Below are 55,329 nucleotides of genomic sequence, written 5' to 3' on the forward strand. Positions count from 1 at the left end.
GCGCACTTTGCGGCATAGTGATCCCCCATAGTACAAGGAGCAACCCATGATCTTGCTGACCCTGGGGGTACTGCTGTTTACCCTTATCCACCTCTACCCCTGCTTCGCCGCTGCCCACAGGGAGCGCCTGCGCGACCGGCTGGGGGAGAATCGTTACAAGGGGCTCTTCTCGCTGCTGGTATTTGTCGCCATCGGCTTCATTCTTGCCGGCTGGCGCAGTGCCAGCCCCATGCCGCTCTACTTGCTGCCCGCCTGGGGGCCGACCCTGATGATGGCCGCCATGCCGATCGCGCTGATCCTGTTTTTCTCCGGCCAGGGGCCCAATCACCTGCGGCGCTGGCTGGTGCATCCCCAGCTGCTCGGCACCCTGATCTGGGCCGGTGCCCATCTGGCGGTCAACAGCGAGGCCCGCTCCCTGGTGCTATTCGGTGGCATAGGTCTGTGGGCGCTGATCAGCATCATCTGGATTTCGGTGCGTGACTGGCAGCGTCATTCCCGTCCTGCGGCGAACTGGGTTGGCACCGGGATAAGCGTGGGGGCCGGGCTCGCGGTCACGGCGCTGCTGATCTTCTGGGGCCATGGCTGGCTGACCGGCATTCCGCTGCGCTGAGGCAGGGTTGAACCGGCTGCGCCGCCTGTGCGTATGACGCTCATCTGTTCAAAAGGAGTTGCCCGATGAAATGGTTCACTTTGTTATTGCTGCTCGGTGCGGGAGCCGTGTCTGCCGCCTGTCCCGACTACTTCAATGTGGAGATGCGAGAGCTCAACAACACCCAGCGCCACAACCTCTGCCAGCTGACCGAGGGCAAGGTCGTATTGGTGGTCAATACCGCCTCCTACTGCGGCTATCGCGGCCAGTTTCGGGATCTGGAGCAGCTCTATCAGACCTACAAGGAGAAGGGATTGATAGTGCTGGGCTTTCCGTCCAACGACTTCTGGCAGGAGGCGGGGGATGAGGGCAAGACAGCCGCCGTCTGTCGCCGTGACTACGGGGTGACCTTCCCCATGTTCAACCGGCTGGCGGTGCGTGGTGACGATGCCAGCCCGCTCTACAAGGGGCTGGCGGCTGCGGCGGGCGAGGCGCCGGGCTGGAACTTTCACAAGTACCTGATCGGGCGCGACGGCAAGCTGGTCGCGAGTTATGGGGCGAACCAGAATCCGGCCGACGATCCTCTGCAAAAAGAGGTCAAACGGGCGCTCGGTCTTTAGGCCTACCCCGCTGCGGGCGGCTCTGGAATAATGGAGGCCCGCTTTCCTATCTGGTAATCCCGTGCTGCAACGTCTGCCCCAAATGGTGATCTTCGATGCCCTGGTCCGTGAACAGGGCATCTCGGCGGCCGCGCGACGGCTCGGCGTCTCCAAGTCCCACATCAGCAAGCAGCTGGCCCAGCTTGAGACCGAACTCGGTGCCCAGCTGGTGCAGCGCACCACTCGCCGCTTCTCCCTGACCGAACTCGGCCAGGAGTATGCCCGTCACTGCCGCGCCCTGGTGGCGGTGGCGCTGGAGGCGGACTCCATGGTCGCGGAGCGCCGTGGCAAGGTAAGCGGCATCCTGCATCTCGGGGTCGGTCAGTCATTTGGCCGGCTGCACGTGATCCCGCGCCTCAAGGCGTTTCAGGATCGCTACCCCGAGCTGGAGCTGGAAGTCTCGCTGTTCGATCACAGAACCAATCTGGTGGATGAGGGGCTGGATCTCTGGATCACCACCTATGAAGACAAGCCCGAGGCGCTGGTGGGGCAGCGGCTGGCGGATATTCACTTCGTGCTGGTGGCCTCGCCGGACTATCTGCTGAGCCACGGCACCCCGCTGCACCCCAGGGATCTGGCCCAGCACAACTGCATCACCTACCAGAGCAGGGAGCGGCGCTACCACGAGTGGTCGTTTCGCCAGGGCAAGGAGCGTCAGACGGTGCAGGTGGCCGGCAACTACCGGGTGGATCTGGCGGAGGCGGTACGCGATGCCGCCCTGGCCGGGCTCGGTATCGCCTATGTCGCCAATTACTTGCTGGACAAGGAGTTGCAGTCCGGTCAGTTGATCCCCCTGCTGCCCCAGTGGCGGCCGAACCAGAAGATGGCGGTGCACGCCGTCTACGCCCGGCGCGAACATCTGGATCCCAAGATCCGGCTGTTCATCGATTTCCTCAAGGAGAGCTTCGGTCCCAATCCCTATTGGGAGCAGCGACTCGCCCCTTGGCTCGGCGGCAAATTGTCCGGCACAGAGGAATAATCGTTTCCATATACGAACACTAGCTTTCGCGTGATACCAAAATTGAACCAAATCAGCGGGTTGGCGCAACCGGTATCGTGCAAACGTTTTTGCTAACAGGACTGTAACCAAGTGGGCTTGCAGTGGCGGAGCATGGAGCGCAGAATCCGCGCCCATCTTTTGCCCTCTTGATGGAATCCCTATGATAGCCCTGCTCGGCATACTGAGTATCCTGGCCCTGGCCGTGCTCTGCTCTGATAATCGTCGTCGTATCCCGTTGCGAACAGTGGGTCTCGCCCTCTGCCTGCAAGTCCTCTTCGCCGGCCTGGTGCTCTGGCTGCCTGCCGGTCAGCACGTGCTGAACGGGGTCAGCGAGAGTGTCAGCAGCGTGATCGGTTACGGTCAGGAGGGGATCGCCTTCCTGTTCGGCGATCTGGCCAAGTTCAAGCTGGGCTTCATCTTTGCGTTCAACGTGCTGCCGGTCATCATCTTCTTCTCTGCGGTGATCGCCATCCTCTACCACATAGGCCTGATGCCGAAAGTGATCGCCCTGCTCGGCGGTGGCCTGCAGAAGCTGCTGGGTACCGGCCGTGCCGAGAGCCTCTCCGCCACCGCCAACATCTTCGTCGGCATGGTGGAGGCGCCGCTGGTGGTCAAACCCTATCTATCCAAGATGTCCGACTCCCAGTTCTTCGCCGTGATGAGCTGCGGTCTCGCCTCCGTGGCCGGCGGCACCCTGGTGGGCTACGCCAGTATCGGGGTCGAGCTGAAATACCTGATAGCTGCCGCCTTCATGTCGGCCCCGGCCGGTCTGGCGATGGCCAAGATCCTGGTTCCGCCCGGAATCGGCGAGGTGGATCACCATCAGGACGTGGAGATCCCCCGTGCGACCAATGTCATCGAAGCTGCGGCCGACGGTGCCATGGCTGGCCTCAACATAGCGGTCGCGGTCGGTGCGACTCTGCTGGCCTTCGTCGGGGTGATCGCCATGCTCAACGGCCTGCTGGGCTGGGCCGGCGATCTGGTGGGGCTGGAGCTGAGCTTCCAGATCATCCTGGGCTGGCTGTTCGCCCCCGTCTCCTGGCTGATCGGCGTGCCCTGGGATCAGGCCCAGGCGGCCGGCGCCCTGATCGGGACCAAGATAGTCATCAACGAATTCGTCGCCTTCATCGCCCTGGTGCAGGATCAGACCCTGAACGAATCGAGCAAGGCCATAGTCACCTTCGCCCTGTGCGGTTTTGCCAACATCTCCTCCATGGCGATCCTCATCGGTGGTCTGGGTGCCATGGTGCCGGAGCGCAAGTCCTTCATCGCCCGTTACGGTATGCGCGCCATACTGGCGGGTGTGCTGGCGAACCTGATGAGTGCCTCGCTGGCAGGCTTGTTCCTCGCACTCTGATTGACCCTGAAGTTAGCACCTTCCGGTCAGAGCCCGCTTCGGCGGGCTTTTTTGTGGCCGCGTTCGGGCAAAAAAAAAAGCGCCTCAGAGGAGGCGCGGGGAAAAAAGACAGATTGGAAGCGTCACATGGGTGCCACTTGAATGAGGGATGAGCCATGCCATCCAAGTGTGAAGCCATGATGCCTGACCCTGTCTGAAGCCCTTCTGAGGCGATTCTTCATACTGTGTTCATTTTGCTAAACGCAAAACGGGGCCAAACCAGCGGCTGAAGCCAGAGTTTTACAGGGATGCCGCTGCTGTCAGGGAGTCAATTCCAATGAACCGGCGGTCTGCTGCTCCAGCGCCGGCAGCCAGTGTTTTACAGGGATGCCGCTGTTGTCAGGGTGTCAATTCAAATGAACCAGCGGTCTGTTGTTCCAGTGCCAGCAACCAGCGTTTGATGGGTATGCCGCCGGCATAACCGGTCAGCTCGCCACTGCGCCCTATCACCCTGTGGCAGGGTACTATGATGCTGAGGGGGTTGCGGCCATTGGCGGCGCCCACCGCCCGCACCGCCTTGTGGTTGCCGATGGACTGGGCTATTTCGAGATAGCTGACGGTCTCGCCGTAGGGAATGTCGCACAGGGCGCGCCATACCGATTGCTGGAACGGGGTGCCTTTGGCGGCGAGCGGCAGCTCGAAGCGCTGCAGCCGGCCGGCGAAATAGGCGGCGAACTGCTCGACATAGGGCGCCAGCGCCAGATCATCCTGACGCCACTGCTGGGTTGGCATTATGGGACGCTCACCCTGCATGAACTCCACGTGGCGCAGGCCATCTTTATCGATGGCGATGAGCAGGGGGCCGTGGGCGCTGTCGCAAAAACTGTATCTCATCTTCTCTCATCCTTGGCGTGGGCAAGTCGTAAGGCTGGCGGTATTACTCCAGCACGGGTTTGCCGCGGGCCGACTTGATGTCGCCCTTGCGCTTCTTGGCGTCGACCCGCTTGCGCTGGGAGCTGCGGGTCGGCTTGGTGGCATGACGGGCCTTGGGGCGCCAGGCGGCCTTCTTCAGCAGCTCCACCAGGCGGCTCATGGCCTCCTTGCGGTTCATGTCCTGGCTGCGATGGGTCTCGACGCGGATCTGGATAAAGCCATCGTGTACCCGGCTGTCGCTCAGCTTGTCGAGTCCCTCCTTGTAGAGATCCGGCAGGCTGGGGGAGCTGCGGTAATCGAAGCGCAACCAGACGGCGGAGTCGGTCTTGTTGACGTGCTGGCCGCCGGCACCCTGAGCCCGCATGGCTTGAAACTGCAGCTCATGCCAGGGCAGGGTCACGCTGTTGGAGATGACTAACATACTGCTGTGCTCTTGTTTGGTGCATCGGGAGAGGCTGGTTCAGCTTGGTGCCTCATTATGGGGCGAGATGCGCTCCCTTGGTGATGTTGGGGGGTATCTATCCCGGACACAAACACTATCCTTTTGAAATTAAACAATAAAAAGACTTGGCACAAGAATTGATTCCCAATTCATGACATACCATGGATTGGGAGCAACCAGATGAAGCTGATTACTGCGATTATCAAACCCTTCAAGTTGGACGATGTGCGCGAAGCCGTCGCCAACCTGGGGGTCGAGGGTCTGACTGTGTCCGAGGTCAAAGGGTTTGGCCGCCAGAAGGGGCACACCGAATTATACCGGGGAGCCGAGTACCAGGTCGACTTCTTACCCAAGGTGAAGCTGGAAATAGCGACGGCCGATGACAACGTCGAAGGTGTGATAGAGGCGATCTGCAAGGCGGCCTACACCGGCAAGATCGGTGACGGCAAGATCTTCGTCTACGACCTGCTGCAGGCGGTGCGCATTCGCACCGGCGAGAGCGACGACGAGGCGCTCTGATCCCTCGCGCCTGATGCCGGTTCGAGCAAGGGCACTCTGTTGCGGCTTGGCCGGACCGGGCAGAGTGCCGATGTGAAGTCGCGGATGGACTCCATGGTGGGGCTGGATAGGATTCTATCCGGCCCTTTTGTTTGTACGGCGTTTAAATATGTGATCCCGCACTCGATGTTTTCTTGATCCCGCTGTCGCGGCCAATGCAAAATACAAACAGCAATGGTTATCACTCGATATAGCAACTCAAGGAATGGATGATGAAAATGAAGATGCTGGCTCTGGTTTTCTCGACTCTGGCTGCTCAGGGAGCGTTGGCGGCAGGGGAGGTGAACGTCTACTCCAACCGGCAGGATGAGCTGATCAAGCCCATCATCCAGCAGTTCGAGAAGGAATCGGGTATCAAGGTCAACGTGGTGTTCGCCAAAGAGGGGCTGAACGAGCGTCTGGAGCGGGAAGGCAAGCTCTCCCCGGCCGATCTTATGCTGACCGTCGACATCAGCCGGCTGACCGATCTGGTGGACAAGGATCGGGTGCAGCCGGTGGACAGCAAGATACTGCAGGAGAATATCCCCGCCATCTATCGCGATCCGGACAACAAGTGGTTTGCCCTGACCACCCGGGTGCGCGCCATCTATTCCAGCAAGGATCGCCTCGGCAAGCTCGACACCATCAGCTATGAAGATCTGGTGAAGCCTGAATTCAAAGGGAAAATTTGTACCCGCAGCGGCAAGCACGAGTACAATGTGGCGCTGGTTTCCTCCATGATCGCCCATCACGGCATGGCGGATGCCAAGACCTGGCTGGAAGGGGTCAAGGCCAACCTGGCGCGCAAACCGCAGGGCAACGACCGGGATCAGGTCAAGGCGATCAAGGATGGCATCTGTGACCTGTCGCTCGGCAACAGCTACTATCTGGGCGCCATGCTGAAAGATCCGGCGCAGAAGTCCTGGGCCGATGCGGTCTACATCAACTTCCCGAACCAGGCCGACCGCGGTGCCCACGTCAACGTGAGCGGCGTGGCCATGACCAGGTACGCCAAGAACAAGGATGAAGCCCGCAAGCTGATGGAGTTTCTGGCTGGCGACACGGCCCAGCACATGTATGCGGACGTGAATGCCGAGTATCCGGTCAAGGCCGGGGTGGAGCCGTCCGCCATGGTCAAGTCCTGGGGCAGTTTCAAGTCTGACCCCATGCCGGTCAGCGATTATGCCAAGCACCGCAAGGATGCCTTGCAGCTGCTGGATGAAGTGAAATTCGACTTGTAATCAGATGGGGCCAAGGGCCCCATCAACTTCTGTGGTCTCATGAAAAATTGTGGATGGATTGCCGGCAGCTGGGCCACCGCCCTGCTGCTGGGTTTGCCGGTGCTCGCCCTGATCTTCTCCGCCTTCTCGGCAGAGGAGGACCTGTTTCGCCACCTCGCAGATACTGTGCTGCTCGACTACCTCGGCAATACACTGGGGCTGGTGGTGGGTGTGGTGCTGCTCAGCCTGCTGTTCGGGGTGCCCACCGCCTGGCTGGTCGCCATGTGCCAGGTGCCGGGGCGCCGCGCCCTGCAGTGGGCGCTGATGCTGCCCATGGCCATGCCCTCCTATATCGTTGCCTACGTCTATACCGACCTGCTCGACTACTCGGGTCCGCTGCAGGCGGGATTGCGAACCCTGTTTGAGTGGAGCAGACCGACGGATTACTGGTTCCCGGCCATTCGATCCCTCGGCGGCGCCGCCTGGGTGCTGGCGCTGGTGCTCTTCCCCTACGTCTATCTGCTGGCCCGAGCCTCGTTTCTGGAGCAGTCGGTCAGCCTGATCCACTCCAGCCGCTTGCTCGGCTGTACCCCCTGGCAGAGTTTTCGTCGTCTCAGCCTGCCGCTGGCGCGACCGGCCATCATGGTGGCCATCTCCCTGGTGGCGATGGAGACCCTGGCCGACTTCGCCACAGTCCACTTCTTTGCCATCAACACCCTGACCACGGCGGTCTACGACACCTGGCTCGGCTACGGCAGCCTGGCCACCGCCGCCAAGCTTTCTTGCCTGATGCTGCTGGCTGTGGTGCTGCTGATCGCCGTCGAGCGTCGCTCCCGTCGCCGTCAGCAGGTGTTCCAGAAATCCATGGGTCATGAGCCGCCGCTGCGCTACCCGCTCAAGGGGATGAGTCGTTGGCTGGCCGGGCTCTGGTGCTGGGGGCTGGTACTGGCCGGTTTCGGCCTGCCGTTCGTCATCCTGCTGGATTACGGGGTGCGCTATTTCGAACTCTCCTGGACGCCGGAGTTTGTCCGCTTCGCCGGTAACAGTCTGCTCATCTCGACGCTGACCGCCCTGCTCGCCATGGGCATAGCCCTGCTGCTCGGCTTCTTCCGCCGCCTCGATGGCGGAGTCAGGAGCCTGCTGCCCCTGCGCATCTCTGCCATGGGGTACGCCATGCCGGGCACTGTGCTGGCCATCGGCGTGCTGGTGCCGCTGACGGCCCTCGATTTTGCCATCAACGATCTGGCCGAGTGGCTCGGCCGCCAGGGCCCCGGCCTGCTGCTGACCGGCACCATCACAGCCATCGTATTCGGCTACCTGGTGCGCTTCGTGGCCATCGCCATCGGCTCGGTGGAGAGCAGCATGGGCAAGATCTCCCCCAGCCTCGACATGGCGGCCCGCTCCCTGGGACAGGGGGATGGCGGCATGCTGCGGCGGGTTCATCTGCCGCTGGTGCGGCGCGGCCTGTTTGCCGGCGCCATGCTGGTGTTCATCGAATCCATGAAGGAGCTGCCCGCCGCCCTGCTGCTGCGACCCTTCAACTTCGATACTCTGGCGACCCACGTCTATCAATTCGTCTCGGACGAGATGCTGGAGCGGGGGGCGCTCGGCGCCATCGTCATAGTGCTGGTGGGCTTGCTGCCGCTGATCTGGGTCAACCGCAGCCTAGATAGTCCGGGCCACTGAACGGGCAGATGAATCTCTGCAATCTTGTCCGGCCGCAGGTCGGTTCGAACCAAAAGAATATGAGGAAGTCAGCCGTGTCTTGCTTGCAGGTTGAAAATGTCAGTTGCCGTTACAACGGCCGCAATGTGCTGGAGCAGCTCTCCCTGATGGTGGCCGACAACGAGATCGTCTGCTTGTTTGAGGGTAGCGAGTGGCTGCGTCGAATTTAAAACATAAGGGGAAGCCAGCCGTGTCTTGCTTGCAGGTTGAAAATGTCAGTTGCCGTTACAACGGCCGCAATGTGCTGGAGCAGCTCTCCCTGACGGTGGCTGACAACGAGATCGTCTGTCTGCTGGGTGCGAGCGGTTGCGGCAAGACCACGCTGCTCAAGGCCATCGCCGGTCTGCTGCCGCTGGCCGGGGGCGCTATTCGCCTTGGTGATACCCTGCTGGATGGGCCCGGGGGCTGCGTGCCCCCCGAGGCGCGCAACATCGGCATGATCTTTCAGGATTACGCCCTCTTTCCGCACCTGACGGTGGCCGACAACGTCGGCTTCGGCCTGACCCGGCTCGATCGCCGCACTCGCCAGCAGCAGGTGGATGAGGCGCTGACGCTGGTCAATCTGCAGGGGCTGGGGGCGCGCTATCCGCATGAGCTCTCCGGCGGCCAGCAGCAGAGGGTCGCCATCGCCCGCGCCTTGGTGTGCAAGCCCAGGCTGATGCTGCTGGACGAGCCTTTCTCCAACATAGATACCCAGGTGCGGATGAAGCTTATTCTCGAGATCCGCGCCCTGCTCAAGCAGCAGGGGATAGGCGCCATCTTCGTCAGCCACAGCAAGGAGGAGGCGTTTGCCTTCGCCGACCGGCTGGCGTTGTTTCGGGCGGGTCACATCGAGCAGGTGGGCCAGCCGGAGCAGCTCTATCGTCGCCCGCAGAACCGCTTCGTGGCGGAGTTTCTCGGCGGGGTCAACTACCTGGCGGCCGAGGTGGTGGACAGCCACTGTGTGCAGACATCGCTGGGGGTGGTGTGCGGCACCGAGCCTCACGGCCGTGCCGTGGGCGAGCTGCTGCAATTGATGCTCAGACCCCAGCAGCTGTTGCTGGAGGCCGTCGACGGCGGTGAGCTGGCGGTGCTGGAGCAGCAGTTCCTCGGCCATCACTGCCGGGTGTTGTTCGAGTGTGGCGGCCAGCGGCTCGAGGCCAGCATTGGCGAGCCGCTTGGCGGGATGCGGGCCAGGGTCAACCTTGCCCCGCATGCGCTGGTGCTGTTTGATCCATTGCCGTGACAGACCTGATATCGTTGTGAAATCAAGGAACTGGATTCACTCTGGTTTATAATCGCGCAACGCAACGCCAACATAGCCAATGCCTGTTCAGGGGAGAGATATATGAAAGCCCAAGCCGGGATCTGTGCAGAGCCGAATCTGCACGCCCTCTATCTGATGTTCAATCGCACCGGTGACGGAGCCGAACTGGTGGCCCGTCTGGCCAGCTTGCCTGCCCTGTGGGAAGCCGTTGCCGCCGATTTCCCCGATGCCGGTTTCAGCGGTCTGGTCGCCGTCGGTGCCGATGCCTGGGATGGTCTCTACCCTGCCGCCCGTCCGCCCCAGTTCCGTGGTTTTATGGCTCAGGAAGCCAATGGTCATAAGGCGCCGAATACCCCGTTTGATCTCTTCGTGCAACTGCGCGCCGATCGGGTCGATGTGCTGCACCATGCCGGTCAGCGCGTGATGGCCCTGCTGGCGGGGCTGGCGGCGCTGGCCGAAGAGGTGCGCGGTTTCCGCAATCTGGATTGCCGGGATCTGACCGGCTTCGTCGACGGCACCGAAAACCCGCAGGATGAGCACAGGGCCGAAGTGGCGCTGCTCGAGGGCGGCGAATTTGCCGGTGGCTCCTATATCCACGTCCAGCGCTGGGTGCACGCCATGAGCGACTGGGAGAGGCTGGCCCTGAAGGAGCAGGAAGACATCATAGGTCGCACCAAGGCCGACAACATAGAGTATGAGTCGGCCGACAAGCCGCTGACCGCCCACATCAAGCGGGTCAACCTCAAGACCCCGAAGGGCGAGTCCATGGAGATACTGCGCCAGAGCATGCCCTGGGGCACAATGACAGAGCAGGGGCTCTACTTTATCTCCTGCTGCCGCACGCCGCAGCACTTCAACGCCATGCTGGCCAGCATGTACAAGGGGGAGGGCAGTCACTTCGACCACCTGCTGTGCTTCACCAGCGCCGTGACCGGGGCCGCCTTCTTTGCGCCGTCCGAGGATTATCTGGTGTCGCAGGGTAAATAAGCGCGGTTGAGATAACCAACAAAAATCCCGGCTAAGGCCGGGATTTTTCGTTCAGGGGGCGTCACCAGAGCGGGACGGCCAAACCTGATTAAGGGGTCTGTTCGAACAGCTCGAGGGCGGAGAGGTAGAGCTCTTCGATGTCGGTGTCGCTGGTCGGGGTGATGAAGATGGTGTCATCACCGGCTATGGTGCCGAGGATCCCTTCGGCCTTGCCGAGGGAGTCGAGCAGGCGGGCGATGAGCTGGGCCGCACCCGGGCTGGTGTGGATCACCACCAGGGCGCCGTTGTGGTCGACGTCCAGTACCAGGTTCTTGAGCGGGCTGGAGGTGGTGGGCACGCCCAGTTCCACCGGCAGGCAGTAGACCATCTCCATCTTGGCATTGCGGGTGCGAACGGCGCCGAAGCGGCTCAGCATGCGCGATACCTTGGACTGGTTGATGTTTTCGAAGCCCATCTCTTGCAGGGCAGTCACTATCTCTGCCTGGGAGCCAAATCGTTCTTCTTTCAGCAAGGCTTTAAAGGCCTTGGCCAGTTTTTCTTGCTTGTCGTTATGCTTCATCTTGGACTCACGAATGAGGAGGTGTGGCTGCCTGTCACGCTCAGGCGGCAGATATGAACAGCGTGCCCATTTTGCATTCATGTGCCTATTTTTGCAAGGAAGCGGCGCTTGTTCTGCATATTGATTCAAAATTAGCTTGCATCCACCCATGTTGGGGCTAAAATCGGGACGAAATTTTGAAAACTTATTCAATTGGGCTGTATGGGTATTGAATTAATCGGTATCGAAAAATCCTGGCACAAGGTGCCGGTACTGCAAGATGTCAGCTTTCGGACTGCACCCGGTGAGACCTTGGTGCTGCTGGGCCCGAGCGGTGCCGGCAAGAGTTCGCTGCTGCGCATGATGAACCTGCTGGACACCCCGGATGCCGGTGTATTGCGCATAGGTGAAAGTGAATTTTCTTTCCCGTCCAGCCTCTCTGCCGCCGAATTCAACCGTCAGGCACAGGCGCTGCGCCGCAAGGTGGGCATGGTGTTTCAGCAGTACAATCTGTGGCCACATCTGACCGTGATGGAGAACCTGATCGAGGCCCCCGTCAAGCTGCTCGGCATGAGCAAGGCGGCGGCCACCGAGAAGGGCGCCTACCTGCTGACCCAGTTGCAACTGGCCGACAAGCGCGATGCCTGGCCTGCCCGGCTCTCCGGCGGCCAGCAGCAGCGGGTGGCCATCGCCCGTACTCTGATGATGGATCCCCAGGTGCTGCTGTTTGACGAGCCGACGGCGGCCCTCGATCCCGAGATCACCAAAGAGGTGGCGGAGATCATCCGCAATCTGGGCCAGACCGGCATCACCCAGGTGGTGGTGACCCACGAGGTGGAGTTCGCCCGCAAGGTGGCCAGTCAGGTGATCTATCTGGAGAAGGGACGGATCATCGAATCCGGCTCCGCCGCCATTTTCACATCCCCGCAAACCAGCCGGTTTGCCGAGTTCTTGATGCATTGATATTCAAATCGATAAGGAAGCTGTCATGAAAAAGAGTCTGTTGCTGGTTGCTGCCATGGGCCTGTTGAGCACCTCGGTGCTGGCCAAGGAGATCAAGTTCGCCACCGAGGCCACTTATGCTCCGTTCGAATACCTGGATGACAAGAACGAGTTCCAGGGCTTCGACATCGATCTGGCCCGTGCCATCTGCACCCAGGCCAAGCTGGAGTGCAGCTTCCACAACCAGGCCTTCGACAGCCTGATCCCCAGCCTCAAGTTCCGTCGCTATGACGCCGCCATCGCCGCCATGGACGTGACCCCGGAGCGGGCCGCCCAGGTCGACTTCTCCGACATCTATTACGAGAACTCCGCCGTGTTCGTGGCCAAGAAGGGCGCCTTCAAGGGGCCGGAAGAGCTGGTGGACAAGACGGTCGGCGTGCAGAACGGCACCTCCCACCAGTCCTATCTGGTGGACAACTGGATCAGCAAGGGCCTGCTGACCGTGCCCTACGCCAGCTACCAGAGCGCCTTCCTCGACATGATGAACGGCCGTACCGACGGCGTGTTTGCCGATACCGCAGTCGCCGCCGACTGGCTCAAGCAGCACAAGGAATATGCCGTGATCGGCACCCCCGTGACCGACGCCAAGTATTTCGGTACCGGCTTTGGCATCGCGGTCGCCAAGGGCAATCAGGAGCTGCTGACTCAGCTGAACAAGGGGCTGGCCGAGATCAAGGCCAACGGCACCTATCAGAAAATCTTCGACAAATACTTCGCGCAGCCATAAACCATGTTGAGCCTGTTGTTGGATGCAGCCTGGATGACCCTGGGGCTGGCCTTGGCATCACTGGTCGGGGGCATGGTGCTGGCGTTGGCGTTCAGCGCCGCCGAACTGAGCAAGCAGCGCGCGCTGGTGTGGCCGGTGGCCACACTCACCACGCTCATTCGTGGCCTGCCCGAGTTGCTGGTGGTGCTGTTCATCTACTTCGGCTCGACCCAGGTGCTGTTCCTCATCACCGGCGAGTATGTGGAGTTCAGCCCGTTCGCCTGCGGCGTGCTGGCGCTCTCCCTGCTGTTTGCCAGCTATGCCACCCAGACCCTGCGGGCCGCGCTCAATGCGGTGCCCGCCGGGCAGCGGCTGGCGGCGCTGGCGCTCGGCCTTGGCAAGGGGCACATCTTCTTTCGCATCGTGCTGCCCCAGGCCTGGCGTCATGCCCTGCCGGGGCTCGGCAACCAGTGGCTGGTGCTGCTCAAGGACACGGCGCTGGTCTCCCTCATAGGGGTGAACGAGATGATGCGTCAGGCCCAGATGGCCTCGGCCAGCACCTATGAACCCTTTACCTGGTATGCCGCCGCAGCCCTCATCTATCTGGCCATCAGTCTGGTGAGTGAGTTCGGCCTCAAGCAGGCAGCCCGCTATACCCGCCGCTACGGAGGTTGACCATGCAGGACTATCTCATGACGCTGCTGGGGGGATTGGTGATCACCCTGCAATCGACCGTCTTCAGTCAGTTGAGTGAATTCGGGTTTAAGCAGACAGCCCGCTATACCCGTCGCTACGGAGGTTGACCATGCAGGACTATCTCATGACGCTGCTGGGTGGTCTGGCGATCACCCTTCAACTGACGGCACTGAGCTTGCTGCTCGGCGTGCTGCTGGCCGCCGCCATGACCTGGGTGCTGGAACGACGGATTCCGGTGGCGACCCAGCTGGTACAGCTGTGGGTGCTGATCTTCACCGGCACGCCGCTGCTCATCCAGATCTTCCTCATCTACTACGGGCCGGGCCAGTTCGAGTGGCTCAAGTCCGGGCCGCTCTGGCCGCTGCTCAAGCAGCCCTGGTTCTGCGCCGTGCTGGCCCTTGGCTTCAACACGGCGGCTTACTCCACCCGGTTGTTCAAGGGGGCGCTGGATGCCATCCCTTCCGGCGAGGTGGAGGCGTGTCGCGCACTCGGCTTCTCGGCCGGGCAGACCCTGTGGATGAAGGTGCGCCACGCCGCACGGCGGCTGGTACCCGCCTATTCCAACGAGGTGATCCTGGTACTCAAGGGGAGTTCGCTCGCCAGCACCATTACCATCATGGATGTGATGGGTCTGGCCCAGCGCCTCAACGCCCAGACGTATGACACTCTGGCGGTGTTCACCGTGGCCGGTGGCCTCTATCTGACCATGAACGGATTGTTAACAATTGGGTTTCGCTGGTGTGAACGACGAGCCCTGGCATTCCAGGCCTGAGTTCGGTAGATCTACCTATTTATGGTAGGGGGAAGTGCAGGAAATCTGTGCTTCCCCTCTGATTTTCTGCATTTCCCCCCGTTTTTATTCGCCGCCTGTTTCTTGGCTCACAGAACCCGTGATTGCAACTGTTATCAGATTGTTTTTTAGGGGGGGATCCATTAAGGTTGGGCCCACAACAAGAAACAACCTTAAACCTACGCTTAAACATGGAGTTGATCATGAAAGTTGCCGTTCTGGGTGCCGCCGGTGGCATAGGCCAAGCCCTCGCTCTGCTGTTGAAAAATCGCCTTCCTGCTGGTTCCGAACTGAGCCTGTATGACATAGCCCCGGTCACTCCGGGTGTGGCGGTCGATCTGAGCCATATCCCGACTGACGTGAAAGTAAAAGGTTTCTGCGGTGAAGATCCGAGCCCGGCTCTGGTCGGCGCCGATGTGGTGCTGATCTCCGCCGGTGTGGCGCGCAAGCCCGGCATGGATCGTTCCGATCTGTTCAATATCAACGCCGGTATCGTCAAGAATCTGGTGGAAAAATGTGCCGCTACCTGCCCGAAAGCGCTGATCGGCATCATCACCAACCCGGTCAACACCACGGTCGCCATCGCCGCCGAAGTGTTGAAGAAAGCTGGTGTCTATGACAAGCGCCGCCTGTTCGGTGTCACCACCCTGGACGTGATCCGTGCCGAGACCTTCGTGGCCGAGGCCAAGGGCCTGAACGTCGACAAGGTGCGTGTCAACGTGATCGGTGGCCACAGTGGCGTGACCATTTTGCCGCTGCTGTCCCAGATCGAAGGCGCCTCCTTCACTGCTGAAGAAGTGGCTGCCATGACCAAGCGTATCCAGAACGCCGGTACCGAAGTGGTGGAAGCCAAGGCCGGTGGCGGATCTGCCACCCTCTCCATGGGCCAGGCGGCCTGCCGTTTCGGTCTGTCGCTGATCAAGGGTCTGCAAGGCGAAGCCAACGTCATCGAGTGCGCCTATGTGGAAGGCGACGGCAAACACGCCACCTTCTTCGCGCAACCCATACTGCTGGGCAAGAACGGCGTCGAAACCGTACTGGACTACGGCAAGCTGAGTGCCTTCGAGCAAGCGGCTATGGATGGCATGCTGGCCACCCTGAAAGCCGATATCCAGCTGGGTGTCGACTTCGTCAAGTAAGCTGTATGGCTGACAAACAAGGGGAGCTTCGGCTCCCCTTTGTCATGGGTGACAGATGCAGATGGCGACGGGCTAAGGGGATGGGGCCGGCTGCCGATAACAGAGAGCAGCAGGAGAACCTTATGATGAAACCATTTACCCTTGTCGGCCTTGTCTGTTTGCTGACCACCCAGGTACAGGGCGCTGAGCCTCAGGCATCCGCCGCCACCCCCACAGCGAGCAGCGCGTTTTCCGCTGCCGAGCAGGCGATGGCATCCCAGAGCGAAGTGTCTGCCGCCGAGTCGCCAGCGGTTGCAGTCCAGAGCGCTGTGTCTGCTGCCGCCCCCCAGCCTGCCGGATCCGGCGCCGTTCCCGCTGCCGCGCCCTTGCCTGTGGCGTCCGAGTCGACACCCGCAGCTGAGCCCGCACCCGTAGCAACGGGATCTGCGCCCGCGACCCCATCCCCCGCCGCCACAACGGAGAGCGGACTCTCTCCGACCAGCCGGCCCATGACCAGCACGCCATCGGGTGGCGGCGGTCTGGGCATCGACAGCAGCAATTTGCAGGCGGTCCCCCTCTATCGCCAAGACGAGCTGCTCAACTGGATTGAACAGGGTCGTCACTTGCAGCAGGTGAAGCAGGACAGGTGCCAGCTTACCCAGGATATAGAGGTGCGGGCCGAGGTGATGAAGGTGCCGGCCTATCAGTTCCTGTGGGGCGACATGCTGGCCTGGGGGGTCTGCATCAAGCCCGATGCCGAGCTCGGGGTCAAATTCATGTGGGAGGCGGCCAATCAAGGGCTGGCGCCGGCGCTGGAACAGCTGGGCCGCTACTACTGGAAGGGCACTCTGGTGCAGAAGGATCTGGTCAAGGCCGAGACCCTGATGCGTGAAGCCGCCAGTCTGGGGTTTCAACGGGCACAGGTCGAGTGGGTCGAGATGCTGCTGCAGGGGATGGGCAGCCCGCTGGATTATGAAGAGGCCTACCACTGGCTGCACAGCACTGTGATCGGTGACAATGCGCTGCACCAGAAGGCGACCAGCCTGCTGAGCCGTCTGGCCAACCGCATGCCGGCCAATGCCATCGCCCGTGCCAAGGCGATGCACTGAATAAAAAAATGACCCACAGATCTGCATCTGTGGGTCCGGATCCGGCCGCCGTGCCATGACAGGCTGGATCCTCCTTGCTTTATAGGGGGCAGCCCCGTTTAAAGATCCTGATGGGGACCAAAAACTTCGTAGTGCAGCTGATCGGCCGGTATGCCCGCCGCGCTCAACTGCGCCTTGATCGCCTGCATGAAGCCAAGCGGACCGCAGAAGTAGTAGTGGGCCTGCGGCGCCAGCAACTCGGCTACCTGGCTCAAGTCCATGGTGCCGTGGAAGTCGTAGTCCTTCCCTTGCTCATCCTGAGCCTCCGGCTCCCGATACCAGACCCGGCTCTGCAGCTGGTCATGCTGCTCATGCTTGCGCTGGATATCCTCCTTGAAGGCGTGCAATGAACCCTGTTCACAGGCATGCAGCCAGCAGATGTCGGCTGCATGGCCCTTGGCCAGCAGCTGGTTGAGCATGCTCAGCATGGGGGTGAGGCCTACGCCAGCGGAGAGCAACACCACGGGCGTACTGGCATCGGCCTGCAGGAAGAAGTCGCCGGTCGGCGGCATCAACTCCACCTGATCGCCAGCATGCAGATGGTCGTGCAGCAGGTTGGAGACCTGGCCCTGGGGCTCGCGCTTGACGCTGATGCGGTAATCGCGACCGTTCGGCGCATCGGAGAGGGAGTATTGGCGGATCTCCTGATACTCCAGCTCGGGGTGGGCCAGCTTGATGCTGAGGTACTGACCCGGTTTGAAGTGCAGTACCGGTTTGCCATCGAGCGGTGCCAGTACGAAGGAGGTGATGAGCTCGCTCTCGACCCGTTTCTCCTTGATGATGAAGGGGCGGGGACCCAGCCAGCCACCGGTCTGACTCGCCTTCTCCTGATAGATCTCGCTCTCCCGGCTGATGAAGATGCTGGCCAGCACACCGTAGGCCTTGCCCCAGGCATCCAGCACCTCTTCGGTGACCGCACTTCCACCCAATTCTTTGAGCGTGGCCAAGAGATGACTACCTACAATGTGATATTGTTCCGGCTGGATCATGAAACCCGTGTGCTTGTGGGCAATGCGTTCCACCGCGCCGGCCAGGGCTCCCAGGTTGTCGATATTCCTGGCGTAAGCCGCCACCGCGTTGAACAGCGCCAGCGGTTGACCGCCACTGCGCTGGTGCGCCAGGTTGAAAATATCCTTCAGTTCCGGGTTGTGACTGAACATGCGCTGGTAGAAATGCTGGGTGAGGGCAGGCCCCGCCGATTCGAGCAAAGGGATGGTGCTTTTGATGACGGCGATGGTGGCTTGGTCTAACATAGGAGGTCCTTGCTAATTGAACATCTAAAATGTCACTTAATAAGCTGCATCCTAGATGTTTATTTGATCTGAATCAATAATCAATTTTCCGCATTATGCGACACAGGCACTATGAGACTAACTAGCTATACCGATTTTGGATTGAGAGCCCTGCTCTATCTGGCGACCCTGCCACAGGGCGAACTGTCGAGCGTGGCCAAGGTCTCCGCCTTGTATGGCGTCTCCCGCAACCACATGGTCAAGGTGGTGAATCAACTGGTGAAGCTGGGCTATCTGCAATCCCAGCGTGGCAAGAATGGCGGGATCCGCATGGCCTGCGCGCCGGAGACAGTCAACATCGGCCAGGTGATCCGGGCGCTGGAGGGCAATCTGGACGGCATCGACTGCAACTCGCCCGCCTGCCACATAGTCTCTGTCTGCTTGTTGAAGAATGCCCTGAAGGAGGCGATGAACGCCTTTTTGGCAGTGATGGACAGCTATACCCTGCAAGACCTGCTGGCCAATCGCGAGGAGCTGCAGAAGGTGTTCGGCGACTTGATCCCGACCCTGGTGCTGGAGCCGGACGAGGAGAGCGAGTGAGATAAAAAAGGCTGCCATCGGCAGCCTTTTTTCAATCTTCGAATCCCGACTCGTTGCGGTATAAATCCGGCATGATCCGCGCCATCTTCACCATGTTGTTCTCCACTTCCAGAATCTCGATGGGATAGCCGGCGAGCCGCAGGCTGATGTTGGGCTGGGGGATCTCCTCCAGGTATTCCAGGATGACACCGTTCAGGGTTCTGGGCCCGTCGATGGGCAACCGCCAGCTCATCTCCTTGTTCAGCTCGCGAATGCTGGCCGAGCCCTCCACCAGAAACGAGCCATCCGGCTGGGGGTGGATCTCGTCGCTGGGCGCCGGTGTCATGGAGGTAGTGAAGTCGCCCACTATCTCTTCCAGTATGTCATCCAGGGTGATCAACCCCTGAATATCCCCGTACTCATCCACTATGAGGCCGATCCGCTCCTTGTTGCGCTGGAATTTGGCCAGTTGCACGTTGAGCGGCGTGCCTTCCGGGATGAAGTAGATCTCGTCCACTTCCCGCAGCAGGCTCGACTTGTTGAACTGATCCCTGGCCATCAGCCGCAGCGCATCGCGGGCGTGCAGGAAGCCCACCACATCGTCGATGTTGTCGCGGTAGAGCAGGATCTTGGTGTGGGCACAGTGGGCCAGCTGACGCAGTATGGTCTTCCAGTCATCGTTGATGTCGATGGCGTAGATATCGCTGCGCGGCACCATGATGTGTTCCACCGTCATCTTGTCCAGATCCAGAATGCTGAGCAGCATCTCCTGATGACGCTGGGGGATCAGGCTGCCCGCCTCGTTGACTATGGTGCGCAGCTCCTCGGTGTTGAGGGAGTCATCCTTGTTGGGATGGAGCCTGAGCAGCTTGAGCAGACCGCTGGTGATGCCGTTGATCAGCCAGACAAAGGGGTAGAGCGGCACCATCAGCCCCTTGAGGATCCAGGAGGCGGGATAGGCGATCTTCTCCGGGTACATGGCCGCCAGGGTCTTGGGGGTCACCTCGCCAAACACCAGTACTATCAGGGTCAGGCCGAAGGTGGCGATGGCCACCCCAAAGGCGCCAAACAGCCTGATGCAGACTATGGTGGCGATGGCCGAGGCGAGGATGTTGACCAGGTTGTTGCCGATCAGGATCAGGCCCAGCAGACGATCCGGGCGGGACAGCAGCTTTTCTACCCGACGGGCAGCCTTGTGCTTGGTTTGAGCCAGATGCCGCAGCTTGTAGCGGTTGAGCGACATCATGCCGGTTTCAGAACTTGAGAAAAAAGCAGACAAGAGGATCAAAATAACGAGAACAATCAATAATGTGCTCGTTGATATGCTGTCCAAGAAGGGCTCCTGTGGGGGCTGGGTGAGTAAAGGGGGGTGAGTATCAGCTCAGCAGGACTTCTTTGACGAAGCGGCTGCCAAAGTAGGCCAGGGTCAGGATGAAGCTGCCGATCAGGCTCAGGGTGATGACCTTGCGACCGCGCCAGCCACGGGTGTGATGACCCCACAGCAGCAGCACGTAGACGCACCAGGCCAGGATCGAGAGGATCGCCTTGTGGGATTTGCCCTGGGCGAACATGTCTTCCAGAAAGAAGAGGCCGGAGGCGATGGAGAGGGTCAGCAGAAACAGGCCCGCCGAGATGAGCTGGAACAGCCGTTTCTCCACCGTCATCAAGGGCGGCATGGCAGGCAACTGACTGATCTTGCGGGACTTCAGCTGCCTGTCTAGACAGGCGAGCTGCAGCGCGAACAGGCAGGCGATCATCAGCACCGAATAGGCCATCAGCGCGAGCCCTATGTGCAGCAGCAGCTGGGGATGGGCCTCCAGATGGGTGATATAGCGACCCGGGATCAGGGCGCTGGCGGCCAGCAGCAGGGCGGAGAAGCTGTAGACCACGGGCAGCAGGATCCAGCCGTTGAAGCGGCGGGTGACGCAGGTCATGAAGCAGCTGATGATGAGGCTGACCAGGGACGCGACGTTGAGCATGCTCAGGTTCTGGCCTGAATGGGTCACCAGCACTTCGCCGGCCACGGCGGTGCCGTGCCCGATCAGGGCCAGTCCGATACAGGCAAACAGGGGAGCTTGCCCCACAGGTTTGGCACTGAGCAGCAGGTGCAGCGAGGCGATGATGGCCAGCAGATAGAAGGCCAGGGCCAGAACAGAGATCACGATCATAACCAGGTCGTTGTTGAACAGGCAGTTGGGAATAGGAGAGGCAGTATACCTTGCACAAGATGTGCTCGCCAGTTGTGCTACCGCCGATCTGCCCATATATAGGGAGCAGGTCCCCATTGCTACCGTGCGGTGAATAATCGTCCTCGCGTCCGCTCTGGGTTATAATGCCCCCAATTTATTACGCCAAGAACCGGAATCCGTCATGTTTGAGAATTTGACTGAACGACTCTCGCGCACCTTGCGCAATGTCAGTGGGCGCGGTCGCCTGACCGAAGAGAACATCAAGGATACCTTGCGCGAAGTGCGCATGGCGCTGCTCGAGGCGGACGTCGCCCTGCCGGTGGTGCGTGACTTCGTCGCTCGCGTCAAGGAGCGGGCGGTCGGCCAGGAAGTGGCCAAGTCTCTGAGTCCGGGCCAGGCCTTCATCAAGATAGTGCACGGTGAACTGGTCTCGGTGATGGGCGAGGCCAACGAGCAGCTCAACCTGGCCGCCCAGCCGCCGGCCATCATACTGATGGCGGGTCTGCAGGGGGCCGGTAAGACCACCACGGTCGGCAAACTGGCCAAGCTGCTCAAAGAGCGCAGCAAGAAGAAGGTGCTGGTCGTCAGTGCCGACGTCTATCGCCCCGCGGCGATCAAGCAGCTGGAGACGCTGGCGAGTGACATAGGCGTCGATTTCTTCCCGAGCGATGCCAGCCAGAAACCGGTCGACATCGCCACCGCCGCCATCGATCAGGCGCGCAAGAAGTTCTATGACGTTGTGATAGTGGATACCGCCGGTCGTCTGCACGTCGACAGCGACATGATGGACGAGATCATCCATCTCCACGCCACCATCAAGCCGATCGAGACCCTGTTCGTGGTGGACGCAATGACGGGTCAGGATGCCGCCAACACCGCCAAGGCGTTCAACGAGGCGCTGCCGCTCACCGGCGTGATCCTCACCAAGGCGGACGGCGACGCTCGCGGTGGTGCCGCGCTTTCCGTGCGCCACATCACCGGCAAGCCGGTCAAGTTCATCGGTATGGGCGAGAAGACAGATGCGCTGGAGCCGTTCCATCCGGATCGTCTCGCCTCCCGCATCCTCGGCATGGGCGACGTGCTGTCGCTTATCGAGGAAGTGGAGCGCAATGTCGACAAGGAAAAAGCCGCCAAGCTGGCCAACAAGGTCAAGAGTGGCAAGGGCTTCGATCTGGAAGACTTCCGCGAACAGCTGGCCCAGATGCGCAACATGGGCGGCATGATGGGCATGCTCGACAAGCTGCCGGGCATGTCCGGTCTGCCGGACAACGTCAAGGATCAGATGGATGACAAGCTGACCGTGCGGATGGAGGCCATCATCAGCTCCATGACGCCCAGGGAGCGTGCCCATCCCGACCTCATCAAGGGCTCCCGCAAGCGCCGTATCGCCGCAGGGTCCGGCATGCAGGTGCAGGACGTGAACAAGCTGCTCAAGCAGTTCACCGAGATGCAGCGCATGATGAAGAAGATGTCCGGCAAGGGCGGCATGCGCAAGATGATGGGGCAGATGAAGAACATGTTGCCGCCAGGATTCGGTGGCGGTCGCGGTCCCTTCTGATCCTGACCGTTTCAGCCAGGCCAGGGGCTCACCAGAGGTGGGCCCTTTTCATTGTGAGCCTTGTGCAAAAAATGGCTGGCTTGGTTGCAATTATTACGAATCCAAGTAAAATTACGCGGCTTATTTTAAGCTAGGGTCCGCGTGTTTGCGGGCCTTGTTCATTAGATGTTAATGAGGACGATATGGTAACCATTCGTTTACAACGTGGTGGCGCGAAAAAGCGTCCGTTTTACCAGGTAGTAGTTTCTGACAGCCGTTGCGCCCGTGACGGTCGCTTCATCGAGCGCGTTGGTTTCTTCAACCCGGTTGCTTCTGGTTCTGCCGAAAAGCTGAACCTGGACCTGGCTCGTATCGAGCATTGGGTTGCTACTGGTGCCGCTGTTTCTGACCGCGTTGCCAAGCTGATCAAAGACGCTGCCAAAGCTGCTTAATCAGCCCAACGGTAAGGAGTTAAGGTGGAAAAACCTATAGTTCTGGGCACCCTGGGTACCGTTTATGGCATCAAGGGCTGGCTTAAAGTGAACTCCTTCACCGATGTTGCCGAAGCGATTTTCGATTACAACCCCTGGCTGATCAATCAGAACGGGGCGTGGCGTGAACTCAAGGTTTCGGCCTGGAAGCGTCACAACAAGGGTCTGATTTGCAAGATCGATGGTATCGATCTGCGTGAAGATGCCCTGGTATTGACCAATGTCGAGATTGGCGTTCCCGCCGATCTGTTGCCTGCGTTGCCTGAAGGTGAGTTCTACTGGCGTGACCTGATTGGTTGCTCGGTATCGACCACCAAGGGATACGACCTGGGCAAGGTGACCGAATTGATGGAAACCGGCTCCAACGATGTGTTGGTGGTTGAGGCCAATGTAAAAGATGCCTTTGGTGCAAAGGAGCGGTTGATTCCGTTCCTGGAAGAGCAGGTGATCAAGCATATTGATCTGACTGCTCGAACAATCGAAGTTGATTGGGATCCTGGTTTCTAGTTTCCCGCGGTAACACGAGTGCCGGAGGTTTCTTATGTGGATTGGGGTGATTAGCCTCTTCCCGGAAATGTTCCGAGCCATTACCGAGCACGGGGTAACGGGTCGGGCCGTCAAGAGTGGCCTGCTGCAGATTGAGTGCTGGAACCCCCGGGACTTTACCCACGACAAACACCGTACGGTCGACGATCGTCCTTATGGTGGTGGGCCCGGCATGTTGATGATGGTTCAGCCGCTGCGTGACGCGATTCATGCAGCCAAGCAAGCGGCGGGAGACGGGGCGAAAGTCATCTATCTCTCTCCTCAGGGACGCAAGCTGACTCAAGCTGGCGTAACCGAGTTGGCGACGAGTCAGAAACTGATTCTGGTAGCCGGTCGATACGAAGGTATCGATGAACGCGTGATACAAACCGAAGTCGACGAAGAGTGGTCTATCGGTGATTACGTGTTAAGTGGTGGCGAGTTGCCTGCCATGACCCTGATCGATGCGGTTTCGCGTCTGGTCCCCGGGGTTTTGGGCGATCAGGCCAGTGCCGAGCAGGACTCCTTCACGGATGGCTTGCTGGATCATCCCCACTACACTCGGCCGGAGTTGTTGGATGGATTGGCGGTGCCAGAGGCGCTGACAAGCGGCAATCACGAAGTGATTCGACGCTGGCGTCTCAAACAGTCGCTCGGACGAACCTGGCAAAGAAGGCCGGAACTTATTAACAACCTAGCTCTGACTGACGAGCAAGAATCACTTCTTGCCGAGTATGTCCGCGAAGTGCGTGACAGCGTTAAGTAGAGTTTTCAGTTTATCCTAGGTAAGGAAAGACAATGAGCAAGATTATTCAGCAGCTTGAACAAGAGCAACTGCGTACCGACATCCCGGCATTTGCCCAGGGCGACACCGTACGTGTTCAAGTTCGTGTTAAAGAAGGTGGCAAAGAGCGTCTGCAGGCTTTCGAAGGCATCGTTATTGCCAAGCGTAACCGCGGTCTGCACTCTGCTTTCACCGTTCGCAAGATCTCCAACGGCGAAGGTGTTGAGCGTGTATTCCAGACTCACTCTCCGCTGATCCACAGTGTAGAACTGAAGCGTCGTGGTGATGTTCGCCGCGCCAAACTGTACTACCTGCGCAACCTGTCCGGCAAAGCTGCTCGTATCAAAGAGAAGCTCAACTAATTCGATTCGAATTGGTGTCGGTATGTCGGCGAAAAGCTCGACAGGTAGTGAAAAGGCTCGCCAATGGCGAGCCTTTTTTGTGTCTGCAATTCGGGTGCCGGCCAGACGTGTCAGTGTTCTGGTCGCCTACTGACTGACCCGCACCACTGAGTTGTCACGTCCGAAGGGGCCGGGCACATAGTCGTCCGCTTCCCAGTCGTTATCGTAGTGAGTCTCCCCGTTCGGTTGCACCAGCTGGTAGCAGTATTCGAAATGGCTGGGGCCATCGGTGGGCAGGTTGAGGGTGGTTCTGAACTCCCCGCTCTTCATCCGTTTGAGCTCTATGGGTTGCCACTGGCTGAATTCCCCCAGCAGCAGTACCTGTTCAGCCTCACCTGCGGCCACTTTTTCCACTGCGAAGGTCACCTTGACCTCGGGACGGGACTTGAGGAATTGCTTGTTGATCGGCATGACGCCTCCTTGTCATTGATTGCGAAGAAATAGCTTCTGGCTATTTTTATATCACTTTATGACAAGGATGTTTATAACGGAGATCAAAGGGGCAGGGCAAAGTGGCGTTGCAGCAGGTCGTGGGTGAAGCCTGTCTTGAGGTAAAAGCCCCGTGGCAGGGTCAGGATCGGCTGGCCATTGCGACCGATGGCACGGGTCAGCGCCTTGTTGTTGGCGGCCTTGGGGCGCAGTTGCATCACCTGGCCGTGGCGAGCACTGATCTGCTCCACCTCGCCCAGCACTATCATGTCCATCAGCTCCTCCCAGTCCTGACGCAGCAGCCGATCCTCCTCCTCATTCGGGCTCCACATCAGCGGCATGCCGATCCGGCGCTCGCCTATCGGGATGTCGCGGCTGCCCTCCACCGGGATCCAGAGCACCCGCGAGAGCTTGTTGCGCACATTCGACTGCTCCCAGCGCTGGCCGCTGACGCCGATCAGCGGCGCCACGCAGACGAAGGTGGTCTCCAGCGGTTTGCCATGAGGATCTATGGGGATCGTCTTGAGCTCTATGCCAAGTTCGGGGAAGTCCTGCTCCGGCTTGCTGCCGGCGCTGGCGCCCAGTTGCCATTCGATCAGCTGACCGACCCAGCCCTTGTCCCGCCTCAGATCCCGCGGGACGGCGAGGCCGGCATCGGCAGCCAGCTGTGCCAGCGTGAAGCCCGCCATGGCATGGGCTCGGCTCAATAACTCCTGCTCGGACTGGGGCTGGGTGGGCATGAATGACTCCTACAAAGGGGGATTATTCTAGCAAGTCTGATCCCTGGTGAGGATCGCTGTTTTTATAACCGATCCTGCCGAGGGGTTGCACGGGGTGGGCGTTTTTGTGTGTAAGCACTTATCATAATGATTTTTAACGGATTTGTCTTTGTTGTACCGATCATTCCCACGCAGGATCCCGACTTGAAATAGTTGTCCAAGGGTTTGCTCATGCTGTTGCACACAGTTATCCACAGAAATCTTGGATAACTGGCTCAAAGTGGTGATAGTCGGGGTGTTGTTACAAAAAAATGTGAAACTACACCGATTTTTACTGTGATGACAGGGCAGATAGTGTGCCACTCCTGTGGATAAATTAGTCGTGGTGGATCTTTGAGCAGCCGAACTTGTTCACAATCGGGATCCCGGATCTCCGGCCGGGAAAGACATGGATCTTGATCCAGCACTCTGCATTTAACATCATGTATTTAAATACATATTTAGTTTTTATCACCATGCTGTATGCTGATGTCCTGAGTAGAGAAGATAAACAAAACTACTGTATATACCCGCTTGCTCACAGGCTTATGCACAGTCTGGGTGGGCAACTTGCGAGGCTTGATCCTCGGGTTTGTTTATAAGTCGGCTTGAAATTGAAAGTTATTCATGAGTGAGGGATTGCAGTCCTTGTTTGCTGCCACGGGGTGAATGTGGAACAATCTCCTTATAGATTCAGCCTTTATAAGGTGATCACGTGATAGATGGCGACGGGTTTCGTCCCAATGTCGGAATCGTGATCTGTAACCGTGACGGGCAAGTATTGTGGGCTAAGCGCTATGGGCAGCACTCCTGGCAGTTTCCGCAGGGGGGGGTTGATGACGGTGAGACGCCTGAGCAGGCCATGTATCGTGAGCTGTATGAGGAGATAGGCCTCAAGCCCGAGGATGTGACCATCATGGCCACCAGTCGCAACTGGCTGAAGTACCGCTTGCCAAAACGTCTTGTTCGTTGGGACAGTTCACCGGTCTGTATTGGCCAAAAACAAAAATGGTTCTTGCTACAGCTGGATCCGGGCAGGGAGTCCAGGATCCAGTTCGGCTGTCATGGCCACCCCGAGTTTGATGATTGGCGTTGGGTCAGCTTCTGGTATCCGGTACGCCAGGTTGTCTCCTTCAAACGAGAAGTCTATCGACGGGTGATGAAGGAGTTTGCTCCGCTGGCGATGCCAGTGCCTGTGGTGCAAGTTAATCGGAAAGATGGGCGGCGCAACCGCTCTCGCTAAGGAGCACACCTAGTTGCTGACGGAACTCAGACGCATCGTCGAAAGCATGGCCGAAGCCAACACCCTGGAGCTGGCCTTGCAGGCATTGGTCAGCCAGACCCGGCTGGCCATGATGGTGGACTGCTGTTCCGTTTATGTCTCTGAACCGGACATGCGCCGCTACCGGCTTGCCGCGACCGATGGTCTGGCCGAGTCGGCGGTGGGCAAGGCGACCCTGCCATTCGAGCAGGGCATAGTCGGTCTGGTGGGTCAGCGCGAAGAGCTGATCAACCTGGCCGATGCCCCCTCCCATCCCAGTTTCAAATTCCTGCCCGATGTTGCCGAAGAGGCATTTCGCTCCTTCCTTGGCGCCCCCATCATGCATCAGCGCCAGGTGGTGGGCATTCTGGTGGTGCAGCAGAAGGAAAGTCGCCTCTTCGATGAGGGGGAGGAGTCCTTCATGGTCACGCTGGCGGCCCAGCTGGCGGCCCGCATCGCCCAGGCGCAGGCCAAGGGGTGGTTGCAGAAGACCGACTGGAGCAAGCCGCTGCGCGGTATCGCCGGAGCCAGCGGCATTGCCATGGCCAAGGCCTGGGTGTGGCGGCCCCGCAAGGAGCTCAGCTCTATCACTCCGCGCAAGGACGAGGAGCACGCCAAGCAGCTGGAGCGACTGAATGTGGCGGTGGAAGAGGTTCGCCACGATCTGGAGAGTCTGGCGCTGCGGTTTCGCGAGAGCTACAGCCAGGATTCTGTCGCCATCTTCGACATCTATCTGCATCTGCTCAACGATCCCGGTTACATCAAGCCCATTCGCAACAAGGTGAGCAAGGAGCACTGGACGGCCGTGTCGGCGGTCAAGCTCATCAGCGACCGGCTGATCGATCAGTTCAAGGGGATGAAGGATCCCTACCTGCAGGAGCGCTCCACCGATGTGAAGGACATAGCCCAGCGGCTCATCAGCCGGCTGGTGCAGAATGAACCGGAACACATCACGGTCGGCGAGCCCGTGGTGCTGGTCGCCGACGAGGTGACGGCCACCATACTCGCCGAGGTGCCGCGGGAATTCCTGACCGGGGTGGTCTCCCTCAAGGGGGGCACCAACTCCCACGCCGCCATTTTGGCCCGTGCCATGGGGGTGGCGGCCATCATGGGGGTGGATCTGCCGCTCGGCGACATAGGCGGTCGCATGCTGGTCGTCGACGGCTACAGCGGCGATCTCTTCATCGAGCCCAATCAGGTGATCCTGACCGAGTATCGGCAACTGCTCAACGAGGAGCGGGCGCTCGATACCCTGGTGCGCAGCGTCGACAACCAGCCATCGGAAACCGCCGACGGCACTCCTGTCTCCTTGCTGCTCAACGCGGGTCTGAGCGCCGACACCGAGATCTCCCTCAATCATCTGGCGGACGGGGTCGGACTCTATCGCACCGAGATCCCCTTCATGCTGCAGGACAGCTTCCCCTCCGAGTGGGAGCAGACGGCGCGCTATCGCGGCATCCTGGAAACCTATCGCAATCGTCCTGTCTGCATGCGCACGCTGGACGTGGGGGGCGACAAGCAGCTGCCCTATTTCCCCATCGTCGAGGAAAATCCCTTCCTTGGCTGGCGGGGGATCCGGCTCACCCTGGATCACCCCGAACTGTTCCTGGTCCAGCTCAAGGCCATGCTGCGGGCCAGTGAGGGGCTGGACAACCTGGCCATCATGCTGCCGATGATCAGCAGCGTCAGCGAAATCAGGGCCTCCCGTCGGCTGCTGGATCAGGCCTGGCGAGAGGTGTCGGAAGAGGCGGCCAGCCGCGATGCGGTGATCCGCTACCCCAGCCTGGGGGTGATGATAGAGGTGCCGTCCGCTCTCTATATACTGCCCGAGATGGCGCCGCTCATCGACTTCTGGTCGGTGGGCAGCAATGACCTGACGCAATACCTGCTGGCGGTGGATCGCAACAATGCCCGCGTCGCCAACATCTACGATGCCTTCCATCCCGCGGTGATCCGCGCCCTGCAACTGCTGGTCGATGCCTCCCATCGCTACCAGAAACCTGTCTCCGTGTGCGGCGAGCTGGCCGGCGATCCGGTCGGTGTGCTCTTGCTGCTGGCCATGGGCTATCGGCGCTTCAGCATGAACACCCACAACATTGCCCGCATCAAGTACGTGCTGCGTCAATCCACCCTGAGCGAGCTGACCGCGCTGATGGCCGACGGCCTCAAGCACGACAATCCTCACGTGCTGCGCGGCCTGTTCGCCCGTTACCTGGAAGAGCACGGTCTGGGCGGCTTGCTGCGGGCCGGTCACAAAACGAAACAGACTGATTGATAATCATGCCTTGTCCCTGCTGACGAATGATCGGAAAATGCGGCTTTTCTTATGACTGGGGCCGCATATGCAGCACGATGGATATTGGGTTTTCTCGCAGGTTGATCCTGTAGCATTCAGTTTGGGGCCACTATCGGTACGCTGGTACGGTCTCATGTATCTGTTTGGTTTCGCCTTCGCCATGTGGTTGGCGGGGCGTCGCGCCGATACACCGAACAGCGGCTGGACCCGCAACGAGGTCTCCGATCTGCTGTTTTACGGCTTCCTCGGGGTGATCCTGGGTGGCCGGGTCGGTTACGTGCTGTTCTACAACTTCGACATGTTCCTGGCCGATCCCCTCTACCTGTTCAAGATCTGGACCGGCGGCATGTCGTTCCACGGTGGCCTGATCGGGGTCATCACCGCCATGATCTGGTTCGCTCACAAGACCAAGCGCCACTTCTTCACCGTGGCCGACTTCGTGGCACCGCTGATCCCGTTTGGCCTCGGCGTGGGTCGCATCGGCAACTTCCTGAACGGCGAGCTGTGGGGCCGGGTCACCGATGTGCCTTGGGCCATCATATTCCCTGAGGCTGGCCCGGAGCCGCGCCATCCCTCCCAGCTCTACCAGTTCGCATTGGAAGGTGTGGTGTTGTTTATCATCCTCAACCTGTTCTGGCGCAAGAACCCGCCCCGTGGCGCCATCTCAGGCCTGTTCCTGTTCTGCTACGGCCTGTTCCGCTTCCTGGTGGAGTTTGTGCGCCAGCCGGACAGCCAGCTGGGTCTCTACTTCCAGGAGATCAGCATGGGCCAGATCCTCTCCATGCCGATGATCATCGTCGGTGCCATCATGATTTGGGTCGCCTACAAGCGTCCTCAGCTGTTCGGCAACGCCGCGAAGGAGGCCAAGCAATGAGGGCTTATCTCGACCTGATGCAGAAGATCCTGGATGAGGGCACGGTCAAGTCCGACCGCACCGGCACCGGTACCGTCTCCCTGTTCGGTCATCAGATGCGCTTCAACCTGGCGGATGGCTTTCCGCTGGTCACCACCAAGAAGTGCCACCTGCGCTCCATCATTCATGAGCTGCTCTGGTTCCTCAACGGCGACACCAACACAGCCTATCTGAAAGAACACGGCGTCAGCATCTGGGATGAGTGGGCCGACGAGAATGGCGATCTGGGGCCTGTCTATGGCTCCCAGTGGCGCTCCTGGCCGGCGGCCGATGGCACCGTCATCGATCAGATCCAGCGGGCTGTGGATGACATCAAGCACAACCCGGATTCGCGCCGCATCATAGTCTCCGCCTGGAACGTGGGCGAGCTGGACAAGATGGCGCTGGCTCCCTGCCACGCCTTCTTCCAGTTCTATGTGGCGGACGGCAAACTCTCCTGCCAGCTCTACCAGCGCAGCTGTGATGTGTTCCTCGGCCTGCCGTTCAACATCGCCAGCTATGCCCTGCTGACCCACATGATGGCCCAGCAGTGCGATCTGGAAGTGGGCGATTTCGTCTGGACCGGTGGTGATGTGCACCTCTACTCCAATCACATGGAGCAGACCGCGCTGCAGCTCTCCCGCGAGCCACGGCCCTTGCCGCAGCTGGCGATCAAGCGCAAGCCGGATTCCCTCTTCGACTACAGGTTCGAGGATTTCGAGATCCTGGGGTACGACCCCCATCCCGGCATCAAGGCGCCCGTCGCCATCTAATGTCAAAGGCGCCTTGAGGCGCCTTTTTTATGCATAAAAATAACTGAAAATTCATTTTATTGATTGCATCATCAAGGGGGCCTGAGGGCAGTAAAACCTGCTTATAGCAGGCACCTTCTGTTTTGCCTTCGGTTTTCTCGTTGTATTCAGCAGTAAGAAACGATTTTCCATTAATTGTTATGGGATATAGACTCAAATCAAAGTAATACTGTGGATAATTTAACCATGAGCAACGTAATAAAGAAGTTTCTGCAGCTGGAGGCCGCCTCCGGAATAATTCTGATCATGGCAGCCATACTGGCGATGGTATTGGCCAACACGGGTCTGGCCGGTGGCTATCAGGCATTCCTCGATACGCCGGTGCAGGTGCGCATCGCCGCGCTCGACATCAACAAGCCGCTGCTGCTCTGGATCAACGACGGTTTCATGGCGATCTTCTTCCTGCTGGTCGGGCTTGAGGTCAAGCGCGAGATGCTGGAAGGGGCCCTCTCTTCCCGGGTGCAGGCGACCTTCCCGGCCATAGCCGCGGTCGGCGGCATGCTGGCCCCCGCGCTCATCTACGCCTTCTTCAACTACTCGGATGAAGTGGCGCGCGCCGGCTGGGCTATCCCCGCCGCGACCGACATCGCCTTTGCCCTCGGGGTGATGGCGCTGCTGGGCAAGCGGGTGCCGGTCAGCCTCAAGGTGTTCCTGCTGGCGCTGGCCATCATGGACGACCTGGGTGTCATCATCATCATAGCGCTCTTCTATACCCAGCAGCTGTCGCTGACGGCGCTGGCGGTCGGCATACTGGCGACCCTCACCCTGCTGTGGATGAATCGCCGTGGGGAGGACAGGATCGGCCTTTACATGCTGGTGGGGCTGGTGCTCTGGGTGGCTGTGCTCAAGTCCGGCGTCCATGCGACCCTGGCTGGCGTCATAGTGGGCTTCATGATACCGCTCAACGGCAAGCGTTATGCCTCGCCGCTCAAGCATCTGGAGCACTCGCTGCACCCCTGGAGCGCCTACCTGATACTGCCGCTATTCGCCTTTGCCAATGCGGGGGTCTCGCTGGACGGGATAGGCCTGTCGTCCCTGCTGAGCCCTGTCCCTCTTGGCATCATGCTGGGGTTGTTCGTGGGCAAGCCGCTCGGGGTGTTCACCATCAGCTGGCTGGCGGTCAAGCTGGGCATCGCCCAGTTGCCGGGCGGGGTCAACTTCAAGCAGATTTTTGCGGTCAGCATACTGTGTGGCATCGGCTTTACCATGTCGATGTTCATCGCATCGCTGGCGTTCGAGCACGGCGGATTGGATTACGGCAGCTATTCGCGCCTCGGGATCCTGGTGGGATCCACCCTGGCGGCAGTGGTCGGTTATCTCGCCCTGCGGATGTCGCTCCCCAACCGGGAGGCGGATCAAAGCACGGAGGGGTTATGAGAAGAGTGATAGGCTTGGTCATGCTGGCGAGCCCGGGGCTCTGGGCGGCCAGTCTGGAAGATTGTCAGCAGGATGCGGCATCAAGCAGCTGCTCCGCCTATCTCAACGGGGTGGTCGACAGCGCCGTTATGCTGGGGGACAAGCAGGCCAAGGCCCAATTCGGTGAGACCTTCGCCGAGCGGGCCCTGAGCAGCCGGGCCGGTGAGCGGGTCAAGCAGTCCAACAAGCGCTACTGCGGCGAGCGGATGCCTGACAAGGTGAGCCTCAAGGCCAACTTGCAGGCGCAGTTCACCGCAAACAAGGTTGACTCGATCAGCGACATGTATGACATTCTGGCGGCTGAACTCAGCTGCTACCGGAGTCCGCGTACCGCGGGAACCCCATCGGATGTCACACCTTAATTACAATCACCTCTACTATTTTTGGATGACTCAGAAGAAGGGCTCCGTCACCCAGGCGGCGGAAGCCCTCTTCTTGACCCCGCAGACAGTCACCGGCCAGATCAAGCTGCTGGAGCAGCGCCTGGGCGGCAAGCTGCTGATGCGCAAGGGGCGCTCCCTCGAGGCCACCGAGCTGGGCCAGTTGGTATTCCGTTATGCCGACAAGATGTTCAGCCTCTCCTACGAGATGCTGGATATCGTCAACTACCGCAAGGAGAGCCAGATACTGTTCGACGTCGGCATCGCCGATGCACTCTCCAAACGCCTCGCCAGCCGGGTACTGCTCTCGGTCATTCCCAACGATGGCTCCATCCACCTGCGCTGCTTCGAATCGACCCACGAGCTGCTGCTGGAACAGCTGAGCGAGCACAAGCTCGACATGATCCTCTCCGACTGCCCGGTGGACTCCAGCCAGCATGCGGGCCTGCTCTCCAAGCGGCTCGGCGGTTGTGGCGTCAGCTTCTTCTGCAAGGCGCCGCTGCCCGAGAAGCCCTTTCCCGCCTGTCTGGAGGAGCGCAAGCTGCTGATCCCGGGACGTCGTACCGCCATGGGCCGCCAGCTGACCCAGTGGTTCGAGCAGCAGGGCATCTCCCCCAGCATCCTCGGCGAGTTCGACGATGCGGCCCTGATGAAGGCCTTCGGTTTCTTCAATCAGGGCATCTTCATGGCCCCCACCATCTACCGGGAGGAGATCCTGGAAGGGGAGGAGGTGATGCTGATCGGGGAGACCCAGGATCTGATGGAGGAGTATTACGTCATCTTCGCCGAGCGGATGATCCAGCATCCGGCGGTAAAACGGGTATGCGAGAGTGATTTCTCCTTCCTGTTCGCCGGGCGGGAGGACTTCACCATGATTCAACCGGCAACCCTGGCATTTTAAATCAGCGGGTCACAGAGTATGATTCTTGCCTCGGACGAGAGGGGATGAGATGCAACTGGAAGAGATGGAGGCGAATGCGAGCCGGGCTGTGGCGCTGCTCAAGGCTCTGGCCAATGAACGACGACTGTTTATTCTGTGTCAGCTGCAGGATCGGGAACTGTCGGTGGGGGAGCTCAACGAGGTGCTCGGATTGAGCCAGTCAGCCTTGTCGCAGCACCTGGCCGTGCTTCGGCGGGATGAGTTGGTGGAGACGCGAAAAGAGGCCCAGACGGTCTACTATTCGCTGCGCAGCCACGAGGTGCGCGAAATGATTGCCCTGCTGCACAAGCTTTACTGCAGCGCAGATAAATAAAAACCGGCACTGAGGCCGGTTTTTTTAGCTTTATACAGCCGAAGCTGATTAAGCCATAGCTTTGATCTGGGCAGACAGGCGGCTCTTGTGACGAGCAGCTTTGTTCTTGTGGATCAGGCCTTTGGTAGCCATGCGATCCATGATCGGCTGAGCGGTAGCAAAAGCAGCAACGGCAGCAGCTTTGTCGCCAGAAGCGATGGCAGCAATTACTTTCTTCAGATAGGTACGGGTCATTGAACGACGGCTGGCGTTGTGTTGACGACGTTTCTCTGACTGAATCGCGCGCTTCTTAGCAGATTTGATATTAGCCAAGGTAAAACTCCTAAAACTGTCTTAGCGAGTGTATTGAAAAGGCCCGGAAATATGCCTTCTCAACCACATATTGTCAAATGATTTGTGCAAATAAACACCGCCCCCCGGTGGTGTGTCTGTTGGGAGGCGGTTAAACTGTCGGCCGATTCTACCAGCATTCTTTCCATTCTGACAGTTCCAGAGGCTTCGTCTTGAGTAAGAAATTGATCAAATCCGGCATGATAGTGTCCGCAATGACGCTGGCGTCCCGTGTGATGGGCTTGGTTCGCGATGTGGTCATCGCCAATCTGCTCGGCGCCGGGGTGGCCGCAGACGTCTTCTTCTTTGCCAACCGCATTCCCAACTTCCTGCGCCGGCTGTTCGCCGAAGGGGCCTTCAACCAGGCGTTTGTTCCCGTAATGACGGAGTACAAGAAAAAGGGCGACGAGCGCGAGGTGCGCGAATTGCTGGCCGCCGTGGCGGGTACGCTCGGTGGCATAGTCACCGTCGTTACCCTGCTCGGGGTGCTGGGCTCGGGCGTGCTGACGGCCCTGTTCGGCTGGGGCTGGTTCTGGGACTGGCTGCATGGCGGGCCGGCGGCCGAGAAGTTCGAGCTGGCCAGCCTGATGCTCAAAATCACCTTCCCCTACCTCTGGTTCATCACCTTCACCGCCATGGCGGGGGCCATACTCAATACCTTTGGCCGCTTTGCCGTCTCCTCGTTTACACCCGTGTTTCTCAACCTCACCATGATAGCGGCGGCCTGGTGGATAGCGCCCTTGATGGAGCGGCCAGAGATAGCCCTCGCCATCGGTGTCTTTCTCGGCGGTCTGGTGCAGTTCCTGTTCCAGTATCCCTTCCTGCGCCAGATCAACATGCTGGTGTGGCCCAAGTGGGGTTGGCATCATCCCGGGGTGATCAAGATCCGCACCCTGATGATCCCGGCGCTGTTTGGCGTCTCGGTCAGCCAGATCAACTTGCTGATCAACACCATGCTTGCCTCCTTCCTCGCCACCGGCGCCATCAGCTATCTCTATTACTCGGATCGGCTGCTGGAGTTTCCCCTCGGCCTGTTTGCTGTGGCCATCAGTACCGTGATCCTGCCTGCGCTGGCCAAGAAGCACGTGGATGAGGATCCGGCCGACTTCGCCCGCACCATGGACTGGGGGGTTCGCATGGTGATGCTGCTCGGCCTGCCGGCCATGGTGGGCATAGCCGTGTTGCGCGAGCCCATACTGCGAGTGCTCTTCATGCGCGGCGAGTTCGGCATGCACGAGGTGAGCATGTCCAGTGCCAGCCTGCTGGCTTCTACCACGGGCCTGCTCTCCCTGATGCTGATCAAGGTGTTGGCGCCGGGCTACTACGCCCGCCAGGATACCAAGACCCCGGTGCGGATCGGGGTGATGTCCATGGTTGCCAACATGGTGTGCAACCTCATCTTCATCTTCCCGCTCGGCTATGTGGGGCTGGCGCTGTCGACCGCCTGCTCGGGTACCTTGAATGCGGCCTTGCTGTTCAAGGGTTTGTATCAGCAGTCGGTCTACCGTCCGTCCCGCCATACCGGGATCTTCTGCCTCAAGCTGCTGGTGGCGACCGTGCTGATGGGGGGGCTGCTTGGCTACCTGTCGCCGGATCTCGCGCAATGGGGCGCCTGGGGCATGGGCAAGGCCAGCATGCAGCTGACCATGTTGCTCTGTCTGGGCGGGGCCCTGTATGGCGTCATACTGCTGGCGCTGGGCATTCGGCCAAGACACCTGAGATCGGGTCAGTAGCCGCAGTGACACTGCTGCCATGGGCGGGTGAAACTTGCAAGGGGTGGCTCTGATGGCGCTCGGCATTCGGAATTTGACCAGGATGCCTGAAATCGGGCCATGAGGGCTGACCCTGCCTGCTGGCTGATATATAATCCGCCGATTTCCATGGCAGCAACGCACAAGGCACTGATGGAGCTTATTCGCGGTATTCACAATATCAAGCCCCGTCACCGGGGGTGTGTATTGACCATAGGCAACTTTGATGGGGTCCATCAGGGTCACCATGCCGTGCTGGCACGCCTGCAGGAAAAAGCCGTCCAACTCGGCCTGCCCGCCTGCGTCATGCTGTTCGAACCCCAGCCCCTTGAGCTGTTTGCAGGTAGCGAAGCGCCTGCCCGCCTCAGTCGGCTGCGGGAGAAGTACGAGGCACTCAGGGGCATGCAGCTCGATCGCATGCTCTGCGTGCGCTTCAACCATCGCTTCGCCGAACAGTCCGCCGCCACCTTTATCGAGCAACTGCTGGTAGATAAGCTCGGCGTGCACTATCTGGTGGTCGGCGATGATTTTCGCTTCGGCAAGGGGCGGGAAGGGGACTTCCAGCTGCTGGAGGCGGCGGGGCAGCGCTTCGGTTTCGAGGTGATCAGCACCCAGAGTTTCCAGCTCGAACGCCAGCGGGTCAGCAGCACGCTAGTGCGCGAAGCCCTCAAAGCCGGCCGGATGGCGGAGGTGGAGCTGATGCTCGGCCGCCCTTATACCATCAGCGGCCGGGTGGCCCACGGTGACAAGCTGGGCCGCACCATAGGTTTTCCGACCGCCAATCTGGCGCTCAAACGCCAGGTGATCCCGGTTGGTGGCGTGTTCGCGGTGGAAGTGGTATGTTCCGGCAAGACCTTCCCCGGTGTCGCCAATGTGGGTGTACGGCCGACCTTGAGCGGTACACAAGCCAGATTGGAAGTACATCTATTTGATTTTTCTGGCGATCTATATGGTCAACAGGTCAAGGTGCTGCTTCGCCACAAGCTGCGCGAAGAGCAGAAGTTTGCCTCTTTCACCGCCTTGAAAGAGCAGATCGAACGAGATGCCCTGGCGGCCCGAGCCTGGTTCGGGCTGCCACCATTCAATTTACCCAGCACTCTTTTAGAAAAGAAGGGAACCCAGGACTGATGAGCGACTATAAACATACCCTGAATCTTCCGGAAACCGAGTTTCCGATGCGTGGCGATCTGGCCAAACGCGAACCCAACATGCTGAAACGTTGGTACGATCAGGATCTTTACGGCGCCATTCGCCGCGCCAAAGCGGGCAAGCCCTCCTTCATTCTGCATGATGGCCCTCCCTACGCGAACGGCAGCATTCATATCGGTCACTCGGTCAACAAGATCCTGAAAGATGTCATCATCAAGTCCAAGGGCCTCTCCGGCTTCGATTCTCCCTATGTGCCCGGCTGGGATTGCCACGGTCTGCCCATAGAGCTGAAAGTGGAAGGCATGGTCGGCAAGCCGGGCGAGAAGGTTTCCGCTGCCGAATTCCGCGCCGAGTGCCGCAAATATGCCAAGACCCAGATCGAAGCGCAGAAGACCGACTTCATCCGTCTGGGCGTGCTGGGTGACTGGGAACATCCCTACCTGACCATGGATTTTGGCACCGAAGCCAACATCATCCGCTCCATGGCCAAGATCGTCGAAAATGGCCACCTGCACAAAGGTTCCAAGCCGGTGCACTGGTGTACCGACTGTGGCTCCGCCCTGGCTGAAGCCGAGGTTGAGTACTACGACAAGAATTCCCCCTCCATCGACGTGCGTTTCAAGGCCGTCGACGAGGCTGCCGTTACCGCCAAGTTTGACTGCGCCGAAGGCCACACCGGCAAGGGCCCGCTCTCCGTGGTGATCTGGACCACTACCCCCTGGACCCTGCCGGCCAACCGTGGCGTCGCCATGCACGCCGATCTGGACTATGCCCTGGTGCAGGTGGATGGCGAGCATCCGGAGCGCCTGATCCTGGCGGCCGACCTGGTCAAGGACGTGATGGACCGCGCCGGCATCGAGCAGTTCCACAACCTGGGTTATGCCAAGGGTGCGGCGCTCGAGCTGCTGCGCTTCAACCACCCCTTCTACAGCTTCGACGTGCCTGTGGTGCTGGGTGATCACGTCACCCTGGATGCCGGTACCGGCGCCGTTCACACAGCCCCTGGCCACGGTCAGGAAGACTTTGTGGTCGGTCAGAAGTACGGTCTGGAAGTGGCCAACCCGGTTGGCAGCAACGGCGTTTACCTGCCGGATACCGAACTGTTTGCCGGCCAGCACGTGTTCAAGGCCAATGCGGCCGTGGTCGAGGTGCTGAACGAGCGTGGCGCCCTGCTGCACCACATGGTGTTCAACCACTCCTACCCGCACTGCTGGCGTCACAAGACCCCTATCATCTTCCGTGCCACTCCGCAGTGGTTCATCAGCATGGAACAGAAGGGTCTGCGCAAGCGCGCGCTGGAAGAGATCGAGCGCATCGAGAAAGACGGGATCACCCAGCACGGCCAGAGCGGCTGGGTACCGGCCTGGGGCAAGAACCGCATCCAGGCCATGGTCGAGAACCGTCCTGACTGGTGCATCTCCCGTCAGCGTACCTGGGGCGTGCCCATCTCCCTGTTCGTTCATAAGGAGACTCAGCAACTGCACCCGGAATCCGTGCGCCTGATGCATGAAGTGGCCAAGCGGGTCGAGCAGGCCGGGATCCAGGCCTGGTGGGATCTGGACAAGGCCGAGCTGCTGGGCAGCGACGCCGACCTGTACGACAAGGTGCCTGACACCCTGGACGTCTGGTTTGACTCAGGTTCGACCCACTCCTCAGTGGTCGATGCCCGTCCCGAGTTCAACGGTCACTCCGCCGACCTCTATCTGGAAGGTTCCGACCAGCACCGTGGCTGGTTCATGTCCTCCCTGATGATCGGCGTGGCCATGAAAGACAAGGCGCCCTACAACCAGGTGCTGACTCACGGCTTCACCGTGGATGGTCAGGGTCGCAAGATGTCCAAGTCCATCGGCAACGTGGTCAGCCCGCAGGACGTGATGAACAAGCTGGGTGCCGACATCCTGCGTCTGTGGGTCGCCAGTACCGATTACACCGGCGAGATGACGGTCTCCGACGAGATCCTCAAGCGCTCTGCCGATGCCTATCGCCGCATCCGCAACACAGCCCGTTTCCTGCTGGCCAACCTGAACGGCTTCAATCCGGCAACCGACATGGTGGCTCCGGCTGACATGGTGGTGGTGGATCGCTGGGCCGTGGGTCGTGCCAAGGCGGTACAGGCCGAGATAGTGGCGGCATTCGACGAGTACAATTTCCACGGCGTGACCCAGAAGCTGATGCAGTTCTGCTCCATCGAGATGGGCTCCTTCTATCTGGACGTCATCAAGGACCGTCAGTACACCGCCAAGGCAGACAGCCTGGCTCGTCGCTCCTGCCAGACCGCCCTGTATCACATCGTGGAAGCCATGGTGCGCTGGATGGCGCCCATCATGAGCTTCACCGCCGATGAAATCTGGGCCCTGCTGCCGGGTGAGCGCAGCGAGTTCGTGTTCACCGAGGAGTGGTATGACGGCCTGTTCGGGCTGGATGCCGGCGAGCAGATGGGCGATGCCTTCTGGGCCGAGATCCTGACCGTGCGCGGTGAAGTGAACAAGGCGCTGGAAGCGGCCCGTGGCGAGAAGCGCATCGGCGGCTCCCTGCAGGCCGAACTGACCCTGTTCGCCAAGCCTGCGCTGGCCGAGCGTCTGAATGCCCTGGCTGACGAGCTGCGCTTCGTGCTGCTCACCTCCAAGGCCAAGGTCGTGATCGCTGACAGTGCACCGGAAGGTTCCGTTGCGACCGAGCGCGATGACCTCTGGCTGAGCGTGGCCCAGTCCGCCGCCGCCAAGTGCGACCGCTGCTGGCACCATGTGGAAGACGTGGGCACCATAGCCGGTCACGAAGAGATCTGTGGCCGCTGCGTCACCAACGTCGAGGGTGACGGCGAAACACGTCAATTTGCCTGATGAACATGACTCATAACAAGAGCGGCCTGCGTTGGCTGTGGCTGGCGGTGCTGGCATTCGTACTGGACCAGGCGAGCAAGCTCGCCGTGGTCAAGCTGCTGCCGTTTGGCTATCCGGGGGTGGAGATCACCCCCTTCTTCAATCTGGTGCACGTCTACAACAAGGGCGCGGCGTTCAGCTTCCTGGCCGATCAGGGGGGCTGGCAGCGCTGGTTCTTCGCGGTGCTGGCGTTTGCCATCTGCGGGCTGCTGATCCACTGGCTGCGCAAGCAGTCGGTCACCCAGCGCTGGAGCGGCATCGCCTATTCGCTCATCATCGGCGGGGCCCTTGGCAACGTGTTTGATCGGCTGGTGCTTGGCCACGTGGTCGATTTCCTCGATTTCTACTGGCAGCGTTCCCATTGGCCGGCGTTCAACCTGGCCGATAGCTTCATCTTCATCGGCGCCGCCATGATAGTGCTGGAAGGCTTCCGTTCCGAGAAGAAGAGGGAGGTGGCATGAATCAGCCTATCGCCGCCGAAATTACGGCCAACAGCAGCGTGCTGTTTCACTTCGCCATCAAGCTGGAGGATGGTTCCGTTGCAGACAGCACTGCGCTGCACGGCAAACCGGCCCGCCTGCGGATGGGGGATGGCAGCCTGACCAACACCTTCGAGCAGTGCCTGCTGGGCCTGCAACAGGGCGATGCCAAGAGCTTCACGCTGGCGCCGGAGCAGGCGTTCGGCCTCGCCAATCCCGACAACATCTACCATCTGGACCGAGCCAAGTTCGGTGCCGATGTGGACCCCAAGGTCGGCACCATCATCCTCTTCGACCAGCCCAATGGCAGCGAGCTGCCCGGCATCATACGGGCGGTGGAAGGCATGTCGGTGACTGTCGATTTCAACCACCCCCTGGCCGGTCATACCGTCACCTTCGAGGTGGAGATCCTGGGCGTTGATGACGAGGAGAAGGTGACCTGATGGATATTCTGCTCGCGAATCCTCGCGGTTTCTGCGCCGGTGTCGATCGTGCCATCAGCATAGTCGAGAGCGCGCTGGAGAAGTTCGGTGCTCCCATCTATGTCCGTCACGAAGTGGTGCACAACCGCTATGTGGTGAACAAGCTGAAAGAGGCGGGCGCTGTGTTCGTCGAGGAGCTGGACGAGGTGCCGGACGACAGTATCGTCATCTTCTCCGCCCACGGCGTGGCCAAGACGGTGCGCGAGATGGCCAAATCCCGAGCCCTCAAGGTGTTTGATGCCACCTGCCCGCTGGTGACCAAGGTACACATGGAAGTCCATCGCGCCAGTCGCAAGGGCTCCGAAGCCGTGCTCATCGGTCACGCGGGTCACCCCGAGGTGATCGGCACCATGGGCCAGTACGAGAACCGCGAAGGCGGCATGTATCTGGTGGAAACGCCGGACGATGTGGCCAAACTCCAGGTGAAGAATCCGGATGATCTCTGCTTCGTCACCCAGACTACCCTGAGTGTGGATGAAACCTCGGATGTGATCGACGCCCTGCGCAAGCAGTTCCCCAAGATCCAGGGGCCACGCAAGGACGATATCTGTTACGCCACCCAGAACCGCCAGGATGCGGTGCGGGAGATGGCGGGGCTGGTGGACGCCATGCTGGTGGTCGGGTCACGCAACTCTTCCAACTCCAACCGTCTGCGCGAGCTGGCCGAGAAGGTGGGGGCTCGCGCCTACCTGATCGACGATGCCTCCATGATCGAAACCGGCTGGCTGGAGGGGGTCGAGCGCATCGGGGTGACGGCCGGCGCCTCGGCACCGGACGTGCTGGTGCAGAACGTCATCGCCCGTCTGCGCGAGCTGGGCGGCAATATGGTCGTCGAGCACCCGGGTCGCGAAGAGAACGTGGTGTTTGAAGTGCCGCCCGAGCTGCGGATCCTCTGATCCGCATCCTGTTGGTCGGGATGAGATGATGGGTCCCCGAGCCACCTCCTGCGAGGTGGCTTTTTTATGCACGATTCTTATGAATCTTGTTTAGCCGGATGCCGCAGGAACCCAGCGAAAATTGATGATGTATGTCCAAGATTTGAGTAGATTGAATTGCAAGCGAAGAGCCGCAGTCTAGACTGCTGATGATCTTCTCATCTGGCTTGATGGCACATGGATATGCAGGCAAGCCCCCAACGAAATCAGAGCGAAACAGGATGTTTTTGCGTTCAGGTTTTAGCCTTATCGAGCTGATGGTCACCATAGCGATCGTGTCGATCCTTTTGACCCTGGGAGTCCCCTCCTTTAGCGCGGTATTGCGCAACATCACGCTGACCACCCAGGCCAACAATTTCGTGGCCGCCATCAACCTTGCCCGCTCCGAAGCCATTCGCCGCAATACGGCTGTGACCCTCTCCGCCACAGCCAGCAACATTACCCAGCATCACTGGGAGTCGGGCTGGCAGATCTGGGTCGACAGCAACGGCAATGGCACCCTGGATAATGGTGAGCTGCTGCGCCTCTTCCCCGACATGGGGTCAGGCACTCTGGTCAGCAACACCTCGCTCTTGCGTTTCAGTGGCAACGGCTTTCTCGATGGCCGCCAGCAGGTGACGCTGGTGTTTTCCCTGCAACCACCTGACTGTGCCGCCGAGCCGGCACGGGACATCATGATCACCCCCGCCGGCCGTCCCTCCATCCAGGAGACCAGCTGCATATGAAGCGTCAACAAGGACTGTCACTGCTCGAAATCCTGATCTCCGTGCTGGTGCTGTCGATCGGCATCCTCGGCATGGCAACCTTGCAACTGCAGGCACTCAAGAGCAACCAGTCGGCGCTGACCCGCACCGAGGCGACCCAGTACGCCTACATGATCACCGACATGATGCGGGCCAATCGCAGCGCGGCCCTGCTCGGCCAGTACAACGTGGGGCTGGGGGAGGCCGTCTCAGGCAGTTCGATGGCCATGTTGGATCTGCAGTACTGGAAACAGGCGCTGACCGGTCTGCCGAGCGGCGATGGCGCCATTGTGATCAGCGCGGGGCAGGCCACCATCACCATACAGTGGGATGCCAGCCGGCTGCCGACCGAGCCTTCGTTGCGCAGCATGACGCTGAGGACGGATCTGTGAGCGGGCGCCCGTCACTGCGACGGCAGGCCGGGGTCGGTCTGGTGGAGGTCATGATAGCTCTGGTGCTGTCTCTGCTGACGGTGGGCATCATCATTCAGGTTTTTCTCGGCAACCATAAGACCTATCTGACCGGCGAGGCCATAGCCCGGGTGCAGGAAGACAGCCGATTTGCCGTCAACCTGCTGCAAAAAGAGCTGCGAATGGTGGGTTATCAGGGGTGTCTGAGCAAGCAGGGGGTCAACATCACCAATACCCTCACCGGCGGGACTGCACTGCCCTACAACTTCACCGTCTATCTGCGTGGCTATGACAATGTCACCGCCACTCTGCCCGCCGCCTTGTCGGCCCTGTTCACCGCAGGCGAGCCCAAACCCAGGCCGGGTAGCGACGTCTTGTTGATCCAGGGGCCGACCGGGGCCGGGGTGCCGGTGACACGCAACAACAGCGCCGCCCAGCTGTTCGTGCAGCAGATATCCAGCAAGGCGAACTACTGCGGCACCGGCAAGCAGGGCTACAGCGACCTGTGCGAAGGGGACATAGTCATGGTCTCCGATTGCCAGAAGGCCCGGATCTTCCAGATCACCCAGACCCAGGTGGTGGGAGCGGGGACCGAGGTCAACATAGGTCACTCCAATGACAACAAATACACCCCAGGCAATGCAATCAGCTCCTGGGGCGGGGCCAGCAGCCCGGTCGAGGAGCGCTTTGGTGCCGGTTCGATACTGAGCCGGATGGAGACCCGGATCTACTACATTGCCCGGGCCTCGGCCAGCGCCCCCTACACCCTCTATCGCAAGAGCGGTCTCGCCGCTGGCATGCCGCTGGTCGAGGGGGTGACCGACATCCAGCTGACCTTCGGCGAGGATCAGAACCGGGATCGGGCGGCGGATCGTTACGTGAGCGCCGCCAGCAATCCGAACTGGGACAACGTGCTGGGGATTGGTGTCCAGCTCCTGATGCGCAGCGCTCAGGGCAATCTGGTCTCCGCGCCCCAGTCCTTGAGCTTTGCGGGCTCGACCTTCCAGGCTGGCGACAATCACTGGTACTGGGTGGCCGAAACCACGGTCGCCCTGCGCAACCGGCTGCCATGAGGATGGAATCCATGATGCCTCGACAACAGGGAATGGCACTGGTGATCAGCCTGATTTTTCTGGCCATGGTGAGCCTGCTGGCGATGGCCAGCATGCAGGGCGCACTGCTGCAGGAGAAGATGGCGGGCAACCAGAAGGAGTCACAGCAGGCGCTGCAGGCGGCGGAGGCCGGTTTGCGTGCCGCCGAGCGCTATCTGGAAGCCGGTAATTCAGGCCCCTATGACAACAGCGCCGGTTTGTACGAGTTCGTCAGCGTGGCGGTGGATCCCGCGTCTCCCTCCACGGCCTGGCGTACCTATGCCAACAGCGGTCTGGCGGGGCGCGCCCCCGAGTACTTCATCGAGCGACTGCCCTACACCCAGGCTGGCAATGAGAGTCTGGCGGTCGACGAACCCATAGGCGAGCGTCGCCTCTATCGCATCACGGCAAGGGGATTCGGTCTCTCGGATGAGAGCCGGGTGCTGTTGCAATCGACCTACAGCCGCTAGGAGGGCAACCCATGCGCACATCTGGCTACGGACTCTCGGCCCTGCTGCTCTGCTCGTCGGTGCAGGCCGCGCTCGATATTGCCCAGGTTCCCCTCTATCTCGGTACCCGGGCCGAGCCCAACATCATGTTCAGCCTCGATGATTCCGGCTCCATGCACTTCGAGCTGATGCCGGAGGGGCTGATCGAGAACAGCGCCCGCTACGTCTATCCCCGCGTCGACAACGTGTATGGCAGCGAGGACTATGACAACCGGACCGTCACCTTCACCAGCAACAACGACCGCAACGCCTATACCCGCTCAAGCAACAACAACAAGCTCTACTACAACCCGCTGCAGAGCTACCGTCCCTGGGCCAAGGCGGATGGCACCCTGATGGCGAACGCCAGCATCAGCTGTGCGCCGCACAATCCGTTCAATACGGCCGCCGGTTGCCGTGACCTGACCAAGAACAACCGGTCTAGATCGCTGCGTTACTACACCGGATTCTCCTCCAGCGACTACAACGATGACGAGACGTTCTGGCCCGCCGTCTACTTTGCCTACAAGGGCAGTGGCGATGTGAAGAAGGTGGGCAGCTACACCCGGGTCGAGATCAAGTCGGGCAGCACCTATGGCGGACGCCCCAACCGCAGCGACTGCAAGAGCGCCCCCGTCTGCACCTATGACGAGGAGATCCAGAACTTCGCCAACTGGTATACCTACTATCGCTCCAGGATCCTGGCGGCCAGGGCCGGGGTTGGGCGGGCCTTTGCCAGTCAGGGGCAAGCCATCCGGGTCGGCTTTGCCACCATCAACGCCAGTGGCAGCGTGATCCGTGGTGTGGCCCCCTTCTCCGGCACCGATCGCAGCGCATTTTTCAGTGACCTCTACAGCCGCGACATTCTGGCGTCCGGCACACCGCTGCGCACCAGTCTGAAGGATGTGGGGGAGTACTTCTCCCGCACGGACAACAATGGCCCCTGGGCCACCAGTGCGGGCAGCACTCTGCCGCACCTCACCTGCCGTCAGAGTTACAACATACTGATGACGGACGGCTACTGGAACGGAGACACCCCTTCGGTGGGGGATCAGGACAAGGACGGTTACAGCAATACCCTGGCCGATGTGGCCTACCAGTATTGGAAGGCGGATCTGCGCACCGATCTGGCCAACAAGGTACCGACCAGCACGGCAGATCCCGCCAACTGGCAGCATCTGGTCAATTTCACCGTCGGGCTGGGGGTGAATGGCTCGCTCAATCCGGCCAACGGCATCCCGAGCAACTGGCCCAATCCCCATGATCCGGATGACAAGGAGTACAAGAACCCGACCTACATTCCGGAGTACAAGATCGATGATCTCTGGCATGCGGCACTCAACAGCAAGGGCAGCTTCTTCAGTGCGGCCGACCCCGACACCTTTGCCGCGGCCCTGAGCAGTACCCTTGCCCAGATCGCGGCCCGCAACAGCTCAGCCAGTTCGGTGACCGCCAATGCGACCCGGCTGGACAGCAATACCCACATCTATCAGGCCCGTTACAACAGCGGGGACTGGTCGGGACAACTGGTTTCCATTCCGCTCAACAGCGATGGATCATTGGGCTCCATGGCCTGGGATGCGGCGACCCTGATCCCGGCGCATTCGGCCCGCACTATTTTCACCCGGCAAAACGGGGTCGGCATCCCTTTCACCTGGACCGATCTCAATGCCACCAACCGCGCCCTGTTCAACATCGCCGGCGACAACCAGGGGGAGAACCGGGTCACCTATCTGCGCGGTGATCGCAGCCGTGAACAGAGCAATGGCGGCCTGTTTCGCAGTCGCAGCGATCTGCTGGGGGACATCATCAACTCGGATCCCGTCTATGTCGGTGTCAGGGACTACGGCTATGCCAGCGCCACCGGGCTGAGCCAGACGGAGCGGGACAGCTACCAGACGTTCCTCGGCTCGACGGCGATCAGTCGCCGTACACCCATGCTCTATGTAGGAGCCAATGATGGCATGCTGCATGGGTTTCGCGTCGCCAACGGGGTCGAGAAGCTGGCCTATATTCCCGCCAGCCTGCTGGGAGATCTGAGCCTGCTGACCAAGCCGGATTACAGTCATCGTTACTATGTGGACGGGACACCCAAGGTCGGTGATGCCTACCTTGGCAGCAGCTGGAAGACGGTGCTGCTGGGGTCGACGGGGGCCGGTGGCAAGGCCGTATTCGCCATCGACGTGACGGCGCCGGACAGCTTCACCGCCGACAAGATGCTGTGGGAGTTCACGAACGCCGAGATGGGGGTGGCACTGGCTGCGCCGACCCTGGTTCGGGTCAAGTCCGGCAGCAAGTGGGTGGCGCTGGTGGCCAACGGTTACAACAGCACCAGCCAGACGGCGCGCTTGTTCGTGCTGGATCTGGCGACCGGCGCCGTGATCAAGGAGATAGATACCCAGGTGGGCTCGGCCAGCGAACCGAACGGTCTCTCATCTCCCTTGCCGGTGGATGAGGACGGCGATCGGGTGGCTGATTATGTCTATGCCGGCGATCTGCAGGGCAACCTGTGGAAGTTCGATCTGACCGACAACAACAGCGCCCAGTGGGGCAGCGCCTTCAAGACCGGCAACAAGCCAAAGCCGCTGTTCCAGGCCTGCAATGGCACCTGCTCGGCCAGTACGCGCCAACCCATTACCATGCGGCCACTGGCGATCCGCCATCCCAAGGGGGGCATCATGGTGCTGATGGGGACGGGGAGCTATTTCACCAACGATGACAAGCTGTTGCCTGCAACTCCGAGGCTGGAGGCCGTCTATGGTATCTGGGACACGGGGGCCGAGGTGAGCAGCAGCCAGTTGCTGCAACAGAGCATCACCCACGAGTATTCGGCCAATGGCACCACCATCAAGTTCAACGTCCGGGTGGTGTCCAGCAAGGCAGTCAACTACACCAGTCAGAAGGGCTGGTACCTGGTATTGAAGTCACCCGGGCTGAGCAAAGGAGTGGGGGAGCGCGCCGTCTCCGAGATGCTGTTTCGGAACAAGCGGCTTATCTTCAACACCCTGATCCCCTCGGCAGATGCTTGTGACTTCGGCGGTCGTTCCTGGTTGATGGAGCTGGATCCCGTGTCGGGGGCCCGTTTGACCTATTCGGTGTTTGACGTCAATGGTGACGGTGCCGTCAACGATGATGACTATGTGGGGATCAAGGATGATGCCGGCAATGACGTCAAGGTGCCGGTCAGTGGCAAGCAATTTGACGAACTCACCACGACCCCGAGCGTGGTGGAGGATGCGGACATGGAGCGTAAATACATCAGCGGATCCAGTGGCAACATCTCGGTCACGCTGGAAGAGGGGGCGGGCGATCTGGGTGGTCGTCAATCCTGGTTGCAACTGGACTAGAGGCTGGCATGGTGCGTGGATTTTCCCTGATGGAGTTGATGATTGCGGTGGCCGTGATGGCCATCCTGACCGTGATCGCCTACCCCAGTTACAACAACTACATCGCCTCGGCCAAGCGGGCCGAAGCCAAGGCGACCTTGCTGGAGGCCGCGCAATATCTGGAGCGGCAGTTTACCGCCGAGGGCAACTATGATGGTGGGAATCTGGCTTCTGCCGGACTGGCGACCCTGCCAAAGGAGGGGGGAGAGGCTTATTACAACCTGGCGCTCAATGCCAGCGGGGGTCGTTATACCCTGACGGCGATTCCAACCGGAGCCATGAATGGTGACCCCTGCGGCCTGCTGACCCTGGATCAGGGCGGGCAGCAAGGGGTGTCAGGCGCCACCATGACGGCGGCAGAGTGTTGGTAGGGCATCGATAACGGTCGCCTGTTACCAGCAATCGGCTGGGGTCTTGGTGTCGGCCTTGTTGAGTGTCAGGGTATCGCAGGCAGTGCTGCCGGCCTTGTCTCCGACCTGAGCCCCTTTGGTGGTGGCGATCAGGGTATAGGTGGTCGCGGTCGCCCCTGAAATGGTGAAGGTGTAGTAATCGCTGGCAGGGTTACCCACCTGGGAGGGGGTTGCGCTGTAGCTGGTGTTGGAGACCCGAAACTCCTCCTGCTTGAGCTGCATGCTGAGCAATCCCTTGAAGGCTTCGGCCCGGCGGGATTTGCGCAAACCATCGGTGAAGCTGGGGTAGGCGACAGAGGCAATGATGGCGACGATGGCGATCACGACCATCAACTCCAGCAGTGTGATACCTGATTGTTTGATTCTCATGGGCGGCATGGTTCGTGAAACAGGTTGATACTATAGGATAGTACTGACAGTACGCTCTACTGGCATGAGCAAAAAGAAAGGAGTCTTGAGCTAATGGAATGCACAGAGGGCAGATCCGCCGGTTTTACCCTGATCGAACTGATGGTTGCCCTGGCCCTGGTCGCCCTGCTGTTGACCGTGGCCATTCCCAGCTATCAATCATTGCGCCAGGACCAGATGGTCAAGGCGGCGACTCAGGCCGTCTATACGGATGTGATGTTGCTCAAGTCCGAAGCACTCAAGCGCAATCGCAACTTGCAGATGATCCTGTTCAACAGTGGTACCAACAACTGGTGCTATCGCATCAGCATCGACGGAACCTGCGGCAGTTGCAGCGATGCCTGCTCCAGTATCGAGGGTCGCAAGGGGGCCGATGCCAGCGAGTTTCCGGGCATTGTCCTGACGGCGACCTATACCGAATCATCGAGCCAGGTGCGCCCTATCACGTTTTCTCCCCGTCGCGGCACCCTGCCCAGCGGCAGCATCACGGTTGCCTCGTCCGTTGCCAGCATGAAGGTGGTGACCAGCAACCTCGGGCGGGTACGCACCTGTGCCGTCAGCAACCTGGTCGGGGAGGTGACATGCGATTGAGGGCTCATGGTTTCAACCTGGTCGAACTGATGGTCGCCATGGTGGCCGGGCTGCTGCTGGTCGCGGCTGTCACCTCGCTGTTCGCCACCATCCTCAAGGCCAATCATACCGCCATGCAGACCAGTCGCCTGAATCAGGAGATCCAGCTGCTGACGGACATGATAGCGCGCGATATCCAGCGAACCGGGTATGACACCAATGCGACTCAATTTCTTGCCGCAGCATCCGGCAGCCGCTCCAGTTTCTATTTTGATACGGCAACGGATCTGATGAATGAAACGGCGACGGGCTCCGGCCTCTATACCTGTATCAGGGTGCGCTATGACAATGATGAGAACGGTGTACTGAACACGGACGACACCCTGGTCTACAGCTACAGCAGTGCTGACAAGGGGATCAAGCAGGGGACTGGTGCGACGACATGTGGCAACGGCAGCCTTGTTTCTACCGATGACACCATAGAGATAACCGCCATGACCCTCAGGTTGCTGCCGAGCAGCCAGGTCAGCGGGGCGCGGGCACTGCAGTTGATGATGAGCGGTCGTTTCAAGTCTGCGCCCGCACTGACCCTGAATCTGCAGCGAGACATCAAACTGCGTAATGATGGGTACTGATATGAGCCGACAGTCGGGTTTTACCACCTTCACCATCACGTTGCTGCTGGTGCTGATCTTGTTGGGTATCTCACTGCTGGTCGGCAAGATGCTGGTGGCCGATCGCCGGGTAACCCTCAATGAGGTGCTCTATCGTCAAGCCATGGCGATGGCAGAGCAGGGCATGGCGGATGGATTGGGGCGACTGACGCTGGATCCGGGTTGGCGCACCAGTTCGGCGACGACCACGCTGACCACGGGCAGTTACACGCTCTCGTCAGTGGATGACACGGCCATTACCGTGGGGTCCGTGGTGGTGACTCCGATCCGGGTGCGCTCCCAGGCAACGCTGAGCAACGATCAGGCGCAGGCAGCGGTAGAGACCAAGGTGGTTCGCTTCAGCGTGTTGGCGGGATCGCCTGCGGCCCCCTTGACCGTGGCTGGCGGCATGGCGGTCGGCGGCAACTTCACCATAGTGGCCAATCCCAATGGCGGTGGGCTGGGTGTGCCCCTGTCGGTCTGGACCAGTGGCGACGTCGACCTCATTACGGGTACGGGGCAAACGTGCCATCAGGGGGATTACAGCGGCGGCTGCTCGGCCAATATCAGCCAGAAAGGGGACAAGCAGTCGGATATCAAGGACAACGATGCCGCCTTTCCGACCGATCTGGTCTGGTATCTGTTCAATGAAAAGGATGATGCTGCCGGTTGGACCAATCTGGAGGCCAGAGCCACACTGCGACTGACCGATTGCAGCTCCCTCGGCCCTGCCTCGACCGGGCTCATCATAGTAGATGGCGACTGCAAGCCTTCTGCCAACGTCGGCTCAGAGGCCGCCCCCGTGATCCTGATAGTGCGCAACGGTGATCTGGCGGTCAATGGCAACACTGTGCTGTACGGTCTGGTCTTTGCCTACTCGTCCAACCCGGCCGCGGCCGGCACGGATGTGAAGCTGACCGGCGGGGCCATAGTGCATGGCGCCATGGTATCCAATTATCAGCTGGGAAATGCCAACGGCACCTACGATGCAAAGTTCGATGCCAATGTATTGAGTAACATCTCGAATGGCGCCGCTTTTCAGGTCGTCAATCAGGTGCCCGGCAGTTGGCGGGACTGGTAGAGGAAGATGAGGATGAATAGGCAAAAAGGATTTGGCCTGCTTGAGATTTTGATCACGCTGGTCGTACTGGGGGTCGGGGTTGTCGGCCTGGTCGCCATGTCAAAGTCGGCGCTGACTGTCTCGCAGGATGGCCGTCGCTATGAGACGGCGATGCGCCTGGCTGAGTCAAAACTCGATGAGTTCCGCAACTTCAATGGCGTGATGACGGCAACGGCACCGCTCACGGCCTACAACCAGATCACCTCGGCCAGTGCCGCCGTTACCCTGTCGGGGGAGCCCTATTCTCTGGCCTGGACCGTGACCAATCAGTATCTGAATGGCTCAACCTGGCAAGGCACGGCGCCAGTCGGCTATCGCCTCAGCTATCCGGGGCGAAAGGCGGTGGCAGTCAATGTCGGCTGGTCGGATAGCGAAGGGCAATCCCATACGCTGCAGCTTGTCGGTAATGTATCGCCGATAGAGTCCTTGAGCACAGATCAGTTGAACGGGGGCTTGAACACCGCAAGGCAGGGACCCAAGGTCAACTATACGCCTGGGGTTGCCCCGGATGTCATCTCGGTTGAGCTGGGCGATGGCAACAAGCAGGAGACCAGCAAGCCCCTGCCCACAGTCACGTCCAAAGATGGTCAGGTCGGCAAGTTGGTGCAGTTTGAAACCGTGACTTACAAGCCTGAGGCCGGAGGCAACACCCAGCAGGTGTTGCAGGACATGGCCTCAGTCTCCTGCTCATGCAGTTATGGCTCCAGCCTGACCGCCTATTTGCCGGGGCAGGTCTACAGTTCGGCGAGCAAGCAACTTTACTGGAAAGCCGGTGCCATGCAGAGCAAGCCGACCGGGACGCTCGACAGCAGCGTCAATGGCCAGCCCACGCTGTGTACCAGCTGCTGCAAGGATCACTTCGATGGCAGTGGCTCCAGCTTTACTAACTTCTATGCTCCGCTCAACACCAGCCGGGTGCGTTACAACAGTGCCTTGAGCACTGTCACCAGTGGCAAATATGTGGACGCCTGTCGTTTTGTCCGGCTGGACGGTTTCTATCGCCCCTTGCCAGACTGGAACCTGGTCAAGGTAGTGGTGACCACGGCCGATTTTCTGGCCAAGCCGGCCAATCAGGCCAGCTATCAGAAATACATCAAGTACGTGGTCAAGACTTACATCGACTGGCAGAAGTCGACCCTGAACTGGACGCAAGGCGCCTCCGCCACACTCCCGACGATCACCGACTTTTCGGCCTGGCTGGCCTCCAATGCAGAGACTGGGGGAGATACCACGACAGGCATCACAGTCAGTACCGGCACGGCGCAGCTCATCGCTCGCGGCATCTATGTGGACGTGCTTGACCCTGTCTATCTGGTTGGCATCGACACCAGCGCGACTGACTATCTGACCAAGGTGCCGTTTCAGGATATCAACCTGACCATGCTGGCAGAATGGACCATGGGACCACTGACCCTGTTGACCGGCAGCGCCACCGATTATGCAACCGTCACCAATGAAGCGGTGAAAACCGTGGTGGACCTCAATAACTACTATTTTGGCAGTTACAGTCGCGGCTACATGACGGCGAAAAAATCGACCAAAGACAGCGGCCAGATACTGCGGGACGTCATTATCCGGGTCGCCGCCTATCAGGGGAACTCGGGGATCACCGCCTCCCTGATCTCCCCGCAGGATCAATCATTGGCATTGAGCGCCGACATGCTGGTGAAAATTGATGCAAGCCAGCAGACGGTACCGACCATCAAAGTCAGTGGCCGAATCCAATGCTTGGATCGTGGCAAGGGGAACAATAATCCGCCGCCAGAGGCCTGCAGCAAGAACACCTTCAACAACCTGAGCATCAGCACGCCAAACTCGGGGGCGACCTGCCGTATCGACAAACCGCAGGCGAACAACCAGCCCGCAGCCTATCTGTGCGAGGCCCCGGAAAATGCGACGCTGGCCATCAATCTTTCCTACACCAATCAGGGCAGCACAACCTACATGCTGCAGCCGCCCTCTTTCAGCGTGCAGATGACGCCACAGCCCAACAATCAGGTGTTGAGCGGGCCCTGTTCCCTGCTGGTGGACAATGGCGTCACCAACGCTGCCAACCTGACTTGCACCCCTTGAGCCTTGGGCGCTGGCACAGCCAGCGCCTTTTCTTTATCATTCCCCATCATTTTCGATTTTAAGATGCATCGCCATGGCAAAAGCCCTCTCTCTGATGCTTGCCCAGTTGAATCTGACGGTAGGCGCCATCGAAGATAACTGTGACAAGGTGCTGGCTGCGGCCACCCAGGCCGAGCAGCAAGGTGCTGATCTGCTGGTGTGCTCCGAGCTGGCCCTGACCGGCTACCCGCCGGAAGATCTGCTGTTGCGTGCCGATCTGATGATCCGGGTCGACGCTGCTCTGGCTCGCATCACGGCCTGGCAGGGCAAGTGTGCCATTCTGGTGGGTCACCCCTGGCGTGAGGGGGCTGCGCTCCATAATGCGGCCTCTCTCTATGAGCAGGGCAAGCTTATCGCCCGTTACTTCAAGCAGGATCTGCCCAACTACGGGGTATTTGACGAGAAGCGCTACTTCACCGCTGGCACGGATAGCTGCGTGGTGCCCTTCCGTGGTCATCAGCTGGGACTGCTCATCTGCGAAGATCTGTGGCAACCGGGCCCGGCGCTGGCCGCCAAGGCGGCGGGAGCTGAGCTGCTGCTCACCATCAACGCCTCGCCCTACGATCAGGAGAAACCCTGGATCCGCCATGAGCTGATGACGACCCGCTGCCACCAGACAGGTTTGCCGCTGGTCTATCTCAATCAGGTGTGTGGCCAGGACGAGCTGATCTTCGACGGTTGTTCCAAGGTGTTCAATGGTCGGGGCGAGCTGACCCATAAATTGGCTCCGTTTGCCGAAGAGCTGGCCCTGGTGCGCTTTGCCGCCGGGCAGCCGCTGAAAGAACGGGAGCCTGCCGCGTCGCTCGACCCTTTGGCCGAGACCTATCAGGCACTGGTGCTGGCGGTGCGTGACTACATCACCAAAAACGGTTTCCAGGGGGCTGTGCTGGGTCTCTCCGGCGGTATCGATTCCGCCCTGACCCTGGTCATAGCGGCCGATGCCATAGGGGCGGACAAGGTGCAGGCGGTGATGATGCCGTTCCGCTACACAGCCCAGATGAGTGTGGAGGATGCCAAGGAGCAGGCCGAGCGGATGGGGGTCGAGTTCGACATCATCTCCATCGAGCCCATGTTCGAAGGTTTCATGACCCAGCTGGCACCGCTGTTTGCCGGCACAGCCCGGGATACCACGGAAGAGAACCTGCAGGCTCGCTGCCGTGGCGTGCTCTTGATGGCACTCTCCAACAAGCGTCGGCGCATAGTGCTGACCACCGGCAACAAGAGCGAGATGGCCGTGGGCTATGCCACCCTGTATGGTGACATGGCGGGCGGTTTCGACGTGCTCAAGGACGTGCCCAAGACGCTGGTCTTCAAATTGTGCGAATATCGCAACTCGGTCGATTACGTGATCCCGCAGCGGGTCATCGACCGTCCCCCCTCGGCAGAGCTTGCACCAGACCAGGTGGATCAGGACAGCCTGCCCCCCTACGACATCCTGGATGCCATCCTCAAGCGCTACGTGGAAGAGGATGCCTCGGTCGCCGATCTGGTGGCAGAGGGATTCGAGGAGGCCGTGGTGCGCAAGGTGATCCGGCTGGTGGATCTCAACGAATACAAGCGCCGTCAGGCCGCCGTCGGGCCCCGTATCACGGCCCGCAACTTTGGTAAGGATCGCCGTTACCCCATCACATCCGGGTTTGGCAAACAGAACTGGTAAGGAGTCACCATGAAGAAGATTGAAGCCATCATCAAACCGTTCAAGCTGGACGATGTGCGCGAGGCCCTGGCCGAGATCGGCATCAACGGCATGACGGTATCCGAAGTCAAAGGCTTCGGCCGCCAGAAGGGGCACACCGAGCTCTATCGCGGTGCCGAATACATGGTGGATTTCCTGCCGAAGGTAAAGGTGGAGCTGGTGGTGCAGGACGAGGATCTCGATGCCTGCCTGGAAGCCATCCAGAACACAGCCCGCACCGGCAAGATAGGTGACGGCAAGATTTTCGTCTGCGAGGTGGAACGGGTCATTCGTATTCGTACCGGCGAAGAGAACGAAGACGCGATTTGATGTGATGCATGTGCCTCGTAA

Annotated in this window: 60 protein-coding genes; 49 read left to right on the forward strand and 11 right to left on the reverse strand. The window is 60.0% G+C overall.

Features of this window, described 5'->3' with window-relative positions; genetic code table 11:
• Positions 1–46 precede the first annotated feature (46 nt).
• The 4 genes from BN1118_RS18835 to BN1118_RS18850 all read left to right on the forward strand — a co-directional run bounded on the left by BN1118_RS18835 (position 47) and on the right by BN1118_RS18850 (position 3,605).
• Positions 47–610 (forward strand): NnrU family protein, encoded by a 564-nt coding sequence (locus BN1118_RS18835; RefSeq protein WP_043557500.1) that lies wholly within the window; start codon positions 47–49, stop codon positions 608–610.
• Between the two features lie 65 nt (positions 611–675).
• Complete coding sequence (locus BN1118_RS18840) at positions 676–1,209, forward strand: glutathione peroxidase (RefSeq protein ID WP_043557501.1); 534 nt, start codon at positions 676–678, stop codon at positions 1,207–1,209.
• Positions 1,210–1,291: 82 nt separating this feature from the next.
• Positions 1,292–2,227, forward strand: a complete 936-nt coding sequence (locus tag BN1118_RS18845) for a LysR family transcriptional regulator (RefSeq protein ID WP_016349403.1) — start codon at positions 1,292–1,294, stop codon at positions 2,225–2,227.
• A 181-nt stretch (positions 2,228–2,408) separates the two neighbouring features.
• Positions 2,409–3,605 carry a NupC/NupG family nucleoside CNT transporter gene (locus BN1118_RS18850; RefSeq protein WP_043557502.1) on the forward strand — a complete coding sequence of 399 codons (1,197 nt, stop codon included), beginning with the start codon at positions 2,409–2,411 and terminating at the stop codon, positions 3,603–3,605.
• 378 nt (positions 3,606–3,983) lie between these two features.
• Here the strand turns inward: BN1118_RS18850 and BN1118_RS18855 are convergent, their stop codons facing one another.
• Both BN1118_RS18855 and arfB read right to left on the reverse strand, forming a co-directional pair.
• Entirely contained in the window at positions 3,984–4,478 is a 495-nt protein-coding gene (locus BN1118_RS18855; protein ID WP_043557503.1) for a methylated-DNA--[protein]-cysteine S-methyltransferase, read from the reverse strand.
• 43 nt (positions 4,479–4,521) lie between these two features.
• Positions 4,522–4,938 carry an alternative ribosome rescue aminoacyl-tRNA hydrolase ArfB gene (arfB, locus tag BN1118_RS18860; RefSeq protein ID WP_042038790.1) on the reverse strand — a complete coding sequence of 139 codons (417 nt, stop codon included), beginning with the start codon at positions 4,936–4,938 and terminating at the stop codon, positions 4,522–4,524.
• Between the two features lie 201 nt (positions 4,939–5,139).
• On the opposite strand from arfB, the gene glnK reads away from it, so the two are divergent.
• The 6 genes from glnK to BN1118_RS18885 all read left to right on the forward strand — a co-directional run bounded on the left by glnK (position 5,140) and on the right by BN1118_RS18885 (position 10,674).
• Positions 5,140–5,478, forward strand: coding sequence for a P-II family nitrogen regulator (glnK, locus tag BN1118_RS18865; RefSeq protein WP_042869091.1), 339 nt, complete (start codon positions 5,140–5,142; stop codon positions 5,476–5,478).
• A gap of 251 nt (positions 5,479–5,729) precedes the next feature.
• Positions 5,730–6,737, forward strand: a complete 1,008-nt coding sequence (locus BN1118_RS18870; RefSeq protein WP_084214197.1) for a Fe(3+) ABC transporter substrate-binding protein — start codon at positions 5,730–5,732, stop codon at positions 6,735–6,737.
• A gap of 39 nt (positions 6,738–6,776) precedes the next feature.
• Positions 6,777–8,402: an ABC transporter permease gene (locus BN1118_RS18875; RefSeq protein ID WP_043557505.1), complete on the forward strand. Its 1,626-nt coding sequence runs from the start codon at positions 6,777–6,779 to the stop codon at positions 8,400–8,402.
• Between the two features lie 74 nt (positions 8,403–8,476).
• Positions 8,477–8,611 carry a hypothetical protein gene (locus BN1118_RS22410; RefSeq protein WP_280136105.1) on the forward strand — a complete coding sequence of 45 codons (135 nt, stop codon included), beginning with the start codon at positions 8,477–8,479 and terminating at the stop codon, positions 8,609–8,611.
• Between the two features lie 20 nt (positions 8,612–8,631).
• Positions 8,632–9,666 carry an ABC transporter ATP-binding protein gene (locus BN1118_RS18880; RefSeq protein WP_043557506.1) on the forward strand — a complete coding sequence of 345 codons (1,035 nt, stop codon included), beginning with the start codon at positions 8,632–8,634 and terminating at the stop codon, positions 9,664–9,666.
• Positions 9,667–9,768: 102 nt separating this feature from the next.
• Entirely contained in the window at positions 9,769–10,674 is a 906-nt protein-coding gene (locus BN1118_RS18885; RefSeq protein WP_043557507.1) for a Dyp-type peroxidase, read from the forward strand.
• An 88-nt stretch (positions 10,675–10,762) separates the two neighbouring features.
• Here the strand turns inward: BN1118_RS18885 and argR are convergent, their stop codons facing one another.
• Positions 10,763–11,233, reverse strand: coding sequence for a transcriptional regulator ArgR (gene argR, locus BN1118_RS18890; protein ID WP_005308670.1), 471 nt, complete (start codon positions 11,231–11,233; stop codon positions 10,763–10,765).
• A gap of 201 nt (positions 11,234–11,434) precedes the next feature.
• On the opposite strand from argR, the gene BN1118_RS18895 reads away from it, so the two are divergent.
• The 6 genes from BN1118_RS18895 to mdh all read left to right on the forward strand — a co-directional run bounded on the left by BN1118_RS18895 (position 11,435) and on the right by mdh (position 15,545).
• Positions 11,435–12,175, forward strand: a complete 741-nt coding sequence (locus BN1118_RS18895; RefSeq protein WP_043557508.1) for an ATP-binding cassette domain-containing protein — start codon at positions 11,435–11,437, stop codon at positions 12,173–12,175.
• Between the two features lie 25 nt (positions 12,176–12,200).
• Positions 12,201–12,941, forward strand: a complete 741-nt coding sequence (locus BN1118_RS18900; protein WP_043557509.1) for a transporter substrate-binding domain-containing protein — start codon at positions 12,201–12,203, stop codon at positions 12,939–12,941.
• A 3-nt stretch (positions 12,942–12,944) separates the two neighbouring features.
• Positions 12,945–13,595: an arginine ABC transporter permease ArtQ gene (artQ, locus tag BN1118_RS18905; protein WP_043140609.1), complete on the forward strand. Its 651-nt coding sequence runs from the start codon at positions 12,945–12,947 to the stop codon at positions 13,593–13,595.
• Between the two features lie 2 nt (positions 13,596–13,597).
• Positions 13,598–13,723: a hypothetical protein gene (locus tag BN1118_RS22415; protein ID WP_280136104.1), complete on the forward strand. Its 126-nt coding sequence runs from the start codon at positions 13,598–13,600 to the stop codon at positions 13,721–13,723.
• 2 nt (positions 13,724–13,725) lie between these two features.
• Complete coding sequence (gene artM / locus BN1118_RS18910; protein WP_043140611.1) at positions 13,726–14,388, forward strand: arginine ABC transporter permease ArtM; 663 nt, start codon at positions 13,726–13,728, stop codon at positions 14,386–14,388.
• Positions 14,389–14,609: 221 nt separating this feature from the next.
• Positions 14,610–15,545: a malate dehydrogenase gene (gene mdh, locus BN1118_RS18915; protein ID WP_043140614.1), complete on the forward strand. Its 936-nt coding sequence runs from the start codon at positions 14,610–14,612 to the stop codon at positions 15,543–15,545.
• 190 nt (positions 15,546–15,735) lie between these two features.
• On the opposite strand, the gene BN1118_RS22165 is transcribed toward mdh, so the two are convergent.
• The gene (locus tag BN1118_RS22165; RefSeq protein WP_043557510.1) at positions 15,736–16,035 is read right to left on the reverse strand and encodes a hypothetical protein; all 300 of its coding nucleotides are present in this window, start codon (positions 16,033–16,035) and stop codon (positions 15,736–15,738) included.
• On the opposite strand from BN1118_RS22165, the gene BN1118_RS22090 reads away from it, so the two are divergent.
• Positions 16,034–16,633, forward strand: coding sequence for a tetratricopeptide repeat protein (locus BN1118_RS22090; protein WP_043557511.1), 600 nt, complete (start codon positions 16,034–16,036; stop codon positions 16,631–16,633). The genes BN1118_RS22165 and BN1118_RS22090 overlap by 2 nt on opposite strands.
• 98 nt (positions 16,634–16,731) lie before the next feature.
• Here the strand turns inward: BN1118_RS22090 and hmpA are convergent, their stop codons facing one another.
• The gene (gene hmpA, locus BN1118_RS18930) at positions 16,732–17,925 is read right to left on the reverse strand and encodes an NO-inducible flavohemoprotein (RefSeq protein WP_043557512.1); all 1,194 of its coding nucleotides are present in this window, start codon (positions 17,923–17,925) and stop codon (positions 16,732–16,734) included.
• Between the two features lie 111 nt (positions 17,926–18,036).
• Between hmpA and BN1118_RS18935 the strand changes: the two genes are divergently transcribed.
• Complete coding sequence (locus BN1118_RS18935) at positions 18,037–18,504, forward strand: Rrf2 family transcriptional regulator (protein ID WP_042869116.1); 468 nt, start codon at positions 18,037–18,039, stop codon at positions 18,502–18,504.
• A 31-nt stretch (positions 18,505–18,535) separates the two neighbouring features.
• On the opposite strand, the gene BN1118_RS18940 is transcribed toward BN1118_RS18935, so the two are convergent.
• Positions 18,536–19,816: an HlyC/CorC family transporter gene (locus BN1118_RS18940; protein WP_043140623.1), complete on the reverse strand. Its 1,281-nt coding sequence runs from the start codon at positions 19,814–19,816 to the stop codon at positions 18,536–18,538.
• 43 nt (positions 19,817–19,859) lie between these two features.
• Positions 19,860–20,651 (reverse strand): cytochrome C assembly family protein, encoded by a 792-nt coding sequence (locus BN1118_RS18945; protein ID WP_043557513.1) that lies wholly within the window; start codon positions 20,649–20,651, stop codon positions 19,860–19,862.
• Positions 20,652–20,853: 202 nt separating this feature from the next.
• Between BN1118_RS18945 and ffh the strand changes: the two genes are divergently transcribed.
• The 5 genes from ffh (at position 20,854) to rplS (ending at position 24,371) form a co-directional block, all read left to right on the forward strand.
• Positions 20,854–22,230 (forward strand): signal recognition particle protein, encoded by a 1,377-nt coding sequence (gene ffh, locus BN1118_RS18950; RefSeq protein ID WP_042038808.1) that lies wholly within the window; start codon positions 20,854–20,856, stop codon positions 22,228–22,230.
• A gap of 182 nt (positions 22,231–22,412) precedes the next feature.
• Positions 22,413–22,661 (forward strand): 30S ribosomal protein S16, encoded by a 249-nt coding sequence (rpsP, locus tag BN1118_RS18955; RefSeq protein ID WP_021141082.1) that lies wholly within the window; start codon positions 22,413–22,415, stop codon positions 22,659–22,661.
• A gap of 24 nt (positions 22,662–22,685) precedes the next feature.
• Positions 22,686–23,207: a ribosome maturation factor RimM gene (gene rimM, locus BN1118_RS18960; protein WP_043557514.1), complete on the forward strand. Its 522-nt coding sequence runs from the start codon at positions 22,686–22,688 to the stop codon at positions 23,205–23,207.
• 34 nt (positions 23,208–23,241) lie between these two features.
• Positions 23,242–23,991: a tRNA (guanosine(37)-N1)-methyltransferase TrmD gene (gene trmD, locus BN1118_RS18965; protein ID WP_042652118.1), complete on the forward strand. Its 750-nt coding sequence runs from the start codon at positions 23,242–23,244 to the stop codon at positions 23,989–23,991.
• Between the two features lie 32 nt (positions 23,992–24,023).
• Positions 24,024–24,371: a 50S ribosomal protein L19 gene (gene rplS, locus BN1118_RS18970; RefSeq protein ID WP_005313505.1), complete on the forward strand. Its 348-nt coding sequence runs from the start codon at positions 24,024–24,026 to the stop codon at positions 24,369–24,371.
• 126 nt (positions 24,372–24,497) lie between these two features.
• Here the strand turns inward: rplS and BN1118_RS18975 are convergent, their stop codons facing one another.
• Together BN1118_RS18975 and mutH are read right to left on the reverse strand one after the other, a co-directional pair.
• On the reverse strand, positions 24,498–24,821 hold the full coding sequence (locus tag BN1118_RS18975) for an isoamylase early set domain-containing protein (protein ID WP_043141863.1): 324 nt from the start codon (positions 24,819–24,821) through the stop codon (positions 24,498–24,500).
• Between the two features lie 83 nt (positions 24,822–24,904).
• Positions 24,905–25,579 carry a DNA mismatch repair endonuclease MutH gene (mutH, locus tag BN1118_RS18980; protein ID WP_042869128.1) on the reverse strand — a complete coding sequence of 225 codons (675 nt, stop codon included), beginning with the start codon at positions 25,577–25,579 and terminating at the stop codon, positions 24,905–24,907.
• Positions 25,580–26,312: 733 nt separating this feature from the next.
• On the opposite strand from mutH, the gene rppH reads away from it, so the two are divergent.
• The 8 genes from rppH to BN1118_RS19020 all read left to right on the forward strand — a co-directional run bounded on the left by rppH (position 26,313) and on the right by BN1118_RS19020 (position 33,907).
• The gene (gene rppH / locus BN1118_RS18985) at positions 26,313–26,840 is read left to right on the forward strand and encodes an RNA pyrophosphohydrolase (protein ID WP_043141866.1); all 528 of its coding nucleotides are present in this window, start codon (positions 26,313–26,315) and stop codon (positions 26,838–26,840) included.
• A 13-nt stretch (positions 26,841–26,853) separates the two neighbouring features.
• Positions 26,854–29,133 carry a phosphoenolpyruvate--protein phosphotransferase gene (ptsP, locus tag BN1118_RS18990; protein ID WP_043557515.1) on the forward strand — a complete coding sequence of 760 codons (2,280 nt, stop codon included), beginning with the start codon at positions 26,854–26,856 and terminating at the stop codon, positions 29,131–29,133.
• 67 nt (positions 29,134–29,200) lie between these two features.
• A complete protein-coding gene (gene lgt, locus BN1118_RS18995) occupies positions 29,201–30,028 on the forward strand; it encodes a prolipoprotein diacylglyceryl transferase (protein ID WP_042869132.1) in 828 nt (275 codons plus the stop codon).
• A complete protein-coding gene (gene thyA, locus BN1118_RS19000; RefSeq protein WP_043557516.1) occupies positions 30,025–30,819 on the forward strand; it encodes a thymidylate synthase in 795 nt (264 codons plus the stop codon). The genes lgt and thyA overlap by 4 nt, the downstream gene beginning before the upstream one ends.
• A gap of 225 nt (positions 30,820–31,044) precedes the next feature.
• The gene (gene nhaA / locus BN1118_RS19005; protein ID WP_042869135.1) at positions 31,045–32,235 is read left to right on the forward strand and encodes a Na+/H+ antiporter NhaA; all 1,191 of its coding nucleotides are present in this window, start codon (positions 31,045–31,047) and stop codon (positions 32,233–32,235) included.
• A 20-nt stretch (positions 32,236–32,255) separates the two neighbouring features.
• Positions 32,256–32,636 (forward strand): Rossmann-fold NAD(P)-binding domain-containing protein, encoded by a 381-nt coding sequence (locus tag BN1118_RS19010; protein WP_209428890.1) that lies wholly within the window; start codon positions 32,256–32,258, stop codon positions 32,634–32,636.
• The gene (gene nhaR, locus BN1118_RS19015; protein ID WP_043557518.1) at positions 32,623–33,555 is read left to right on the forward strand and encodes a transcriptional activator NhaR; all 933 of its coding nucleotides are present in this window, start codon (positions 32,623–32,625) and stop codon (positions 33,553–33,555) included. The genes BN1118_RS19010 and nhaR overlap by 14 nt, the downstream gene beginning before the upstream one ends.
• A 49-nt stretch (positions 33,556–33,604) precedes the next feature.
• The gene (locus tag BN1118_RS19020) at positions 33,605–33,907 is read left to right on the forward strand and encodes an ArsR/SmtB family transcription factor (RefSeq protein ID WP_042869139.1); all 303 of its coding nucleotides are present in this window, start codon (positions 33,605–33,607) and stop codon (positions 33,905–33,907) included.
• A 48-nt stretch (positions 33,908–33,955) separates the two neighbouring features.
• Here BN1118_RS19020 and rpsT read toward each other — a convergent pair whose 3' ends face one another.
• Positions 33,956–34,219 carry a 30S ribosomal protein S20 gene (gene rpsT / locus BN1118_RS19025; protein ID WP_005892298.1) on the reverse strand — a complete coding sequence of 88 codons (264 nt, stop codon included), beginning with the start codon at positions 34,217–34,219 and terminating at the stop codon, positions 33,956–33,958.
• A 191-nt stretch (positions 34,220–34,410) separates the two neighbouring features.
• Here rpsT and murJ point away from each other — a divergent pair, with 191 nt between their 5' ends.
• The 12 genes from murJ (at position 34,411) to tppA (ending at position 48,401) form a co-directional block, all read left to right on the forward strand.
• Entirely contained in the window at positions 34,411–35,970 is a 1,560-nt protein-coding gene (gene murJ / locus BN1118_RS19030) for a murein biosynthesis integral membrane protein MurJ (protein ID WP_043557519.1), read from the forward strand.
• Between the two features lie 171 nt (positions 35,971–36,141).
• Positions 36,142–37,116, forward strand: a complete 975-nt coding sequence (gene ribF, locus BN1118_RS19035; protein ID WP_043557520.1) for a bifunctional riboflavin kinase/FAD synthetase — start codon at positions 36,142–36,144, stop codon at positions 37,114–37,116.
• A complete protein-coding gene (gene ileS / locus BN1118_RS19040; protein WP_043557521.1) occupies positions 37,116–39,977 on the forward strand; it encodes an isoleucine--tRNA ligase in 2,862 nt (953 codons plus the stop codon). The genes ribF and ileS overlap by 1 nt, the downstream gene beginning before the upstream one ends.
• Positions 39,977–40,477, forward strand: coding sequence for a signal peptidase II (gene lspA, locus BN1118_RS19045; protein WP_043141560.1), 501 nt, complete (start codon positions 39,977–39,979; stop codon positions 40,475–40,477). The genes ileS and lspA overlap by 1 nt, the downstream gene beginning before the upstream one ends.
• Before the next feature lie 8 nt (positions 40,478–40,485).
• Positions 40,486–40,938, forward strand: a complete 453-nt coding sequence (fkpB, locus tag BN1118_RS19050) for an FKBP-type peptidyl-prolyl cis-trans isomerase (RefSeq protein ID WP_043557575.1) — start codon at positions 40,486–40,488, stop codon at positions 40,936–40,938.
• Positions 40,938–41,873: a 4-hydroxy-3-methylbut-2-enyl diphosphate reductase gene (gene ispH / locus BN1118_RS19055; protein ID WP_043557522.1), complete on the forward strand. Its 936-nt coding sequence runs from the start codon at positions 40,938–40,940 to the stop codon at positions 41,871–41,873. The genes fkpB and ispH overlap by 1 nt, the downstream gene beginning before the upstream one ends.
• A gap of 260 nt (positions 41,874–42,133) precedes the next feature.
• Positions 42,134–42,637, forward strand: coding sequence for a type IVa pilus pseudopilin TppE (gene tppE, locus BN1118_RS19060; RefSeq protein WP_043141552.1), 504 nt, complete (start codon positions 42,134–42,136; stop codon positions 42,635–42,637).
• Positions 42,634–43,047: a type IV pilus modification protein PilV gene (pilV, locus tag BN1118_RS19065; RefSeq protein WP_043141549.1), complete on the forward strand. Its 414-nt coding sequence runs from the start codon at positions 42,634–42,636 to the stop codon at positions 43,045–43,047. The genes tppE and pilV overlap by 4 nt, the downstream gene beginning before the upstream one ends.
• On the forward strand, positions 43,044–44,138 hold the full coding sequence (locus BN1118_RS19070) for a PilW family protein (RefSeq protein ID WP_043557523.1): 1,095 nt from the start codon (positions 43,044–43,046) through the stop codon (positions 44,136–44,138). The genes pilV and BN1118_RS19070 overlap by 4 nt, the downstream gene beginning before the upstream one ends.
• Before the next feature lie 11 nt (positions 44,139–44,149).
• Positions 44,150–44,626, forward strand: coding sequence for a pilus assembly PilX family protein (locus tag BN1118_RS19075; RefSeq protein WP_103471818.1), 477 nt, complete (start codon positions 44,150–44,152; stop codon positions 44,624–44,626).
• 11 nt (positions 44,627–44,637) lie between these two features.
• Complete coding sequence (locus BN1118_RS19080; protein ID WP_043557525.1) at positions 44,638–47,991, forward strand: pilus assembly protein; 3,354 nt, start codon at positions 44,638–44,640, stop codon at positions 47,989–47,991.
• A gap of 8 nt (positions 47,992–47,999) precedes the next feature.
• Entirely contained in the window at positions 48,000–48,401 is a 402-nt protein-coding gene (gene tppA / locus BN1118_RS19085) for a type IVa pilus pseudopilin TppA (RefSeq protein ID WP_043557526.1), read from the forward strand.
• A gap of 21 nt (positions 48,402–48,422) precedes the next feature.
• Here the strand turns inward: tppA and BN1118_RS19090 are convergent, their stop codons facing one another.
• A complete protein-coding gene (locus BN1118_RS19090) occupies positions 48,423–48,809 on the reverse strand; it encodes a type IV pilin protein (RefSeq protein WP_043135448.1) in 387 nt (128 codons plus the stop codon).
• A 93-nt stretch (positions 48,810–48,902) separates the two neighbouring features.
• On the opposite strand from BN1118_RS19090, the gene BN1118_RS19095 reads away from it, so the two are divergent.
• From BN1118_RS19095 to glnB, 6 genes are all read left to right on the forward strand, one after another.
• Positions 48,903–49,439: a GspH/FimT family pseudopilin gene (locus tag BN1118_RS19095; RefSeq protein WP_043557527.1), complete on the forward strand. Its 537-nt coding sequence runs from the start codon at positions 48,903–48,905 to the stop codon at positions 49,437–49,439.
• On the forward strand, positions 49,430–50,053 hold the full coding sequence (locus tag BN1118_RS19100) for a PilW family protein (protein ID WP_084214198.1): 624 nt from the start codon (positions 49,430–49,432) through the stop codon (positions 50,051–50,053). Before BN1118_RS19095 ends, BN1118_RS19100 begins: the two co-directional genes overlap by 10 nt.
• Before the next feature lies 1 nt (position 50,054).
• Complete coding sequence (locus BN1118_RS19105) at positions 50,055–51,152, forward strand: PilX N-terminal domain-containing pilus assembly protein (RefSeq protein WP_043557528.1); 1,098 nt, start codon at positions 50,055–50,057, stop codon at positions 51,150–51,152.
• Between the two features lie 12 nt (positions 51,153–51,164).
• Complete coding sequence (locus tag BN1118_RS19110) at positions 51,165–53,264, forward strand: type IV pilus modification PilV family protein (protein ID WP_043557529.1); 2,100 nt, start codon at positions 51,165–51,167, stop codon at positions 53,262–53,264.
• A 73-nt stretch (positions 53,265–53,337) separates the two neighbouring features.
• Entirely contained in the window at positions 53,338–54,960 is a 1,623-nt protein-coding gene (locus BN1118_RS19115; protein WP_043557530.1) for an NAD+ synthase, read from the forward strand.
• Positions 54,961–54,969: 9 nt separating this feature from the next.
• Positions 54,970–55,308 carry a nitrogen regulatory protein P-II gene (gene glnB, locus BN1118_RS19120; RefSeq protein ID WP_005308848.1) on the forward strand — a complete coding sequence of 113 codons (339 nt, stop codon included), beginning with the start codon at positions 54,970–54,972 and terminating at the stop codon, positions 55,306–55,308.
• The last annotated feature ends 21 nt before the right edge of the window (positions 55,309–55,329 follow it).

Source organism: Aeromonas bestiarum (assembly GCF_000819745.1).
GTDB classification, from domain to species: Bacteria; Pseudomonadota; Gammaproteobacteria; order Enterobacterales; family Aeromonadaceae; genus Aeromonas; species Aeromonas bestiarum.

Coding starts and splice junctions, on each gene's coding strand:
- argR (WP_005308670.1), bottom strand. CDS start 11,233: ATGAAGCATAACGACAAGCAAGAAAAACTGGCCAAGGCCTTTAAAGCC.
- nhaA (WP_042869135.1), top strand. CDS start 31,045: ATGAGCAACGTAATAAAGAAGTTTCTGCAGCTGGAGGCCGCCTCCGGA.
- nhaR (WP_043557518.1), top strand. CDS start 32,623: ATGTCACACCTTAATTACAATCACCTCTACTATTTTTGGATGACTCAG.
- tppA (WP_043557526.1), top strand. CDS start 48,000: ATGGTGCGTGGATTTTCCCTGATGGAGTTGATGATTGCGGTGGCCGTG.
- ispH (WP_043557522.1), top strand. CDS start 40,938: ATGGATATTCTGCTCGCGAATCCTCGCGGTTTCTGCGCCGGTGTCGAT.
- lspA (WP_043141560.1), top strand. CDS start 39,977: ATGAACATGACTCATAACAAGAGCGGCCTGCGTTGGCTGTGGCTGGCG.
- BN1118_RS19115 (WP_043557530.1), top strand. CDS start 53,338: ATGGCAAAAGCCCTCTCTCTGATGCTTGCCCAGTTGAATCTGACGGTA.
- BN1118_RS18945 (WP_043557513.1), bottom strand. CDS start 20,651: ATGATCGTGATCTCTGTTCTGGCCCTGGCCTTCTATCTGCTGGCCATC.
- glnB (WP_005308848.1), top strand. CDS start 54,970: ATGAAGAAGATTGAAGCCATCATCAAACCGTTCAAGCTGGACGATGTG.
- BN1118_RS19100 (WP_084214198.1), top strand. CDS start 49,430: ATGCGATTGAGGGCTCATGGTTTCAACCTGGTCGAACTGATGGTCGCC.
- BN1118_RS18875 (WP_043557505.1), top strand. CDS start 6,777: ATGAAAAATTGTGGATGGATTGCCGGCAGCTGGGCCACCGCCCTGCTG.
- rpsP (WP_021141082.1), top strand. CDS start 22,413: ATGGTAACCATTCGTTTACAACGTGGTGGCGCGAAAAAGCGTCCGTTT.
- trmD (WP_042652118.1), top strand. CDS start 23,242: ATGTGGATTGGGGTGATTAGCCTCTTCCCGGAAATGTTCCGAGCCATT.
- artM (WP_043140611.1), top strand. CDS start 13,726: ATGCAGGACTATCTCATGACGCTGCTGGGTGGTCTGGCGATCACCCTT.
- mdh (WP_043140614.1), top strand. CDS start 14,610: ATGAAAGTTGCCGTTCTGGGTGCCGCCGGTGGCATAGGCCAAGCCCTC.
- BN1118_RS22090 (WP_043557511.1), top strand. CDS start 16,034: ATGACCAGCACGCCATCGGGTGGCGGCGGTCTGGGCATCGACAGCAGC.
- BN1118_RS19075 (WP_103471818.1), top strand. CDS start 44,150: ATGATGCCTCGACAACAGGGAATGGCACTGGTGATCAGCCTGATTTTT.
- BN1118_RS18855 (WP_043557503.1), bottom strand. CDS start 4,478: ATGAGATACAGTTTTTGCGACAGCGCCCACGGCCCCCTGCTCATCGCC.
- BN1118_RS18850 (WP_043557502.1), top strand. CDS start 2,409: ATGATAGCCCTGCTCGGCATACTGAGTATCCTGGCCCTGGCCGTGCTC.
- ribF (WP_043557520.1), top strand. CDS start 36,142: ATGGAGCTTATTCGCGGTATTCACAATATCAAGCCCCGTCACCGGGGG.
- ffh (WP_042038808.1), top strand. CDS start 20,854: ATGTTTGAGAATTTGACTGAACGACTCTCGCGCACCTTGCGCAATGTC.
- BN1118_RS19090 (WP_043135448.1), bottom strand. CDS start 48,809: ATGAGAATCAAACAATCAGGTATCACACTGCTGGAGTTGATGGTCGTG.
- ileS (WP_043557521.1), top strand. CDS start 37,116: ATGAGCGACTATAAACATACCCTGAATCTTCCGGAAACCGAGTTTCCG.
- BN1118_RS19080 (WP_043557525.1), top strand. CDS start 44,638: ATGCGCACATCTGGCTACGGACTCTCGGCCCTGCTGCTCTGCTCGTCG.
- BN1118_RS22165 (WP_043557510.1), bottom strand. CDS start 16,035: ATGGGCCGGCTGGTCGGAGAGAGTCCGCTCTCCGTTGTGGCGGCGGGG.
- BN1118_RS18900 (WP_043557509.1), top strand. CDS start 12,201: ATGAAAAAGAGTCTGTTGCTGGTTGCTGCCATGGGCCTGTTGAGCACC.
- BN1118_RS18895 (WP_043557508.1), top strand. CDS start 11,435: ATGGGTATTGAATTAATCGGTATCGAAAAATCCTGGCACAAGGTGCCG.
- tppE (WP_043141552.1), top strand. CDS start 42,134: ATGTTTTTGCGTTCAGGTTTTAGCCTTATCGAGCTGATGGTCACCATA.
- thyA (WP_043557516.1), top strand. CDS start 30,025: ATGAGGGCTTATCTCGACCTGATGCAGAAGATCCTGGATGAGGGCACG.
- mutH (WP_042869128.1), bottom strand. CDS start 25,579: ATGCCCACCCAGCCCCAGTCCGAGCAGGAGTTATTGAGCCGAGCCCAT.
- lgt (WP_042869132.1), top strand. CDS start 29,201: ATGCAGCACGATGGATATTGGGTTTTCTCGCAGGTTGATCCTGTAGCA.
- BN1118_RS19095 (WP_043557527.1), top strand. CDS start 48,903: ATGGAATGCACAGAGGGCAGATCCGCCGGTTTTACCCTGATCGAACTG.
- arfB (WP_042038790.1), bottom strand. CDS start 4,938: ATGTTAGTCATCTCCAACAGCGTGACCCTGCCCTGGCATGAGCTGCAG.
- BN1118_RS19010 (WP_209428890.1), top strand. CDS start 32,256: ATGCTGGCGAGCCCGGGGCTCTGGGCGGCCAGTCTGGAAGATTGTCAG.
- BN1118_RS18935 (WP_042869116.1), top strand. CDS start 18,037: ATGAGACTAACTAGCTATACCGATTTTGGATTGAGAGCCCTGCTCTAT.
- BN1118_RS18885 (WP_043557507.1), top strand. CDS start 9,769: ATGAAAGCCCAAGCCGGGATCTGTGCAGAGCCGAATCTGCACGCCCTC.
- BN1118_RS19105 (WP_043557528.1), top strand. CDS start 50,055: ATGAGCCGACAGTCGGGTTTTACCACCTTCACCATCACGTTGCTGCTG.
- hmpA (WP_043557512.1), bottom strand. CDS start 17,925: ATGTTAGACCAAGCCACCATCGCCGTCATCAAAAGCACCATCCCTTTG.
- BN1118_RS18975 (WP_043141863.1), bottom strand. CDS start 24,821: ATGCCGATCAACAAGCAATTCCTCAAGTCCCGTCCCGAGGTCAAGGTG.
- BN1118_RS19110 (WP_043557529.1), top strand. CDS start 51,165: ATGAATAGGCAAAAAGGATTTGGCCTGCTTGAGATTTTGATCACGCTG.
- BN1118_RS18835 (WP_043557500.1), top strand. CDS start 47: ATGATCTTGCTGACCCTGGGGGTACTGCTGTTTACCCTTATCCACCTC.
- artQ (WP_043140609.1), top strand. CDS start 12,945: ATGTTGAGCCTGTTGTTGGATGCAGCCTGGATGACCCTGGGGCTGGCC.
- glnK (WP_042869091.1), top strand. CDS start 5,140: ATGAAGCTGATTACTGCGATTATCAAACCCTTCAAGTTGGACGATGTG.
- BN1118_RS18845 (WP_016349403.1), top strand. CDS start 1,292: ATGGTGATCTTCGATGCCCTGGTCCGTGAACAGGGCATCTCGGCGGCC.
- pilV (WP_043141549.1), top strand. CDS start 42,634: ATGAAGCGTCAACAAGGACTGTCACTGCTCGAAATCCTGATCTCCGTG.
- rplS (WP_005313505.1), top strand. CDS start 24,024: ATGAGCAAGATTATTCAGCAGCTTGAACAAGAGCAACTGCGTACCGAC.
- BN1118_RS19020 (WP_042869139.1), top strand. CDS start 33,605: ATGCAACTGGAAGAGATGGAGGCGAATGCGAGCCGGGCTGTGGCGCTG.
- BN1118_RS22415 (WP_280136104.1), top strand. CDS start 13,598: ATGCAGGACTATCTCATGACGCTGCTGGGGGGATTGGTGATCACCCTG.
- BN1118_RS18870 (WP_084214197.1), top strand. CDS start 5,730: ATGAAAATGAAGATGCTGGCTCTGGTTTTCTCGACTCTGGCTGCTCAG.
- BN1118_RS18840 (WP_043557501.1), top strand. CDS start 676: ATGAAATGGTTCACTTTGTTATTGCTGCTCGGTGCGGGAGCCGTGTCT.